A 54,511-nucleotide genomic window follows, 5' to 3' on the forward strand; every position below is an offset into this window, starting at 1 on the left:
GCAAGCGCCGCGTTCTCGGTCGACAACCCGGCAGCGATCTGCTTCCAGAACTCCCTCTGCTTCTCACGCGGCCAAGGAGGACGACCCATCAAGAACACCTCGATCAGATCAAGGCGTTGCACTCCCGCCTGAGCTCAAGGCGCAACCTCCTCAACCATCGGGACCCCGCCGACGGGCGCGACTCGACGATGCCGTCGGAGTCGCGCCCGGTCGGACGCTGCGCGACCTGCGGGGTCCTGCCACCGACGTCGCCACGATCGGTGAGAATGGACCGGGTGGGGACACAGTCGGGGGGCGCACGGGCGGGATCCAGGCGCGGGCCGCGCCGCAAGGCGACCTTCCGGCCGGCGCTGCTGCTCCTCGCGCTCGCGATCACCGCGTGTGTCGTGGCGTGGGGCTACCTGGTCTACGCCGCGATCGACTTCGGGTCCCAGGCGCGCGGCGGTGACCAGACGGCGTGGTGGTTCCTCGCGGTGGCCTCGGTCGGAGCGGTCGCGTGCCTGTTCGTCGGCCTGATGCTCGTCGCCCTGCTGCTGCGTCGCCTCGGGATCACCCGGGCACCGGAGCCGCAGGGAGCCCCGGAGGAGCCGGAGGCGCCCCGCCCGATCGGCGGCCGGCGCGCGGCACGCTGAGCGACCGGCCCCTGCCTACCGGTCGGTGAGCCGGCGGACGAACTTCAGCCCCGACCAGGTGTCGTCGATCGCGGCGATCTTGACGTCCACGAAGCCCTCGCGCAGACCGGTCGCCCGGACGGCCGCCTCGTCGAGGTCGCCGGCGATGCCGCGCGCCTTGCGGGCCGCCCGCTTGGGCCAGCAGACCCAGACCATGCCGGCCGTGCTGGTGCGCTCGAACAGCCGGGGCAGGCGGGCCTCGAGCCCGCGGGTCGTGGTGTGGAAGGTCAGCGTCACGTCGACCGACGCCGGAAGCCGGCGTACGACGTGCAGGCCGGTCGTGTCGAGGACCAGGTCGTCGGGGGCACCGTCGAGCAGCAGGACCCGCCCCGGCGCGAGACCGAGCTTGCGCTCCAGCGGGGTGCCTGAGTAGCCGGCCACGACCGCACCCTAGACGCCGCGAGGGGCGGGACCGTGGTGGTCCCGCCCCTCGTCTTCCCCGGTCCTCGCCGGCCGGGGTCGAAGCGGCCGGCGAAGTCTGTGTGGTCTCAGTCCAGCGGGACGACCAGCTTCTGCCCGGCGACGACCATGCCGGAGTCCAGGGCGTTGAGGTCCTGGATCCGGTCGACCATCGCGCGCACGTCGCCGTCGTCGGCGATGCCGGCGGCGATGTCCCACAGCGTGTCGCCGGCGCCGACCTGCACGACACGGGTCGGCTCGGGGGTGCCGGGCTGGTCGGTGGCGACCGAGCCGGAGGCGAAGAAGAAGCCGATCGCGAGCACCGCGAGCACGGCCGCCACGAGCACGACCAGCCGGCCGCGGCGGGTGAGCCGCACGCTGCCCGGGCTGCCCGGGCGGGCCGGGCGCGACTGGTGCCGCAGGGTGTGGGTGGCTGCCATGGTGCTCATGTCGGGCTCCTGGGGAAGTAGGTGGCCGGTGTCGGTCGAGACCTGTTCTAGAGGCGGCCACCGACAGTCACTGGCGGACCGGTCTGGACCTGGCTCTCGATCAGGTGTTCGATCGAACGTGTGTACGACGTTAGAGCAGGTGTTCGAACGCTTCAAGCACCGACACGAACATTTGTTCGAAGTGTCGCGGACCACAGTCGGGCGCCCCGAGACGTCGACACGCCGTTCGAACAGATGTTTGAAACCGGGCCGCTCGCCGGGCTACCGTCAGTCCATGGCTCCTCGAACCGGCCCCCGCAGCAGCACCCCGGCCCCGCCCAGCCGCAAGGTCGCCGAGCTCCCGGACGGCCCCGCCGACGCGACCGGGCTGACGCCCCGCCAGCAGCGGGTGCTCGCGCATATCAAGGAGTCGCTGGAGACCCGCGGCTACCCGCCGTCGATGCGCGAGATCGGCGAGGCGGTCGGGCTGACCAGCTCCTCGAGCGTGGCCCACCAGCTCAAGGTCCTGGAGGAGAAGGGCTACCTCAAGCGCGACCCCAACCGGCCCCGCGCCCTCCAGGTCTTCCTGCCCGAGGCCGCGGCGGCCCGCCGCGCGGTCTCCTCCGCCGACGAGAGCGCCGTCGACGAGACCGGCGTCGGCGACGCGGTGCCCGCTGCGGCGTACGTGCCTGTCGTCGGCCGGATCGCGGCCGGCGGCCCGATCCTCGCCGAGGAGCGGGTGGAGGACGTCTTCCCGCTGCCCAAGCAGCTGGTCGGCGACGGCCAGCTGTTCCTGTTGGAGGTCCGGGGCGACTCGATGGTCGACGCGGCGATCTGCGACGGCGACTACGTCGTGATCCGGCAGCAGCCCACCGCCGAGAACGGCGAGATCGTGGCCGCGATGATCGACGGCGAGGCCACCGTCAAGACGTTCCAGCGCAAGGCCGGAAATGTGTGGCTCCTGCCCCACAACGCCGCCTACGATCCGATCGACGGCACGCATGCCACGATTCTCGGTAAAGTGACAGCAGTACTGCGCCGGGTCTGATCGCCCCCGAGACCTCGGGGAAGAACCTGAGCAGACCCTGGTGTTAAGTCCGGGTGGGTCCCGGATGCCTCAGGGAGGGCAGATGAACAACGCTGGTGCTGTGAGGACGGCACCCGCGTACGCCCGCCGCAAGGTGCACCCCGCGCTGCGCGCGCTCCTCGAGGTCCTGCTGATCCTCGGGCTCTGGGTGCTCTACAGCCTGGCCCGGCTGCTGGCCGACACCAGCATGCAGCCGGCGCTGCACCGCGCCCGCGAGCTCCTGCACGTCGAGGGGCTGCTCGGGATCCAGTGGGAGGTGCCGCTCAACCAGCTGTTCACCGACCACAAGTTCCTCGGCCTCGCCGGCAGCTACTGGTACGCCAGCCTGCACTACATCGTGACCGCCGCCGTGCTGGTCTGGCTGTGGCGGCTCGGCGCGGACCGCTACGGCCCCGCGCGCCGGGCGCTGGTGATCGGCACGCTGCTCGGGCTGCTGGCCTACCTGTGGCTGCCGACCGCGCCGCCGCGGTTCCTGGTCGGGTACGTCGACGTGCTCAGCCTGCACTCCGCCGACGGCTGGTGGGGCGGCGACGCGTCCGCACCGCGCGGGCTCGGCGGACTGACCAACGAGCTCGCGGCGTTCCCGTCGCTGCACGCGGGCTGGTCGTTGTGGGTGGCCCTGGCGCTGCAGATCTACGCCACCCGGCGCTGGGTCAGGGTGCTGGGCTGGCTCTACGCCCTGGGCACCGCGATCGTCATCGTCGGCACCGGCAACCACTGGGTCATCGACGCCGTCGTCGGCTGGATGGTCGTCCTGATCGGCTGGGGGCTGGCCGAGGCGATCACGCACATCCCGCCCCCCTGGTGGCTGCGCCGACGAGACCCGGCTCCGGCCCCCGCGGTCGAGGCCGATACGACGACGACCGCGCCCGACCTGGTGCCCGGCCAGCCGAAGGTGCGTTGACCTCACCCCTTCGGGCGCCTGGTTGGCCTGTTCTCAGGGTCATTTGATTGCATGGGCGGGTGCTCCGTCGTCCCCTCGCCGCCCTGACCGCCCTGGCCGCGATCGCGGTCCCGCTGATCGGGGTGCCCGCGCACGCGGCGGACCCCGACCCGGGCAGCACCGAGCAGCCGCCCACCAGCACCCCGGTCACCAGCACCCCCGCCGCGGCCGAGGCGCTCGCCGCCGCCGAGGAGCTCACCACCCCGGCCGCTCCGCCGGCCAGCCCCGACGCCCCCGGCGGCCGCGACGCGACCATGGTCCTGCGCGACCTGCGGATGCAGCGCGATCACCTCGGCACCGCCGACCGGGCCCGCGCCCGAGCGGTCCTGCAGCGCCCGGCCACCACCCAGAAGCAGTGCTTCACGACGTTCTGCATCCACTGGTCCACCACCGGTGACGACCGCGCCACCGCCGACTACGTCGCCCAGGTCGCCGACGTGGTGAGCCACGTGCTCTCGACCTACCGCGCCGCCGGCTACCGCTCGCCGGAGCCCGACGGCACCCGCGGTGGGAACAACAAGCTCGACATCTACCTGCAGGACCTCGGCTCCCAGGGTCTCTACGGCTACTGCGACAGCGACGACCCGCCGACCGGCACCGGACCTTTCGACGCGCCGGCCTACTGCGCGTTCGACAACAACTACACCGAGTTCCCGACCAACACACCGCTGGAGAACCTCCAGGTGACCGCGGCGCACGAGCTCTTCCACGCCGTGCAGTTCGCCTACGACTACTACGAGGACTCCTGGTTCATGGAGGCCACCGCGACCTGGGCCGAGGACGAGGTCTACACCGACGTCAACGACAACCTGCAGTACCTCTCCGAGAGCCCGCTGGCCCAGCCCGGCCGGTCGATGGACCACTTCGAGCAGCAGGGCTTCCGCCAGTACGGCGACTGGATCTTCTTCCGCTGGCTCACCGAGCGGGACCCGCGCAGGACCGGGGCGCTGCCCAACCTCATCCGCGGCATCTGGCAGCGCGCGGACGGCTCCGCCGGTGCCCCCGACAACTACTCGATCCAGGCCGTCGACCGCACCCTGCGAGCGCGCGGGAGCAGTCTGCGCCGCGAGTGGATGCTCTTCACCTCCGCCAACCGCCGGCCCGCGGCCTCCTACGACGAGGGTCGTGCCAACCACTACCCGGTCGCCCCCCTGTCGGGCCGGGTCACCCTCACCGGGCGGCACCGCGACTCCCAGGTGAGCCGCAGCATCGACCACCTGGCCGCCAGCACCGTCCGCTTCCAGCGAGGCTCCGGGCTCGCCGCCCGGTCCCTGCGACTCACCTTCGACCTGCCGCCCACCGGGCGTGGGATGGGTGCGGTGCTCACGACCTACTTCACCTCCGGCAGGGTGTCGCGGTCACTGGTCTCGCTGCCCGGCACCGGGAACGGCGCCGTCCGCCGCGGGTTCGGCCCCGGCGTCAAGGCGATCGAGGTGACCCTGAGCAACGCGGGCATCCGCTACACCCACTGCTACCGCGGCACGGCCTGGTCGTGCCAGGGCACGCCGCTGGACAACGACCTGCCGTTCAAGGTGCGGGCGACCGCGCTGCGGTAGACCACCGCGAACCGCTCGAACGGGTCATGCGCGTGGCCGCCACGTGCGGTTGGCTGGTGCCCGTGTCGAATCGAGCCTCTCGCGGCCGCACGCTGGTCGCCGCCCTCCTTGCCCCGCTGATGGTCGCCGCCTGCCTGGCGGCGACGGCGAGCCCTGCCTCCTCCGCCCCCGGCCACCACCCACCGGGGCAGGGCTCCCGCGCCGAGGCGCGCGCGGCGCTGGCCGACGCCCAGTCCGCTCTCGCCGGGCACGGCGCCGGTCCCTCGCGCGACGCCACGATGGCGCTGCTCGACCTGGTCCGGCTGCGCGGCTCGCTCACCGGCGCCGACCGGGCGGCTGCCGCGCGGGCTCTGGCCCGTCCGACGACGACCCAGTCCACCTGCACCGCGGACAACTGCTACCACTGGAACATCGCCGGCGCCGACGCCGTCCCGACGGCCGACACCAACACCAACGGCGTGCCCGACTACGTCGACACCGTGATCGCCACCGTCGACGGCGTCCGCGACACCTACGTCGGCGCCGGCTACCGCGCGCCGGAGGCGGACGGTGCGCTCGGTGGCAACGCCAAGACCGACATCTACCTCGCCGACGTCGGCAGCAAGAGCCTCTACGGCTACTGCACCACCGACAAGACCTTCCCGGCCCAACCGACGACCTTCGACGCGTGGGCCTACTGCGTGCTGGACAACGACTACGCGCCCGACCAGTTCCCCACGAACACGCCGCTGGAGAACCTGCAGGTGACGGCCGCCCACGAGTACTTCCACGCGGTCCAGTTCGCCTACGACGCGTGGGAGGACAGCTGGTTCATGGAGGCCACCGCCACCTGGGCCGAGGACGAGCTGTACGACGACGTGAACGACAACCTGCAGTACCTCGTCGAGAGCCCGCTCAGCAAGCCCGGACGTCCCCTGGACACCTTCACCAACGGCGCCGGGCCGCAGTACGGCGACTGGATCTTCTTCCGGTTCCTGACCGAGCACCTGCCGACCGCCGCCGGAGGCATGCCGACGCTGGTGCGTGACATGTGGCGACGCGCGGACGGCGCGAGCGGCGGTCCCGACGACTACTCGATGCAGGCGGTCGCCCACGTCCTCGCCGCACGCGGCGCCAACCTCACCGGCGCCTTCACGTCCTTCGCCGCCGCCAACCGGATGCCGACCCGCTCCTACGCCGAGGGTGCGGCCAACCACTACCCCGTGGCTGCGCCCGGCGGTGCCTTCAAGCTCTCCACGAGCAAGAAGGACAGCGGCTGGAAGGTCGCCACGGTGGCCCACCTCGCCTCCGCGACCGCCCGCTTCGTGCCCGGCACCGGCCTGGCCGCGAGCAGCCGGAGGCTCAAGGTGACCGTCGACCTGCCGCCGAGGAGCACCGCCACGACCGCCGTCGTGACCGTCGCCAAGCGGTCCGGCGCGCCGCAGGTGGTCCGCGTCCCGCTCACGTCCACGGGGGCGGGCACCACGAAGGTGGCCTTCGGCTCCTCGGTGGTGAAGTACGTCGAGGTCACCCTGGTCAACGCGGGCGCTCGCTACTCGTGCTGGACCGGCGGCGCGTACTCGTGCCGAGGCACCTCCAAGGACGACGGTCGCAAGCTCTACGTCCGCGCCCAGGTCACGACCTAGCGCGACCGTCCGGGCTCGCCGTCAGCCCGCGGAGAGCCGGGCGAGCGCCTGCCGCGCCACCGCGGGGTCGGTGGTGGTCCACATCGGCGGCAGGCTGGCGCGCAGGAAGCCGGCGTACCGCGCGGTCGCCAGGCGCGGGTCGATGACCGCGACCACGCCCCGGTCGGTGGCGGTGCGGATCAGGCGCCCGGCCCCCTGGGCGAGCAGCAGCGCGGCGTGCGTGGCCGCGACCTGCATGAAGCCGTTGCCGCCCGCCTCGTCGGCCGCCTTCTGGCGTGCCGAGAGCAGCGGATCGTCGGGACGGGGGAACGGGATCCGGTCGATGAGGACGAGCTGGCAGGTGTCGCCCGGGACGTCGAGGCCCTGCCAGAGGCTGAGCGTGCCGAACAGACACGTGTGCGGGTCGCCGACGAACTGCGCGGCGAGCTCGGGCAGCTGGGCGTCGCCCTGCGCGAGCGTGGTCAGGTGCGGCAGCCGCTCGCGGACCACCTCGGCCGCGGCCTCCGCGGCCCGGCGGCTGGAGAACAGGCCGAGGGTGCGCCCGTTCGCGGCGTCGACGAGGTCGACGATCTCGTCGAGCTGCGCGGCGACGAGGCCATCGCGGCCCGGCGGCGGGAGGTGCCGCGCGACGTACAGGATCGCCTGACGGCCGTAGTCGAACGGGCTCCCGACGTCGAGACCGCGCCAGGGCATCTCGTCGTCGTCCGGCTTCAGCCCCAGGCTGGTGGCCACGGTGCGGAAGTCACCGCCGAGCTTGAGCGTGGCGGAGGTGAACACGACGGTCTTCTCGGCCAGCAGCTTCTCGCGCATCGGCCCCCACACCTGGAGCGGGGCCACGCACAGCCGCGGCGGCATCCGCTCGGTGCCCTCGGCCAGCCAGAGCACGTCGGAGGCGAGGTCGGCCGCCATCCGCTCGGCGGTCGCGAACACCTCCTGCACGGACGCCTTCGCCTGCTGCAGGCCCGCGTCGGCGCCGTCACCGTCGCTGGCCTTGGGGTACGCCGAGACACAGGCTCGTGCCGCGTCCCGCACGAGCACGAGGGCGTCGGCGAGGTCCTGCGGGACCCGGTCGAACCGGCCCGGTCGCGCGTCGTTGATCGCCTCGCGCAACGCGTCGGCGGCGTCGGCGAGGTCGTCGGCCTGATCACCCTCGACGTGCCGCTGGCTGCGCTTGGCGGCGCGCTCGACCTCGGCGGCCCACAGCTCGTCGGTGGCCGCCTGGGTCACCCGGGTGGTGAGCTCGTGCGCCTCGTCGATCACGACCACGTCGTAGTCCGGGATCATCGGGACGCCCTCGATCGCGTCGATCGCGAGCAGGCTGTGGTTGGTGACGACCAGGTGCGAGCGGTGCGCCTTCTCCCGCGCGAGCTCGGCGAAGCACTCCTGCCCGAACGGGCACTTCGCGGCCCCGAGGCACTCGCGGTGGTTGACGCTGACCTGGCGCCACTCCTTGTCGGTGTGGCGGGGGGCGTGGTCGCGCTCGCCGGTGCCGCCGTCCTCGGACTCGCCCTCGGCCCAGGCGCGCAGCTCGAGCACCTTCTTGCCCAGCGACCCCTCCGGCAGTTCGACCAGGGCGCCCTGGTCGTCGGGGACGCCCTCGCGGATGCGGTGCAGGCAGGCGTAGTTGGACCGGCCCTTGAGGACCGCGTGACTGGTGTCGAGGTCGACGCCCGCGTCGGCCAGTGGCTTGAGCGCCTCGACCAGTCGGGGCAGGTCGCGCTCGACCAGCTGGTGCTGCAGGGCCAGCGTCGCGGTGGCGACGACGACCCGGTCGCGGTGCAGCAGGCTCGGCACCAGGTAGGCCAGCGACTTGCCGGTGCCGGTGCCCGCCTGGACCAGCAGGTGCTCCTGCTCCTCCATCGCGCGGGTGACCGCCTCGGCCATCGCCACCTGACCCGGGCGCTCCTCGCCGCCCAGCGCGGCGACGGCCGTGCCGAGCAGCTCGCGGACGGAGGGGGACTCGGGCACCCGAGCACCCTAACGGCGCCTGCGGACAGGCCGCGGACGCCGTCCCCAGGTCCGGCCCCGGCGCCGCAGCGGTCAGTCGTCGCCGCGGGTGACCGAGAACGACGGCGAGCCACCCACACACCGCGCGGACACGATCGTCTGCCCCTCGTGGCCGTCGGTCGTGCCCTCGAACTGGATCAGCAGCCGGGCCGGGCCGCGCTCCTCGACCTCCACCTGGTAGCCGTTGGAGGGCTGCGCGGCCACCAGGGAGACGGCCGCGGACCGGCACTCGGCGGTGACGAGCCCGGGGGCACCGGACCAGGTCCGCCGCTGGGCCGGGGGCGGAGCCGTCCCGCCGGTCGTCCCGCCGGTCGAGCCGCCGGTCGTCCCACCGCTCGAACCTGCGGGGGCGGACGTCGAGGCGTGGCCGGACGGGTGCCGGGAGGGGCCGGCGTGGCCGGTGGCGGAGGGGGGCGCCGTCGTCGTCGCCCCGGTCGGGACCGACGACGGCACCGCGCTCGTCGGGACGGAGGTGGGCGAGGCATGCCCGGGACGCTGCGTGGGTCGGTGGGTGGGCTGGTGTTGCGGGCGACCGGTGCCGCTCGCCGTCGGCTCGACGACCGCGACCGGGCTGTCGGCCGCGCCGACCAGCGGCTCCTCGGACGCCTCGAGGTGCTGCCCGACCCGGCTCACGACGGCCCAGACCAGCACCGAGCCCACGGTGACCACCGCCAGCCAGGCGGCCAGGCCCACCACGAAGACCCGGCGCGAGCTCACGGGACCATCCTCACAGGACCATTCTCACAGCGACCATCGTCTCGGACTCGACCACGTCGCCGCACCCGCGGCACTAGGTTCGAGCCATGACCAGGATCCTGGTCGTCGAGGACGACGACGCGATCCGGTCGGCCGTCGTGCGCGGACTGCGCGACCGCGGCGACGCGGTGGCGACCGCGGCGACCGGGCTCGGCGGGCTCGAGCAGGTGCTCAAGGAGCAGCCCGAGGTGGTGCTGCTCGACCTCGGCCTGCCCGACATCGACGGGCTGACGCTGATCTCGATGATCCGGGCGGCGAGCCAGGTCCCGATCATCGTCATCACCGCCCAGGACGACGACCCCACGATGGTCAGGGCGCTGGACAGCGGCGCGGACGACTACGTCGTCAAGCCGTTCGGCACCGACCAGGTGGCCGCCCGCGTGCGGGCGGTGCTGCGCCGTGGCGGACGCGCGACCAGCGCGGCGGCACCGGTGCTGCGCGTCGGGGGACTCACCATCGACGAGCGCGCCCGGGTCGCGACGCTCGACGGCCGGCCCCTCGAGCTGACCCGCAAGGAGTTCGACCTGCTGCTCGCGCTGGCCTCGCGGCCCGGCGAGGTCGTCAGCAAGCGCGACCTGCTCGCCGAGGTGTGGCAGCAGGCGTACGGCGGCTCGGACCGCACCGTCGACGTGCACCTGTCGTGGCTGCGGCGCAAGCTCGGAGAGTCGGCCGCGGCACCTCGCTACCTCCTCAGCGTGCGGGGCGTCGGCGTACGCCTGGTCGACCCCGACGAGCCGGCCGGCTGATGCGCCGGCGCATCTCGCTGCTCGTCGTGGTGACCACGTCGACCGTCGTCGTCTCATTCGTGGTCCCCCTCTGCCTGCTGGTGCGCACGCTCGCCGAGAACCGGGCGATCGCCGCAGCCGACCAGGAGGCCCGCAACGTCGCCATCCTGGTCGCCGGTGTCGGCGACGACCCGCAGCTGCCCGACCTCGTCGCCGCGGTGGACCGCCGCGGCACCCCGACGACCGACGTGCTGACCGCGGACGGCACCCAGATCGGGGACGGACCGCCGATGCGCTCGGACCCCGACGTCGCCCGGGCGCTCGACGGCGAGGGGTTCACCGAGATCGACAGCGACGGCGGCGAGGTGCTCATCCCGGTCATCGGCCCGGCCGGGACGACCGTGGTGCGCACGACGGTGACCGCCGACCAGCTGCACACCGGCGTGCTCGGGTCCTGGGCCGGCATCGTCGGCCTCGGCCTGGTCCTGCTCGCGGGTGGGGTGGCCATCGCGTGGCGGCTCGGACGCCGGATCAGCGAGCCGCTCCTGGAGGTCGCCGGCACCGCGCACCGGTTGCGGGAGGGCGACCTGACGGCGCGGGCCGAGGTCCGCGGGACCGAGGAGACCAGGGAGCTGGCCCGGGCGCTCAACGGTCTGGCCGAGCGCACCGAGGAGCTGCTCGCGACCGAGCGCGCCGCCGTCGGTGACCTGTCCCACCGGCTCCGCACGCCGGTGACCGCGCTCCGCCTGGATGCCGAGACGGTCGACGACGCCGATGTCGCCGAGCGGCTGCAGGAGCACATCGCGGTGCTGCAGCGCACCATCGACGCGATCGTGAAGGAGGCGCGCCGGCCGGTGCGCGGCGACCTCGCCGCCCGCTGCGACGCGGCGACCACGGTCGCCACGCGGGTGGCCTTCTGGCGCGCGCTCGCCGAGGACCAGGACCGGCCGCTGGAGACCCGGCTCGCCGCGGGGCCGCTGCAGGTCGGGCTCGCCGAGGACGACCTGACCGACGTGGTGGACGTGCTGGTGGACAACGTCTTCGCCCACACCCCGGTCGGCACTCCATTCCGCGTGCTGCTCGCCCACGTCGACGACGCCTGCCGGCTGGTGGTCTCCGACGACGGCCCGGGGCTGCCGCGCCAGCGGCAGCGCGACCGTCCGGGCACCAGCGGGCTGGGCCTGGACATCGTGCGCCGGGCGGCCACGGCCGCCGGGGGCACGGCCACGGTCGGTCGCAGCGCGGCCGGCGGGGTCGAGGTGACCGTGCAGCTCCCCCTGCGGGAGTGACCCGGGCAGCGGCTCAGTCGTCCCAGCCGCCGTCGTTCCCGCCGTCGTCCCCGTGGTCCTCACCGCCGTTGTGACCGCCGTTGTCACCGCCGTTGTTCCCGCCGTCCTCGCCGGCGTGGTCCCCGCCGTGGTCGTCGCCCTGGTCGTCACCGGGCTCGCCGGCGTGATCCCCGCCGTGCTCGTCCCCGGGCTCGGCGCCGGCGCCACCTTCGCCGGGCTCACCGGCCGCCTGCTGCTGACCCGCGCCGGCGCCGTGGGACTCGTGCTCGGCGTGCGAGGAGTGGGCCGCCGGAGCGTGGGGCGCGGGTGCGGTCTGCGCAGCCGGCGCGGCGGACGCGCTACCGGGCGCGACCACGGTGACGGTGTGCACCTCGACCCGCACGCACTTGCCGTGCGCGAGGTGGGTGACCTCGGGGCACGGCGCCCAGCGCACCTTGCGCACCGGAGCGCTGCGGTGCACCCGCTGGGTGGCTGCCGGGCGGGCGGCCGCGGCGGGGACCGGGGTGCTGGAGCTGGTGGTGGTGGAACCCGCGGCCGAGGGCCCGGCGGCGAGTCCGTAGGAGAGGGCGAACGCGCTGCCGCCCGCGACGAGGGCGGCAGTGGCGGCGCCCAGCACGACCTTGAGGTTCATGGCAGCCACCGTCGCCCGAGCCGCCTCAGGCGCGTGTCGGGGGAACGTCAAGTCCACGTCAAGATCCACCATGACGTGGACTTGACGGTGCGATGAGGCGCCGTTGCCGTGCGGCGCCCCACGGTGGACCCATGGCATACACCTCCCGCACCCGTGACCGCTTCCGGGCCACTGTCGTCACGGTCACCGGTCTGACCACCGTGGGCGTCCTGGGGGCCACCGGGGTCGCCGCCGGGCTGGCGGCCCGGCAGTACGGCGACCAGCAGGCGGCCGACCAGGCGACCGACGGCGCCGCGGCGCGGGCCGCCGCAGCCCGGGCCGCTCGCGCCCAGGCGGCGTACGAGGCCAAGGTCGCCCGCTACCGGGCCCGGCTGGCCCGCAGCGCCGCGCACCCGGTCGTCCGGCACCGCCCCGTGGTGACCCAGGTGGTCACCCGCTACGTGACGGTGGCGCCGGCGTCCGGCGGGTCGGTGTCCAGCAGCGGCTCGACGGCGTCGTCCACCGGCTGGTCGGGCTCCTCCGCCGGGTCCTCGTCCTCGGGTGGCTCCTCCGGTGGCTCCTCCGGTGGCAGCAGCGCCGGGCACTCCTCGAGCGGTGGCGGCGGCACGGTCGCTCCCCCGCCGCCGCCTCCCCCGCCCCCGCCACCGCCGGCCCCCTCGTCCGGGTCGTGAGCACCACCGTGTCCGAGGCCACGACGACGGGTGGTCGCACCTGGACCACCTTCCCGACGCTCGGCACCCGGGCGTTCGTGGCCGTGCGCGAGCCCCGGGACCTGCGCCTGGCGGAGGCCTCGGCGCGCGCCCTGCTGGAGATGGTCGACGAGAGCTGCAGCCGGTTCCGCTGGGACTCGGGCCTCAGCGAGGTCAACCGGCACGCCGGGCGCTGGGTGCGGGCCGACGACGTCCTGCTCGCCGCCGTCACGGTCGCCCGCGACGCCGCCGCCCACACCGACGGCCTGGTCGACCCGCTGTTGGGTCGCACCCTGGTCTCGCTGGGCTACGACCGCGACTTCGGCGACCTGCGCACGCTGCCCGACCGGCCCGACCTCGCGCCGGCGCCCGTGCTGCCGCCCGCCGGGGCGTGGCGCGACATCGCGATCGACCCGGCCGGGGCGATCCGCATCCCGGCCGGCACCGCGCTCGACCTCGGCGCCACCGGCAAGGCCTGGGCCGCCGACGTCATCGCCGAGGCCTGGGCTGGCGAGCTGCGCGGGTCGGCCCTGGTCAGCCTGGGCGGCGACCTGCGCATCGCCTCGCCGGACGGCGAGCCGTGGCCGGTCGCGGTCAGCGAGCGACCCGGCGCCGCGCCGGAGGCCCTGGTCGACCTCGACGCCGGGGGGCTCGCGACCTCGAGCACCCAGGTGCGTCGCTGGTCGCGCGCCGGCGTACGCCGCCACCACCTGCTCGACCCGCGCACCGGCCGCCCCGCCGACGAGGTGTGGCGCACCGTGAGCGCCACCGGTCCGACCTGCTCGGCGGCCAACACCGCCACGACCGCCGCCGTCGTCCTCGGCGAGGACGCCCCCGCCTGGCTGGCCGCCCGTGGCGTCGACGCCCGCCTGGTCGCCGCCGACGGCACCGTCGTCACCGTCGGGTCCTGGCCGGCCGATCCCACCGCCTCCCCCGCCACCCCCTCCCCGCCCATCTCGTCCGAAGAGCAGGAGCTCGTGCGATGACCGACGGACCCGTCCTCTGGTTCCTCAACCGCGGCACCGGCATCAGCCTGCTGGTGCTGCTCACCGTGACCGTGGTGCTGGGACTGCTGTCCCGGCCCGCCCGTGCCGGCCGCACGGTGCCCGCGTTCGTGCCGCAGCACCTGCACCGCAACCTCGCGCTGCTCTCCGTCGTCGCGCTCGGGGTGCACGTGACGACCGCGGTGGTCGACAGCTACGTCGACATCCGCTGGTGGCAGGCGCTGGTGCCGGTCGGTGCGACCTACGAGCCGCTGTGGCTCGGCCTCGGCACCGTGTCGCTCGACCTGATCGCGATCACCGTGGTCACCAGCCTGCTGCGCGGCCGGATCGGGCTGCGGTCGTGGCGGGTGCTGCACCTGCTCACCTGGCCGGCCTGGGCGATGGCCGTGGTGCACGGGGTCGGCATCGGGACCGACCTCCGCGACGGCGCCGCGTGGGCGGTGTGGCCGACCGTCGCCTGCTGCGCGGCCGTGGCGGCCGCCCTCGTCGTCCGGCTCGCGGCCGGATCCCCCGCCGCGGTCGGGAGCCGGCCATGACGACGTTGGAGGTGCGGCCGGGCCCCGCCGTCCTGGCGGGCATCGAGCGCGGCCCGTCGCTGGCGGCCCACCGCGCGCAGTACGGCGACCTGCCCCGGCCCGGCCTCGACGAGCTCCTGGCGCTCGTGGAGTCCGCGGCGGTGCGCGGGCGCGGTGGCGCGGCGTTCCCGTTCGCCACCAAGCTGCGCACTGCGGCCCGGGGCCGCCGCCGGCCGGTCGTCGTCGTCAACCTCGCCGAGGGCGAACCGGCCAGCAGCAAGGACACCGCCCTCGCCCTGACCCGCCCGCACCTGGTGATCGACGGCGCGGTCGTGACCGCTCGGGCGCTCGGGGCCCGGGAGGTGCACGTGGTGCTGCCCGGCGAGCGGCCCCAGGTCGTCGCCGCCGTCACCCGCGCGCTGGCCGAGCGGGACGACCGGGTGCGCACGTCCACCCACGTCACGAGCGGCCGGTTCGTGGCCGGGCAGGCCCGGGCCGTGGTCGAGCTGGTCTCGGGCCGCGACGGCCTGCCGGTGACCGCCTGGGTCCCCGAGCCGGTCAGCGGGGTCGGCGGTCGCCCGACGCTGCTGTCCAACGCCGAGACCTGGGCCCACGTGGCGCGCTGGGTGCTGCTCGGGCAACGCGGGTACGCCGGCCTCGGGACCGCGAGCGAGCCCGGCACGACGCTGCTCACCTGGAGCCTGGACGGCACCGGCGGCACGCAGCCGACCACGGTGCTGGAGGTGCCGTTCGGCAGCAGGTTCCGCGACGTGCTGCCAGCGGCGGCCGCCGACCGGCCGGTGCTGGTGGGCGGCTACCACGGCGCCTGGGCCACCTGGGACACCTTGGCGAGCGCCCGGGTCTCCGTGCCGCAGCTGCGGCTGCTGTGCGTGCCCCTCGGGGCGGGCGTGGTGCTGTCGGCCGACGGCTGCCCGGTCGACGCGTCGCTGCGGATCGTGTCCTGGCTGGCCGACCAGAGCGCGGGCCGGTGCGGACCGTGCACCCGCGGCCTGCCCGCCCTGGCCGCCGAGCTGACCGCCGCCGCGGACGGCACCGGCGACCTGGACCGGGTGCGGGAGCTGGCCGGCCTGGTGACCGGCCGGGGGGCCTGCGCGCACCCGGACGGCACCGCCCGGCTGGTCCGGTCGGTCCTCACCGCGTGGCCCGACGAGCTGGCCGAGCACGCGCGCGGCGGCTGCACCATGTCCGGCGCCGGGACCTGCCAGGAGCTGGCGTCGTGAGCGGCGTGCTCCGAGTCGACTGGCCGGCCTGTCGGGCCCGCGGCGTGTGCCACGAGCTGCTGCCCGAGGTCGTCGACCTCGACGAGTGGGGCTACCCGCTGGTCCGCGACGACGTCCCCGACGAGCTGGTGACCGCCGCACGCACGGCGGTCACCAGCTGCCCGCAGCTGGCGCTGCGGCTGGTCGCCCGGGAGTAGCTCTCCTCAGGGAGCGCAGCGCCTCCCGGGCGGAGATGTCGTCAGTCCTTCGTCGCGAACGCCGCGTCGAAGGCCGCCTCCGGTGCGTCGAAGGCGAGCCTGCGGACGAACTCCAGGGCCTCGGGGGCGCCGACCAGGCGGTCCATGCCGGCGTCCTCCCACTCGACCGAGATGGGGCCGTCGTACCCGATGGTGTTGAGCATCCGGAAGCACTGCTCCCACGGCACGTCGCCGTGGCCGGTGGACACGAAGTCCCAGCCGCGGCGCGGATCGGCCCACGGCAGGTGGGACCCGAGCCGCCCGTTGCGGCCGTTGCCGGTCAGCCGCTTCGCGTCCTTGCAGTCGACGTGGTAGATCCGGTCGCGGAAGTCCCAGAGGAACCCGACCGGGTCGAGGTCCTGCCACACGAAGTGGGACGGGTCCCAGTTGAGCCCGAACGCCTCGCGGTGGCCGATGGCCTCCATCGCCGCGACCGTGGTCCAGTAGTCGTAGGCGATCTCGGAGGGGTGCACCTCGTGGGCGAACCGGACCCCGCACTCGTCGAAGACGTCGAGGATCGGGTTCCAGCGGTCGGCGAAGTCGTGGTAGCCGGCGGCCACCATCTCCTCGCTGGCCGGCGGGAACATCGCGACGTACTTCCAGATCGAGGAGCCGGTGAAGCCGATGACGGTCTTCACGCCGAGCCGCTGCGCCGTGCGCGCGGTCAGCTTCATCTCCTCGGCCGCGCGCTGCCGCACCCCCTCGGGGTCGCCGTCGCCCCACACCTGGGCCGGCAGGATCGCCTCATGGCGGGCGTCGATCGGGTCGTCGCAGACGGCCTGGCCCTTGAGGTGGTTGGAGATCGCGAACACCTGGAGCCCGTACTTCTCCAGCAGGTCGAGCTTGCCCTGGACATAGGCGTCGTCCTCCGCGGCCCGCCAGGGGTCGAGGTGGTCGCCCCAGCAGGCGATCTCGAGGCCGTCGTAGCCCCACTCGGAGGCGAGCCGGGCGACCTCCTCGAACGGCAGGTCGGCCCACTGCCCGGTGAACAGGGTGATCGGTCGTGGCATGTCAGATCCTTTCCTTCCGTACGTCGACGGCGTCAGCGCACGCCGAGCAGGTGCTCCATCGCGAGCTGGTCGAGGGCCTCCATGGCGACGCTGCGGTCCCGCAGCGCGTCCAGGTCGTACGTAGCGCCGCGGACGTCGTCGAGCGACTCGCCCTCGGCGAGGGTCGGCACCTCGAGCTCGCCGACACCGGCCGCCTCGAGTGCCGCCGCGACCTCGGGGTCGGCGCGGAACGCCTCGACCTTCTCGCGCAGGATCAGGTAGTTGCGCATGCAGGCGCGGGCGGACTCCCACACCCCGTCGATCGCCTCGGCCCGCGGCGGCTTGTAGTCGAAGTGGACGTAGCCGTCGTAGCGCAGGTCGGTGCCGGCACCGAGCATCGCGTCGACGGTCCAGAACGCCCCGCGCAGGTTGCCGGCACCGAAGCGCAGGTCCTGGTCGAAGCGCGGGCCGTGCTGGCCGTTGAGGTCGATGTGGAAGAGCTTGCCGTGCCACAGCGCCTGGGTGATGCCCTGCGCGAAGTTGAGCCCCGCCATCTCCTCGTGACCGACCTCGGGGTTGAGGCCGACCATCTCGGGGTGGTCGAGCTCGGAGATGAACGCGATCGCGTGCCCGATGCTCGGCAGCAGGATGTCGCCGCGCGGCTCGTTGGGCTTGGGCTCCAGGGCGAACCGCAGGTCGTAGCCGCGGTCCCGCACGTAGCCGCAGAGGGTGTTCAGCGCGTCGCGGTAGCGGTCGAGTGCCGCGCCGACGTTCTTGCTCGCGCCGTGCTCGGCGCCCTCGCGGCCGCCCCACATCACGAAGGTGTCCGCGCCCAGCTCCGCGGCCAGGTCGATGTTGCGCAGTGCCTTGGCCAGGGCGTAGCGGCGTACCTCCCGACTGTTGGCGGTGACCGCTCCCTCCTTGAAGACCGGGTCGGAGAAGAGGTTCGTGGTCACCATCTCGACCCGCAGGCCGGTGTCGGCCAGGGCCTTCTGGAAGCGCTCGAGCGTCGCGTCACGGCTGGCGTCGTCGGGGAGCAGGTCGTCGTCGTGGAAGGTCACGGCCGCCGCGCCGAGCTCGGCGAGACGGTAGGTCGCCTCGACCGGGTCCAGCAGCGGACGGGACGCCGGCCCGAAGACGTCGACGCCCTGCCAGCCGACGGTCCAGAGGCCGAAGCTGAACTTGTCGTCGGGGGTGGGGGTGAGGTTCGCTGCGCTCATCGGGGCGGGATCTCCTGCCAGGTGCGGGTGTCGGAGCTGGTCTCGACCGCGGCCAGCACGCGCTGGACCTGCAGGCCGTCGGCGAACGACGGCGCGGGGTCCCCGCCCGCCGCGATCGCCTCCACCAGGTCGACGACCTGGTGGGTGAAGCCGTGCTCGTAGCCGAGGCCGTGGCCGGGGGGCCACCACGCGGCGACGTAGGGGTGTCCGGGCTCGGTGGCGAGGATCCGGCGGAACCCGGCGACCTCGGCGTCGTCGCGGGCGTCGAAGTACTCCAGGACGTTCATGTCCTCGAAGTCGAAGGCCAGGCTGCCGAGCGAGCCGTTGACCTCGATGCGGATCGCGTTCTTGCGGCCGGTGGCGAACCGGGTCGCCTCGAAGACGCCCATCGCCCCGGAGGAGAACGTCGCGAGGAACGACGCCGCGTCGTCGACGGTGACCGGGCCGAGCTCGCCGGTCGAGCCGCCGCCGCCGAGGCTGCCCGCGGTCTCACCGGCGGGGTAGGGCCGCTCCTTGACGAACGTCTCGAGGCGGCCGCTGACCTCGGCGATCCGGTCGCCGGTGAGGTACTGCGTCAGGTCGATGACGTGCGCCCCGATGTCGCCGAGGGCGCCCGAGCCCGCCCGCGACTTGTCCAGGCGCCACGAGAGCGGCGCGTCGGGGTCGGCGATCCAGTCCTGGAGGTACTGCGCGCGCACGTGGCGGACCTGGCCCACCCGGCCCTCCTCGACCATCCGGCGCGCGAGCGCGATCGCGGGCGCGCGGCGGTAGGTGAAGCCGACCATGGTCCGCACGCCGTGCGCGTGCGCCTCCTCGGCCGCCGCAGCCATCTGCTCGGCCTCGGCGACGGTGTTGGCGAGCGGCTTCTCGCACAGCACGTGCTTGCCGGCGCGCAGCGCGGCGATCGCGATCTCGGCGTGGGTGTCGCCGGGGGTGCAGATGTCGACGAGGTCGATGTCGTCGCGGGCGACGACCTCGCGCCAGTCCGCGGAGCTCTCCGCCCAGCCGAGCCGGGTCGCGGCCGCGGCCGCGCGGTCGGCGTCGTGGCCGACCACGACCGCCATCTCGGGCCGCAGCGGCAGGTCGAAGAAGTGCGGCGCGGTGCGCCACGCCTGCGAGTGGGTGTTGCCCATGAACGCGTGCCCGACCATGGCGACGCGGAGGGGTCGTGCGGGGGTCTGGCTCATGACTGCTCCCGGGTGGTGGCGCGCCCGCCCCTCCCCGAAGGGAAGGGAAGGGCGGGCGCGCTCGGTGGTGGTCCTGGTGCCGGGCTGGCGGTCAGGACTCGAACGCGGAACCGATGTACTGGTCGACGTTCTCCTTGGTGACCACCGGAGCGTAGAGCTGGACGGTGCGCGGGACCTCCACCTCGACCAGGTCGGACATCGACTTGCCCTGGACGAGGAGGCGGGCCAGCTTGATGCCGTCGGCGGCCTGGGTCGACGGGTAGATGACCGTCGCCTTGAGGACGCTGTCACCGGACTTGATGAGCTCCATCGCGTTCTTCGAGCCGGCGCCCCCGATCATCGTGAACTCGTCGCGGCCGGCGTTGTCGATCGCGGCCAGGACGCCGACACCCTGGTCGTCGTCGTGGTTCCAGAGGTAGTCGATCTTCGGCGCGGCCTGGAGCAGCTGCTCCGCCGCGTCCGAGCCGCCCTCGACGGTGAAGTCCGCGGCGACGCGGTTGTCGACGTCGAGACCGCACTCGGCGAGCGCGTCCTTGAAGCCGCGGCTGCGGTCCTGGGTCAGCGGCAGCGAGTCGATGCCGGCGATCTCGGCGACGATGGCGTCCTTGTTGCCGTCGGCCTGGTCGCAGACGTAGGCGCCGGCGGAGACGCCCATGCCGTAGTTGTCGCCCAGGACAGTGACGCGGGCGGCGTTCGGGTCGTCGAACTCGCGGTCCACATTGATGACCGGGATCCCGGCCGCCATCGCCTTCAGCGCGACCGGCGTCATCGCAGCGCCGTCGAAGGGCAGCAGCACGATCGCGTCGACCTTGTCGTTGATGAAGGTCTCGATCTGGCTGGTCTGGACGCTGACGTCGTTGGTGCCCTCGGCGACCTTGAGCTCGACGTCGTCGTACTTCGCCGCCTCCTTCTTGGCGGACTCGGTGATCGACCCCATCCAGCCGTGGTCGGCCGCGGGGGCGGAGAAGCCGATGACGACCTTGTCGCCGGACTCGTCGTTCGAGCCGGCGGCCGCGGCGGAGCTCCCGCCGCTGGTGTCGTCGCCCGAGTCGTCGCTGCTGTTGCTGGTGCAGCCGGCGAGCACCAGCACGGCGACGCCGGCGATCAGGCCGGTAGCGATCTTCCGGGACGTGCGAGTGGTGGACGACAGGGACATGATCGTGCTCCTTGGTTGGCTCATCTCGTTGGTGCTGCGAGGTGCTGCGGGGTGCTGCTGAGGTGGTGCAGAGGTGCTGCAGGGTGGTGCGTCCAGCTAGGCGCTGCTCCGAGACGCCAACCGCTGCTGCAGGAGCACGGCGGCGACGATGATGGCTCCCTTGAAGAGCGACTGCTCGGAGAAGGAGCGGTTGTTGAGGATGAAGATGTTCGTGAGCGTCGAGAAGATCAGGACGCCGAGCACGGTGCCGACGATCGTCCCGCGGCCCCCGGTGAGGAGGGTGCCGCCGATGACGACGGCAGCGATCGCGTCGAGCTCGTAGAGCGTGCCGTGCGTCGAGCTGCCGGTGTAGGTCTTCGCCACCAGCATCACGGCGGCGATGCCGCAGCAGACGCCGATGAGCACGTAGAGGTAGACGGTGTGCCGCTTGACGTCGATGCCGGCCAGCCGGGCGGCCTCCGGGTTGCCGCCGACCGCGACCGTGCGGCGGCCGAAGGTGGTGCGGTTGAGCAGGACCCACCCCGCGACGGCGACCAGGGCGAACAGCCAGATCTGCACGTCGATCCCGAGGAAGTCCCGGTTGAAGAAGACCTTGAACCCGCTCACGCCGGAGCCGACGATCTGGGTCTTCTTGTCGCTGATGATCTCGGCGAGCCCGCGCGCGCTGGCCAGCATGGCCAGCGTCATGATGAACGGCACGATGTTGCCGTAGGCGATCAGCAGGCCGTTGACCAGGCCGCACCCGGCGCCGACCAGCAGCGCGACGCCGACCATGACGACCCAGTGGGTGTCCTCGGCCATGGTCTGGGTGGCGACGGTGGTGCACCAGACCGACGACAGCGCGACGATCGCGCCGACGGAGAGGTCGATCCCCCCACCGATGATCACGAAAGTCATCCCGATGCTGACCACGCCGATCGTCGCGGCGAGCCGCAGGATCGTGAGCGCGTTGTCGGAGGACGAGAACCGGTCGCCCGCCGTGATCGCGCCGACGACGCAGATCAACAACAGGGCGACGACCAGCCCCGCGTTGCGGCCGACACTGGAGCGCAGCATCGCGAGGACCGGGCTGGGCTCGCCCTCGGTCTCGAGCGCGGCGCGCTCGACCCGGGCACTGTCCTGGCTCATGCGGGGTCCCCGGGGAGTCGGGGGCTGGAGGAGCGAAGCGGGGGAAGCCCCCGAGTTCCTGGGGTGTTCATGCGGAGACCCTTCCTTCCATGACGAGGTCGAGGACCCCTGCCTCGTCGATCGCGGCGGCGTCGGCTTCGTGGACGACCTCGCCCTCCCGGACGACGAGGACCCGGTCCGCCAGGCCGAGCACCTCCTCGATCTCGCTGGACACGACCACGACGGCGACGCCGCGGTCGGCGAGCGACCGGATCAGCTGGTAGATCTCGGACCGGGCGCCGACGTCGACACCCCGGGTCGGCTCGTCGAGCAGCAGCACCCGGCAGTCGCGGAGAAGCCAGCGGGCCAGCACGATCTTCTGCTGGTTGCCACCCGACAGCGTGCGGGCGGCGCGGGTCACGCCGGCGGGGCGTACGTCGAGGCTCTCGGTGAGCTCGGTCGCCCGGCGGCGCTCCTCGGCGCGGTCGAGGAAGCCGAGGCGGGCGAAGCGGCGCATCGAGGAGACGGTGATGTTCTTGAAGACCGCCTCGTCGAGCAGCAGGCCCTGGCTCTTGCGCTCCTCCGGCGCGAGGCCGACGCCGGCTCGCACCGATCGCAGCACGGAGCCGCGGCGCAGGATCCTCCCGTCGACGGCCACGGTGCCAGACGTCGCCCGACGGGCGCCGTACACGGTCTCGATGATCTCCGAGCGGCCGGCCCCGACGAGGCCGGCCAGACCGATGATCTCGCCGGCGTGCACCGTGAGGTCGACGTCCCGGAACACGCCGGCGAGGCTCAGGCCGCGCACCTCGAGCACCGGGTCGCCGGTGGTGGGTGCCTGCGGGCGGGCAGGGAAGACGTACTCGATCGAGCGGCCGGTCATCAGCCGGATCACCTCGGCGGTCGGGGTGTCCTCGACGGCCAGGCCGGTGGCGACGGTGCGGCCGTCCTTGAGCACCGTGATCCGGTCGCCGATCTCACGGATCTCCTCCAGCCGGTGGGAGATGTAGACCACGGCCACACCGTCCGCGGTCAGGCCGTGGATCACCCGGAAGAGGTTGCCGACCTCCTCCTGGTCGAGGACCGCCGACGGCTCGTCGAGCACGAGCAGCCGCGTCTCGCGCGACAGCGCGCGGGCCATGCTGACGATCTGCTGCTTGGCCGGTGAGAGCTCCCCGACGATCCGGGTCGGGGCGATCTCGGGGTGCCCCAGCCGGGCGAGCAGGTCGCGGGCCTCCCGATGCGCCCGGCCGCGCTGGGTGAGCCCGGCGCGGGCCACCTCGTGGCCGAGGAAGATGTTCTCGGCCACGTCGAGGTGGGGCACCAGGTCGAGCTCCTGGTAGATGGTCGCGACACCGCGGCCGATCGCCTTGGCGGGCGTCGACAACGAGGTCTCCTCGCCCTCCCAGGCGATGGTGCCGGCGTCGGGCTGGTGGAAGCCGGACAGCACCTTGATCAGGGTCGACTTGCCCGCGCCGTTCTGGCCGATCAGGCAGTGCACCTCGCCGGCCCGGACGTCCAGGTCGACCCCGTCGAGGGCCCGGACCCCCGGGAACTCCTTGACGATCCCCGTCATCTGGAGCAGAGGCGTGGCCTCGAGGGCGGTCATCGGGTCCCTCCCGTGAGTGCGTCGGACCGTGGGGCCACCACGGTCGGGTCGTCGAAGACGGCGTCCAGCGCGACCGTGGCGCCGCCCCGGACCGCGGCGGTGAAGCCGAGCGTCGAGAACTCCACGCGCGTGCCACCGGCCCGCGGAGCGAGGACGCCGGCGACCAGGTGCTCGGAGATGGTGGGACGCAGGTGGTGGCCGATGACCGCGAAGTAGCCGCTGAGCACGATGGCCGCAGGGTTGAGGACGTTGGTCAGCATCGCGACGCCCGTGCCGACCGCCGCCCCGACCTGGTCGAGGGCCGCGAGCGTGCGCATGTCACCCAGGTCGGCGCGCCGGTTGATCTCGGCCAGCCGCCCGTCGAGCGACAGCCGCGGGTCGCGCACCGGGTCGTCGGGGTCGGCGGCAGCGTCGAGCAGCGCCCGCATCCCGGCCACGGTCTCCCAGCAGCCGACCCGGCCGCAGCCGCACCGGCGGCCACCCGGCTCGACGATCATGTGGCCGAACTCGCCGGCGTACCCCTGGTGGCCGCGCAGCAGCCGGCCGCCCGCGACGATCCCGCCGCCGACGCCCACCTCGCCGAAGATGACCAGGACGTCCTGGCGGGCCGGGTCACCCGGGACGGACTCGGCGATCGCGGCGAGGTTGCCCTCGTTCTCGATCGCGACCGGGTACCCGGCCCCGAGCCGGCCGCGGAGCACGGCTCCGACCGGCACGTCGTGCCAGCGCAGGTTCGGCCCGACCGTGAGCACCTCGTGGGTGTGGTCGAGCAGGCCGGCGACCCCGACGACGCACCCGGCGACCTGACGGCCGGCCGCCCGCGCGTCCGTGTCGGTGCGCTCCACGAGCGCTCCGAGCCGGTCCAGGACCTCGGTGGCGGGGAGCGCGTGGGCGTCCAGGGCGACCCGGTGCTCGGCGACGACCTCGCCGGTGAGGTCGAGGGCGATGGTGGCGATGTGGTTGACGTTGATCTCGGCGCCGATGCCGCAGACCGTCCGCCCGTCCAGCTCCACGGCGGTCCCGGGTCGCCCGACGTGACCGCGTTCGACGCCGGCCGCACGGACCACGCCGAGCTCCTCGAGCTCGGCCACCACGGCGGAGACCGCCGAGCGGGTCAGGCCGAGCTCGGCAGCCAGCCTGGCGCGGGAGCGGGGGCCGTGGTCGCGCAGGTGCCGCAGCACGAGGGAGAGCTTGGTGCCGCGCACCTGGCCACCCCCTTGCTGTGACGACCGTCACCGACTTTGTTGGATCTTGGAACAAAGTAGGACCGCGTCAACGGTGTTTGCAAGAGGTTCAGGGCAAAGATTCGTGTTGTGTGCGCGAACTTTCGAAACTTAATGTCGAAAGTCTGGACCAGTCGAGCTCTACGGCGAGTACACCGCCTCGCTGATCAGGCGAGCGGCGCCGACGACCCCACCACCGTCCCCGAGCTCGGACAGCACGATCGGCAGGTTGCCGGTCGCCAGCGGCAGCGACCGGCGGTAGGTCACGCCACGGATCTCGGCCAGCAGGGCGTGGCCCAGCCCGGTGACCCGGCCCCCGATGACGATCAGGCCGGGGTTGAAGAACGAGACCAGACCGGCGAGCACCTGGCCCACGTGGCGACCGCTGTCACGGATCAGCTGCACCGCCTGGGCGTCGCCCTGGGCGACGGCCAGGCCGACGTCGGCGGCGGTGAGCTCACCCTTCTCCAGCAGCAGGGCGGCCAGAGCCGGTGACCGGCCCGCGCGTGCAGCGGCGGTGGCGTCCCGCGCCAGCGCGGCGCCACCGGAGAACGCCTCCAGGCACCCGGTGTTGCCGCAGGCGCACGTCGGCCCGAACTCCTCCACGCGGATGTGGCCGATGTCGCCGGCGCACCCGTTCACCCCTCGGTAGAGGTCACCGTCGATGACGATGCCGCACCCGATGCCGGTGCCGATCTTGACGAAGAGGAAGTCGCGCGCACCCTTGGCGACCCCGGCGTGCTGCTCGCCCACGGCCAGCAGGTTGACGTCGTTGTCCAGCACGACCGGGCAGCCCAGCTCCCGGGAGACCGCGTCACGCACGGGGTAGCCGTCCCAGCCCGGCATGATCGGGGGTGACACCGGCACGCCGCGGTGGAAGTCCACCGGTCCCGGGACGCCGACCCCCGCGCCCATCGGCCGGTCGACCCCGACCTCGGCGAGCACCTCGCGCACCAGGTCGAGGGCCACGGCGAGCACGGCCTCCGGACCCTGCCGGATGTCGCACGCCGTCCCGCGCGTGGCGAGCACGGTCAGGCGTCCATCGGTGACCCCGACGGAGAGCCCGGTCGCGCCGATCGAGATGCCCACGAACCGGATGTCCGAGGAGAGGTCGACCATCGTCGAGCGGCGGCCGCCCCGGGAGGCGGCCGGGCCGGCCTCCGCCGCGAGGCCGAGCTCGGCGAGCCGGCCGACCTCCGCCGCGATCGTGGTCCGCGAGACCTGGAGCTGGTCGGCGAGCTGGGCCTTGGAGAGCGGGCCCTCGTCACGCAGCTGGGCGAGGATGCGGGCCTGCATCGCGTTCTCCGCGCGGCCCGCGAGGGAATGGCGCACGGCGCGATCCTAGGGGGCGGGCGGCGAGCCCTCCGGCTCACGAGCCGAGCGCAGCGATCCGGGCGGCGACGTCGTCGCCGAACGCCTGGTGGCCCGCGGGCGTGAGGTGCAGCCCGTCGTCGAGGTAGGGCAGGTCCAGCCCGGAGGTGCGCACGTAGCCGACGCCGTACGCCGCGGCGAGGTCGGCCAGCAGGTCGTCGACGCGCGGCACCTCGGCGGCGCGGGAGGGGGCGGTCGCCGGGCCGACCACGACGACGTCGTACCCGCGCAGCTCGGCCATCAGCCGGCGGAAGCCCGCTCGGACGTCGGCCGAGGCGACGTCGTAGTCGTTGAGACCGCCCTCGACGACGACGAGGTCGGCGCCCCCGCGCAGCGCGGCCGGGGCCCGGTCGGCGAAGGAGACCCGGCCGCACGGGCTGGCCTGCTCGCTGAACCCGGAGCCCGAGAAGCCGGCGACGTGCACCGACCCCGGCAGCCGCGACGGCCACGAGCCGGCGACCCGGTCCAGGCCGAGGCCGGCCGACCAGGAGTCACCGATGACGACGACGCGCTCACCGGTCCCGGTCACCTGGGCGGCCCGGGCGCGGGAGTCCGCGGCGAAGCGGGTGCACCGGTCGACGTCGGCCCCGCGGGCGCGCACGCCCAGGACGGCCACGACCGTCGCGACCAGCACCACGACCAGGACGGCTGCCACCGCCGGTCGGCGCATCCACCACGCCACGCCTGCCACCCCCCGAGAACCCACGACACCTTGCTCGACACCATGTCAGCGTCCGGACGCCGCAGATGTTCCGGAATGACGCAGAAAGTGCGGCTCCGCTACCGAATCGTGATCTGCTGGCCCGGTGAGCGACCTCCTCCACGTCCCGGGACCCGACGGCCGCACCATCGAGGTGCTCGACGGGGGTGACCCGGAGGGCTTCGGGCTGCTCTTCCACGGCGGCTCCCCGTCGGCCGTGGCCGGCTTCGCGCTGCTCGACGACACGGCGCGCCGGCTCGGCCTGCGGTTCGTCACCTACTCCCGGCCCGGGTACGGCGCCTCGACCCCGCGGCCGGCCGCCGGTGCGTACGCCGACGACGTCGTCGAGTCGGTGGCCGTGCTCGACCACCTCGGCATCGCTGACTTCGTGACGGCGGGCTGGTCCGGCGGCGGGCCGCGGGCGCTGGCGTGCGCGGCACTCCTCCCGGAGCGGTGCCGGGCCGCGGCCTCGATCGCCGGCGTCGCGCCGTACGACGCGGCCGGACTGGACTGGTTCGACGGCATGGCCGAGGAGAACCACGCGGAGTACCACGCCGCCGAGCAGGGCGCCGACGCCTACGCGGCGTACCTCGAGGCGGAGTTCACGCCGATGCTGCGGGCCTCCGCGGCCGAGGTCGCCGAGGCGATGGGCGGGCTGGTGACGCCCGTCGACAAGGCGGCCATGACCGGCGACCTCGCCGACTGGATCGCGCGCACGTTCCACCGCGCGGGCGCTCAGGGGGTCGTCGGCGTGCGCGACGACGGCCTCGCCGCCGTCCGCCCGTGGGGCTTCGACCTGGACGACATCCGGGTGCCGGTCGCCGTCTGGCAGGGCCGCGAGGACGCGATGGTGCCGTTCGCGCACGGCGAGTGGCTCGCCGCCGCCGTGCCCGGGGCCGAGGCGCACCTGTTCGACGCCGAGGGCCACCTGTCGATCGTGGTCCGACAGCTGGCGACGATCCTCACCGACCTAGGGCGGCTTGCCGGGATCTGAACCCGCCGTTCATCCGGGATCACTAGCGTACGGAGCATGCGGAAGGACCTGCGCAAGTACATCGACCAGCTCCAGATCGAGGGCCACACGATCGGCGACGACCACGACGACGACCCGATCCTGATCGACCCGCAGGGCCGGGCCGTCGACACGTGGCGGGAGAACTACCCGTACGACGAGCGGATGGACCGCCACGAGTACGACGAGCTGAAGTACCAGCTGCAGGTCGAGCTGCTGAAGTTCCAGACCTGGGCCTTCGAGACCCAGACGCGGCACGTGCTGATCTTCGAGGGCCGCGACGCGGCCGGGAAGGGCGGCACGATCAAGCGGTTCATGGAGCACCTCAACCCGCGCTACGCCCGCACCGTCGCCCTGACCAAGCCCAGCGACCGCGAGCAGAGCCAGTGGTACTACCAGCGCTACGTGCGGCACCTGCCGGCCGCCGGCGAGATGGTCCTCTTCGACCGGTCCTGGTACAACCGCGCCGGGGTCGAGCGGGTGATGGGCTTCGCGTCCGAGCCCGAGTACGAGCAGTTCATGGCGCAGACCCCGCTCTTCGAGCGGATGATCGTCGACAGCGGCATCTCGCTGACCAAGTTCTGGTTCTCGGTCACCCAGGGCGAGCAGCGCACCCGGTTCATCATCCGCCAGGTCGACCCGGTGCGGCAGTGGAAGCTCTCCCCCATCGACCTGGAGTCGCTGGGCAAGTGGGACGACTACACCGCGGCCAAGGAGGCGATGTTCCAGCGCACCGACAGCAAGTGGGCGCACTGGACGACGATCAAGAGCAACGACAAGAAGCGGGCCCGGGTCAACGCGATGCGCGCCTTCCTCACCCGCTTCGACTACGACGGCAAGGACGAGGGCGTCGTCGGCACCCCGGACCCCCTCATCGTCCAGCGCGGCAAGAAGGCCGTCGGCGACTGACCGCCGAGTCGGCGCCAATGCAGGTCCCACCCCCGCCGAGTCGGCGCCAATGCGGATTCAGGCGCGGCAGTAGCGCCGAGTCGGCGGGTCAGGCCGAGTACGCCGCGAGCTCGCCGGCGAGGTCCTCGTGGGCGCGGCCGACGACCAGCGTGCCGTCGCCGGTGTGCTCCATCGAGGTGATCTCCCCGTGCTGGTGGAGCCGGTTGATCAGGTCGCCGCGCTCGTAGGGCACCAGGGCCGTGAACTCCACGGCGGGGCGGGGCAGCTCGCCCTCGATGACCTGCAGCGCCTCGGCGATCCCCTCGCCCGTCCGGGCAGAGACCACGACCGAGTGCGGCTCGCGCTGGCGCAGCCGGGCGACCACCATCGGGTCGGCGGCGTCGGACTTGTTGATCACGATCAGCTCGGGCACCTCGGAGGCGCCGATCTCGGCGAACACCTCGCGCACCGCGGCGATCTGCCCCTCGGGGTCGGGGTGCGAGCCGTCAACCACGTGGAGGACCAGGTCGGAGTCGGCGACCTCCTCCAACGTGCTGCGGAACGCCTCCACCAGCTGGTGCGGCAGGTGCCGCACGAAGCCGACGGTGTCGCTCATCGTGTAGATCCGCCCGTCCGCGGTGGTGGTGCGCCGCGTCGTCGGGTCCAGGGTCGCGAACAGGGCGTCCTCGACCAGCACGCCGGCGTTGGTGAGCCGGTTGAGCAGCGAGGACTTGCCCGCGTTGGTGTAGCCCGCGATCGAGACGCTGGGGACCTGGTGGCGACGCCGCTCCTGGCGCTTGGTGTCACGGGTGCCCTTCATCTCGCGCAGGTCGCGACGCAGCTTGGCGATCTTGGTGTTGATCCGGCGGCGGTCGGTCTCGATCTTGGTCTCACCGGGGCCACGACCGCCGATGCCCGCGCCGGCCGCGACCCGGCCGCCGGCCTGGCGCGACAGGTTGCCGCCCCAGCCGCGCAGCCGCTGCTTCATGTAGTTGAGCTGGGCGAGCTCGACCTGCGCCTGGCCCTCGCGCGACTTCGCGTGCTGGGCGAAGATGTCGAGGATCAGCGCGGTGCGGTCGACGACCTTGACGCCGAGCCGGTCCTCGAGGTTGCGCAGCTGGCTGGGCGCCAGCTCGCCGTCGCACACGACCGTGTCGGCGCCGGTGGCCTGCACGATCTCCTTCAGGCCGTCGACCTTGCCGCGGCCGACGTACGTCGCCGGGTCGGGTGACTGGCGCCGCTGGTAGATCGCGTCGAGCACCTCCGAGCCGGCCGTCTCGGCCAGCAGCGCGAGCTCGGCGATCGAGTTCTCGGCGTCCTCGACCGAGCCCTCGGTCCAGACGCCGACGAGCACGACCCGCTCCAGGCGGAGCTGGCGGTACTCGACCTCGGTGATGTCCTCGAGCTCGGTGCGCAGGCTCGCGACGCGGCGCAGCTGGTGGCGCTCGGCGAGGTCGAGGTCGCCGGTGGTCGGGTCGTCGGCTCCGGCCTCGGGATCGGGCTCGTCGAGGTAGCCGCTCTGGAAGTCGTCGTCCTCCCAGGCGTCGGTGGCCTCGAGCTCCTCGTCGAGACTGAAGTCCGGTGCGTTCGTCATATGCGGGGCAGCGTACGTGTCGTTCATCTGCCCTGCACAACGCTTAACCTGGCCCGCGTGATTCCCCCGATCCCGCCCGGGACCCGGCTGCTCGGCATCACCGGCGCACCCGGCGCGGGCAAGTCGACGCTCGCCGCCGCGCTGCACGACCGCCTGGGTCTGCCGGTCGTCCCGATGGACGGATTCCACTACGCCGACGTCGAGCTCGAGCGCCGCGGGCTGCGCGACCGCAAGGGAGCGCCGGAGACCTTCGACGCACCGGGGTACGCCGCCCTCCTGCGCCGGGTGCGCGCCGGGGAGGACGACCTCGTCGCGCCGGCCTTCGAGCGCGACCTCGAGCAGCCGCTCGCCGGTGCGCTGTGGGTGCCGCCGACCGGGACGGTCGTCACCGAGGGCAACTACCTGCTGCTCGACGAGCCGCGCTGGCGGGCCGTCCGGGCGGAGCTGGACCTGGTGTGGCACCTGGTCACCGACGACGCGGTACGCCGGGAGCGGCTGGTCGCCCGGCACGTCGAGTTCGGCAAGACCCGGGACGAGGCTCGGGCCTGGGTGGCGCGGGTCGACGACGCCAACGCGGCGCTGGTGGAGGCGGCCGCACCGCGCGCGGACCTCGTCATCGACCTGGGCAGCGTCGACCTGGGCAGCGTCGACCTGGGCAGCGTCGACCTGGGCAGCGTCGACCTGGGCAGCGTCGACCTGGGCAGCGTCGACCTGGGCGGCTGATCCTCACGGCCGCGGCTCGGCGGCGAACTCCCCCGGCGTGAGCCCGGTGACCGCCCGGAAGTCCCGGCTGAAGTGCGCCTGGTCGGCGTACCCGAGCTCGGCCGCGACCCGCGCCAGGTCGGGACGCTCCTGCCTGCGCAGGCGCTGGGCCGCCTCGTGCAGCCGGCGGCGCTGGACCAGCCACTTCGGGCTGAGCCCGATCCGCCGCGCGGTGAGCCGCTGCAGGGTGCGCTCGGTGAGGGCGAACTTCTCGCACACCTGGCTCACCCGCTGGACGTCGGGGTCGGCCTCGACGAACTCCACGATCGCGTTGACCAGGAGCCCCTCCTCGTCGACCGGCAGCAGCCGCACCAGCGCCTCCTCGACCAGCGCGACCGCCGCCTGCTGGCGAGCGGGGTCCTCGGGCTGATCGCCGACGGCGGCCCGGATCCCGACGACCAGCGCCTCGTCGGCGAGCGGGACCGCCCGGTCGGTCAGCGCCGTGACGGGTCCGCCGGCCAGCGCGGTGCCGGCGGCCGGCTGGAGCATGGTGCCCAGCGCCCACCCCGACCCACGGAGCTCCTGGGTGGACAGCCCGCTGGCGGGGCCGACGAGCAGCGCGTACTCGTGGGAGACGACGAGCAGGCAGACCGGGTACTGCAGCACCCGCTGCACGGACGCCTGGCCGTCCGGCAGCGACCAGACCGGCATCCAGTAGCGGCGCACCAGGGGCGCGAGCTCCGGCGACGGCGCGAACCGGTGGATCGGCGGTGTGTAGCCGGAGGCGTCGAGCAGGTGCGCCCGCTCGATCGGGTCGACGCGGCGGGCACCGGGCCGAGACGTCGTCATGTGTCGGATTCTTGCAAGAGTCACGGACGGTCCCCGCCGATGCTGGCTGCATGACCTTCTTCCTCCAGGCAGCAGACCGCTTCTCCGCCACCGTCGAGGCGACCACCGACTGGTCGGCACCGAGTCCGTGCGCGGGCTGGACCGCCGCCGACGTCGTCGACCACGTCGTCGACACCGAGCGGCAGTTCCTCGCCGGGCACGACGTCGAGCTCGGCGACCGGCCGGGCGGGACACCGGCCGAGCTCTGGGCGGCCCACCTGGTCGCCGTACGCCCTCGGCTGACCCCCGACCTGCTGGCCCGCGAGTACGACGGCTTCCTCGGCCGTACCACGATCGGCGCGACCCTCGACCACTTCTACGGGTTCGACCTGGTGGTGCACGGCTGGGACCTCGGCAGCTCCAACGGCCGGCCGACGACCTTCACCGACGACGAGCTCGACGCGGTCGAGGGAGCGTTCGAGGCGTTCGGCGACCACGCCTACGACGACGGCGTCTTCACCGGCCCCATCGACGCGCCCGAGGACGCCTCGCGCCAGGCGCGGCTGCTGGCGCGGACGGGCCGCCGGGCCTGAGCCGCGCCCGCCGCGAGCAGGCAGGCCCCGGCGCAGAGCACGAACGCCAGTCGCGGTCCTCCGAGCCCGACCAGGGCCGGGGCCACCAGCGACCCGAGCAGCGCGCCCAGCACCATCACGCTGTCGCCGACGCCGAGCGCGCCGGCGCGGTGCTCGTCGGGCACCTCGACCTGGACGGTCTGGGTCACCGAGCTCTCGACGACGACGGCCACCGCACCGGCGAGCGCCAGGACCGGTAGGGCGATGCCCGGCACCGGCGTCAGGCCGGCCACGACGGTCGCGCCGCCCAGCACGAGGAGGCCGGTGGCCCGCCGTCCGGTGAGCCACCACAGCAACGGGGCGGCGAGCGCGCCGAACCCGAGCCACGCGGTCGCGACCCCGTAGCCGGCGTCCCCCTGGTCCCACGCCTCCCGGGTCAGCGGCAGCAGCGCGAGCGCCGTCGCCGACGCCACGAGGTTGACCAGCCCGGCGGTCGCCAGCGCGAGCAGCGCGGGCCGGTTGCCGGCGAGCGACCGCAGCATCGGCCCGAGACCCCCGTCCACGCGCCGCTCCTGCGGGGGGCTGGGCAGCCGGACGCCGGCGACCGCCACCACGGCCGCGGCGACCAGCGCGACGGCCAGGCCCGGCACCCAGGCCCGGGTGGCCGGGAGCAGCAGCAGGCCGCCGACGGCCGGCCCGACGACCCACGCCGACACCTCGATGGTGACCAGCGCGTCGGTGGCGCGAGCACGCCGGTCACCCGCGAGGACCGGCACCGCCGCGCCGATCGCGGGGTACGCCGGCAGCCCGCTCGCGACGGCCAGACCGGCCAGCAGCACCGCGGTGAGCAACGACCCGGCCGCGAGCGCGACCGCCGTACCGGCGAGGAGGACCAGGCGCAGCAGCAGGGTCGCGAGCACGAGCCGGTCGCGACGGACCCGGTCGCCGAGGGTCCCCACCGCCCAGGACAGCAGCACGTAGGGCGCCATCCGGGCCGCGGCGACCAGCCCGGCGGCGGCCCCGCCCCACTCGTCCCAGGCGAGGACGAGCAGCAGCGGCCAGGGCAGCGCGGTGGCGAGCGACGCGGCGGCGTACCCACCGAGCGTGCGCAGCAGGGGGGCGTTCACGGCAGTCAGCCGCGGCGCACGGTCGTCAGCGGCGGGAAGCCGTTGAAGCCGACGGTGGAGTAGCAGGTGGTGTACGCCCCGGCCGACTCCAGCCACACCCGGTCGCCCTCGACGAGGTCCAGCGGCAGGTCCACCATGGTCTGCTCGTAGAGCACGTCGGCGCTGTCGCACGTCGGCCCCGCGAGCACGCACGGTCCGGTGGGGCCGCCGTCGCGCTCGGTGCGCAGCGGGTAGCGGATCGCCTCGTCGAGCGTCTCCACCAGGCCCGTGAAGACACCGGCGTCGAGGAAGACCCACCGGGTGCCGCCGCGCACGAGGGTGGCGACGACCCGGCAGTGCAGCACACCCGCCTCCGCGACCACGGCGCGACCCGGCTCGACGAGGGTCTGCGGGCGGTCGGCGCCGAACGCCCGGGTCAGGTGCCGGTCGATCGCCTCGCCGTACGCCGCCAGCGGCGGGCACCGGTCCGCGCCGTCGTCGGCCAGCCGGGCCGGGAACCCGCCCCCGAGGTCGAGCAGCCACGGCGCGAGGCCGTCCGCACGCAGCGCGGCGAAGACCCGGGCGGCAGCGGCGATGGGCGGGCCCCACGCCTCGGGGTCGCGCTGCTGGGAGCCGACGTGGAAGGACACCCCCGCCGGCTGCAGCCCGAGCGCCGCAGCCGCCGAGAGGATGTGGACCGCTTCGCCGGTGGAGCAGCCGTACTTGCGCGAGAGCGGCCAGTCCGACCCCTCCCCGGACGTCACCAGCCGGCAGAGCACCGCGGCACCGGGCGCCGCCGCGGCGACCTTCACCGTCTCCTCGGGGCTGTCGACGACGAAGACCCGGACGCCGAGGGCGGCGGCGTACGCGACGTCGGCGCGCCGCTTCACCGGGTTGGAGTAGACGAGGTCCTCGGGGCGGGCGCCGGCCTCGATGGCCGCGACGACCTCGGCAGGGCTGGCGACGTCGAAGCGGCTGCCCGCGGCGTGCAGCGCGCGGAGCAGCACCGGGTCGGGGTTGGCCTTGACCGCGTAGTGGATCGCGGTGCCGGGCAGCGCGGCGACCAGCGCGCGGAGCCGGCGTACCGCCGTCGGGACCGACAGCTCGAGGTAGGGCTCGACCGGGGTGAGCCGGGCGGGGGCGACGGCGACAGGTGCGAGGACGCTCATGCCCCTGCAGGAGCAGGGCCGCGGCCGTCAGATACGACGGCGGCGGCCCGGGTTGCTGCGACTGGTCACCGAGGTCTCGATACGCCCGTCGCGACCTCCTTCGTCGGTCGCGGGGCTACTCGACCTGGCTGCCAACCCCTGGCCCTCGCGAGCTCGGGCCAGGGCAGCTCACTTCGGAGGCATCCGGATGCCGCCGTCGACGCGGATCACCTCGGCGTTCATGTAGCTGTTGGTGATGCACTCGACGACCATGCTGGCCAGCTCGTCCGGGACGCCGAGGCGCTTGGGGAAGAGCACGTTCTGGCCGAGGTTGGCCTTGAACGCCTCCGACGCCTCGCCCTCGCCGTAGATCGGGGTGTCGATCAGGCCGGGGGCGATCGTGTTGAGGCGGATGCCCGCGGCCGACAGGTCGCGCGCCACCGGGAGGGTCATGCCGACGACGCCGCCCTTGGACGCGGAGTACGACGCCTGCCCGATCTGGCCGTCGAAGGCGGCCACGCTCGCGAGGTTGACGATCGCGCCGCGGCAGCCGTCCTCGTCGGGCTCGTTGCGGCTCATCGCGGTCGCGGCGAGCCGGGTCATGTCGAAGGTGCCGATCAGGTTGATCGCGATGACCTTGCGGAACGCCTCGAGGTCGTGGGCGGAGTCGAACTCCCCGTCGCGGCCGATGGTGCGCTGCGCCCAGCCGATGCCGGCGGAGTTGACGCACGCGCGCAGCGGCGCGATCTCGGCGGCGGCGTCGACCGCGGCCTTGATCTGGTCGGTGTTCGTGACGTCGACCTGGGCGAAGACGCCGCCGATCTCCTGGGCGAGCGCCTCACCCTTGTCGGCCTGCAGGTCCGCGACCACCACGACCGCGCCCCTCGCGGCCAGCTGCCGCGCCGCCGCCGCGCCGATCCCCGACGCGCCGCCGGTGACGATCGCACTTGCTCCCTTGATGTCCATGGCCCGGAGCATAGCCACCGCGACAGCGCCACTGTCACGGTCGGTTCGCGGGTTTCGGCGGCGCTGCGGGTGGATCTCCTCAGCCGATCGCAGGAGCTCGCCCGAGGGGGGTCGTCAGGGGAAACGTGCAGACACGCCGAGAGCGCNNNGTTTCGCCGGTCGACCGGTGAAACGAACGCCCTACAGCGCCGTCCGGCCCCGGGCGACGACGACGGCGGGGCCGGTGAGGAGGACCCGGTCGTCGGGGGTCCAGGTGACGGTGAGGGTGCCGCCGGGCACGTCCACGCGGTAGGACACCGGCTGGTCGGCCGGCCGGGCCCCGTCGGCGACGGCGGCGGCCACCATGACCGCGCAGGCCCCGGTGCCGCAGGAGCGGGTCTCCCCCGAGCCCCGCTCGTGGACGCGCATCGCGACGTGCCGCTCGCCGCGGCGGACGACGAACTCGACGTTGACCCCGGCGGGGTACGTCGCGGGGTCGTGCTCGGGGGCGTCGGTGAGCGGACCCGCGTCGGACAGCGCGTCGACGAAGGCGACGGCGTGGGGGTTGCCCATGTCGACGTGCCGGGCGACCCAGGCGTGGCCGGGCACCGACACCTTGGTCTCGCCGAGGAGCCGGGGCCGGCCCATGTCGGCGGTCACCTGCTCGCCGGACACCGTCACCAGCTTGACCCCGTCGCGGGTCCCGACGGGGATCGGCTCGGCCGGGTCGGCGAGACCCTCGTCGACCAGGTGCCGGGCGAAGACCCGGATCCCGTTGCCGCACATCTCCGACAGCGACCCGTCGGCGTTGCGGTAGTCCATGAACCACCGGCCGTCCTCCTGCACGACCCGCAGCACCCCGTCGCCGCCGATCCCGGCGCGTCGGTCGCACAGCGCTCGCACCCGGTCGGCCATCGCGGCCTCGGACAGCCCGCCGTGCACGCTGCCGTCGTGGTCGGGCAGCAGCACGAAGTCGTTCTCGGTGCCGTGGCCCTTGAGGAAGTCGTACTCAGCCATAGAGTCCCCGGCTGTAGTTCTCCGGCTTGTAGTAGTCGTCGAGCTGCTCGACGGTCATCCCGCTCGGCTCGACCTCCCGGGCGATGACCGCCCGCCGCGGCACCCGGCCCTCGGGGTCCCACGTCTCCGGCTGCCAGATCCCCGAGCGCAGGAACGCCTTCGCACAGTGGAAGAACAGCTCGTCGATGTCGACCACCACCGCCAGCACCGGCCGGTGGCCCTTGACGACCATCTCGTCGAAGAACGGCGCGTCGCTCACGAGCCGCGCCCGTCCGTTGATCCGCAGGGTGTCGCCGCGCCCGGGGATGAGGAAGTTCAGCCCGACGTGCGGATTGTCCAGGATGTTCTTGTAGCCGTCGGCCCGCTTGTTGCCGGGCCGCTCGGCCAGCGCGATCGTGTGCTCGTCGATGACGTGCACGAGCTGGCCGGCGGGGTCGCCCTTGGGCGAGGCGTCGCACTCACCGGTCGCCGACGCCGTCGCCATCACGCAGAACGGCGACGCCGCGAGCCAGTCCCGGTCGACCTCGAGCAGCGCCGGCCGGGCCTTGTCCCGCGCACGCGGGTGCGGCTCGCCGAGCAGGTCGACGAGCTCGTCGACGGTGGTGATCTCGGTCCAGCCGGCCGACCGGGCGGGTGTGGTCGTCACCCCACCACGGTACCGGCGGAGCGACCGGGCCGCTCAGCGCCGCGGGTGCACCACCAGCGCCGACCCCCCGCCGCGCCGCGTCGGCTCCGCGGCAGCGGTCAGCCGGCGGCCGGGCCCGAAGTCGATCCCGGTCGCCGCCCCGATCTCGTGGGTGCCGGTGAACACGTCGTCGTAGACCTGCACGTCGTGGCCCAGCGCGCGGAGCGCGTCGCCGTACCGCTGGACGAAGCCCGGCTCCGCGAGGTCCTGCGGGGTGTTGCGCTGCGTCGCCCGCGGCGCCGCGATCGCCTGCGGCAGCGACATGCCGAGATCGATGCGGTCGACGAGGACCTGCAGGACGGTGGTGATGATCGTCGACCCGCCGGGCGAGCCCACCGCGAGGTAGGGCCGGCCGTGGCGCAGCAGGATCGTCGGCGACATCGACGACCGCGGCCGCTTGAGCGGCTCGATGCGGTTGGGGTCGGCCTTGTCGTAGACCGCGGTGAAGTCGGTCAGCTCGTTGTTGAGCAGGAACCCGCGACCGGGCACCACGATCCCGGACCCGCCGGTCTGCTCGATGGTCAGCGTGTACTCCACGACGTTGCCCCAGCGGTCCGCGACGGTGAGGTTGGTCGTCTGGGTGTTCTCGGTGTCGTTCGTGGTGGTCGCGGTGGACCGCCCGGCCGGGCAGCGCCCGTCGTACGACGTCACGTCGCCGGCCTCGACGGGCTTCTCCATCGCCTGGTCGGGGTCGATGGCGCAGGCGCGCTCGGCGGCGAACCGGTCGGAGAGCAGGTCGCGCAGCGGGACCCGGACGAACGCCGGGTCACCGACGTAGGCGCCCCGGTCGGCGAACGCAAGCGCGCTGGCCTCGAGGTAGCGGTGCAGGGCCTGGACCCTGGACATCCGGGACAGGTCGCCGCGCTCGAGGATGTCGAGCGCCTCGCCGACCGTCGAGCCGCCCGACGAGGAGGGCGCCATCCCGTAGACGTCGAGCCCGCGGTAGTCGCTGTGCGTGGGCCGCCGGTCCAGCGCCCGGTACCGCGCCAGGTCCCGACGCACCATCGAGCCCCGCGGCACCGGCAGCGTCGTGTTCCTGGTCGTGGGTGGCCGGCGGACCGCACGGACGACCTCGCGGCCGAGGGCGCCGCGGTAGAACGGGCGGGTGCCCTTGCGCATCAGCAGCCGGTAGGTGTCGGCGAGGTCGGGGTTGCGGAACGTGCTGCCGACCCGCGGTGCGTGGCCGTCGCGCCAGTAGAGCGCGCGGGAGGGGACGAAGGCCTTGAACCGGCGCTCGTTCTGCACCACCTGGTCGTGGAAGGTCCGGTCCACCACGAAGCCGCGGTCGGCCAGCCGCGCGGCGGGGCGGAGCGACTGAGCCAGCGACCGGCTCCCCCAGCGCTGCAGGGCGCGCTCCCACGTGGCGAGGGTCCCGGGCACCCCGACGGACACCCCGCTGGTCACCAGCTCGGGGGAGAAGTTGTACGGCTCACCGGTCGAGGGATCGATGAAGGCGTCGTGGCGCATCGCGGCCGGCGCGGTCTCGCGCCCGTCGATGGTGCGGACGGTGCCGGACCGGGCGTCGTGGTAGACGAAGTAGCCGCCACCGCCGATGCCCGAGCTGAACGGCTCGGTGACCCCGAGCGCGGCGGCCGTGGCCACGGCCGCGTCGACGGCGTTGCCGCCGTGCCGCAGCACCCGCAGGCCGACCCGCGATGCGTAGGGGTCCACGGACGTGACCGCGCCGCCGGTGCCCACGGCGGTGGCGCGCCGGGGCGGACCGTCACCGCTCATGGCGGAGGCCGGTGCCGCCGGGGCGAGAGCGACGGAGGCGAGGGCAGCGGACAGCACGACGATCCCGAGACGCATGCACCCCCGTGCCCGGTCAGAACGGGCCCGAAACGGTGTACCGCGCGCACAGGAAGTCCCGGTTGCGCGCCTGCTCCTCCAGCCTCAGGTCGAGCCGACGCGGCAGCAGCGGCGCGCCGCCGCCGAGCGTCACCGGTGCGTACTGCACCCACACCTCGTCGAGCAGGCCCGCGTCGGCGAACTGGCCGACCAGGTCGCCGCCGCCCATCACCCACAGGTCCTGGCCGGCGGCAGCCTCGGTCATGGCGGCGTGGACCGATCGCACGTCGTCGGTCGTGAAGGTGACGCCCTCCTGCGCGGGGAAGTCCCGGTGGGTGAAGACCCAGGTGGGCAGGGTGTACTCCCAGCCGCCCGGCTCGCCCAGGACGAACTGGTAGGTCGAGGCACCGAGCGCGAGGGCGCCGATGGCGGCCCGGAAGCCGCCGTAGCTCATCGGCCCGTCCGGGTCGATGTCCTGGCGGAACAGCCACGACAGGGAGTGGTCGGGGTCGGCGATGAACCCGTCGAGCGAGCAGGCGGTGTAGTAGATGGTCGTCACCGCTCGCCTCCCTCGCCGCCGTCGTCACGATCGGCCGCGCGTCGTCGCAGCCAGGTGATGGGGTCCCCGTCGTCCATGTCGACCTCGACACCGAGGTCGACGAGCATGGCGCGGGCGCCCAGGCGGCGCTGCGCGGACCACAACAGCACGTGGGCGAGGACGCTGCCGAGCACGAAGCTCTCGGGCGGGTCGCAGAGCGCGTCGACGATGCGGTCGTCCCAGGCCCGGCGCCGCTCGATGTCGCGCACGGTCTCCAGCCACCGCGGCGCGACGGCGTCGTGTCGACGCACCAGTGCCGCCGGGTCGTCGGCCCGGTCGGCCGGGAGGTCGTCACCGCGGATCGCGGCCAGCCACACCTCCTTGGTGTAGACGTGCCGCTCGAGCACCTGGGCCAGCGTCGCCTCCTCGCCCTCCCAGGTGAGGAGCGGACGCAGCTCGCGGCGGTAGTCCTCCTCCGGCACCTGCTTCGCGAGGTCCAGCAGCGTCCGGGTGTCGTCGAGGTCGTGGTGGACCATCAGGTCCGTGGGTCGGTCCATGGCGTGCTCCCGGGCGTGGACCCACAGCGAGGTGGGCGAGTGGAAGTGGATGCCGTTCGGCGCCGGCAGCCAGTGCGAGCCGGCGACCGGCTGCGACGGTGGGTGGCCGTAGGCGCGCGCGAACGCCCGGCTGAACCCCTCGACGGACTCGTAGCCCGCCTCGAACGCCACGTCCGTCACCGAGGCGCCCGCGCGCAGCCGCCAGGCGGACCGTTCGAGCATCACCCGGCGGCGCATCGCGACCGGCGGCTCGCCGGCGGCCGCGGACAGCTGGCGGGTGAAGTGGTACGGCGACGCGAAGGCCCCGCCGGCCATCTCCCCGAGCGTGCGGTGCTCCTCGTCCAGCACCGCGTCGAGCAGCTCGCGCAGCCGGTCTCGTCCCGTCGTGGCCATGGGCTCAGTCTGGCCGGGACCCGCCGTCCACCGCTTGACCGATCTTGCTCGAGATCACTCCGAGCGCCTTCTCGACCAGGTCCCAGTCGTCGTGGCGGATCCAGGTGATCCGCGGGTCCTTGCGGAACCACGCGTCCTGCCGCCGCGAGAACCGCCGGGTCGCGACCACCGTCCTCTCCCGGGCCTCGTCGAGGCCGATCTCCCCGGCGAGGTACGCCGCCACCTCGCGGTAGCCGATCGCGCGGGACGCCGTGCGCCCCTCCGCCAGTCCCTCGGCCAGCAGGCGCTCGACCTCGGCGACGAGCCCGGCCTCGAACATCGCGTTCACGCGCTGCTCGATCCGCCGGTCCAGGGTCGGCCGGTCGATGTCCACGCCGACCTGGACGGTGGCGGGGTCGACGTACTCCAGGCGCGGCAGCGAGGCGGTGAACGGCCGGCCGGTGATCTCGACGACCTCGAGGGCGCGCACGGTGCGACGACCGTTCTTGACCAGGATCCGGTCGGCCGCCTCCGGGTCGACGGCCCGCAGCCGCTCGTGCAGCGCCGCGGGGCCCAGCTCCGCGAGCTCGAGCTCGAGCCGGGCGCGGACCACCTCGTCGGTGCCGGGGAACTCGAACCGGTCCAGGACGGCGCGCGTGTAGAGCGCCGACCCACCCACCAGCACCGGCGTGGCGCCCCGGCCCCGGATGTCGGCGATCGCGGCGCGCGCCCAGCCCTGGAACTCGGCCACCGTCGCGGGGTCGCGCACCCCGAGGGTGTCGAGCAGGTGGTGCGGGATGCCGCGCCGCTGGTCGACCGGGAGCTTCGCCGTCCCGATGTCCATGCCGCGGTAGACCTGCATCGCGTCGGTGTTGACGACCTCCCCGTCCAGCCGCTCGGCGAGGTCGAGGGAGAGACCGGTCTTGCCCGACGCGGTCGCGCCCACCACGGCCACGACGGCGTGAGGGGTGGGCGTCGGCACGTGGCTAGTGTGGCAGCCATGACCGCCCCGATCCCCGAGGAGCAGGACCAGCCACCGCTGCCCACCGGCACCCCGCCCGGCGAGCACGGCAGCGAGCTGGTCGACCCCGCCGATGCCGGTGCGCGCGGGGCCGAGCAGGAGGAGACTCAGGAGCAGAACGCGGAGACGTCGCTCGACGAGCCGTCGGACGACGCGGGAGGGCAGTGATGAGCGAGTTCGACATGACCGAGGACGTCGCGCCCGACGAGCGGCCCGACGAGGAGGAGTACGAGGCCGACGAGCGAGAGGTGGTGTCGGGCGACACCGGCACCCACTACGACCCGCTCGGGGAGCCCGAGGCGACGCCGCAGGACCTGGAACCGGCGACCGAGGCCGAGGAGTGATCGACGGCCGCTTCGTGGTCGTCCCGGCCGCCTACGTCTTCCTGCTGCGCGGGACGGGCGAGGCGACGCAGGTGCTGCTGCAGCTGCGCCAGAACACCGGCTTCATGGACGAGCACTGGGCGGCCGCGGCCGCGGGGCACGTCGAGCGGGGCGAGACGGCGTACGACGCCGCGCGCCGCGAGGCGCTGGAGGAGATCGGTGTCACCGAGGTGGCGCTGGAGTTCGTCACCGCGATGCAGCGCACCCGCGGCGGCGAGCCGATCGACGAGCGCATCGACTTCTTCTTCACCTCCCGGTCGTGGTCGGGCGAGCCGCGGATCCTCGAGCCCACCAAGGCGGCCGCGCTGCGCTGGTGCCGCCTCGACGACCTCCCCGAGCCGGTCGTGCCGCACGAGCGCGCCGTGTTGGACGCCGTCCGATCGGGTACGACGGCGGCGTACTCGACGTTCGGCTTCTGATCCAGGGAGGGAGACCCATGGCGGATCTCGGGCCACAGCCCACGCCCACCATCGAGCCCGGCGAGCCCAACCCCGGCGGTGTGGACGCGCTGCCGGAGAACGAGGACCACACCGTCCCCGACCTCGCACCGGAGGACAACCCCTCGCTGGACGGGTCCGTCCCCGACCCGCTCAAGGAGTCGGTCGCCGAGGGGGAGGACACCTCCACCGAGGCGACCCGCAGCGAGGACGGCGAGCACGACGAGCCGGAGCGGGAGTCGCCCGCATGACCGGCCGCGACGACTCCCGGGAGGACCTGCAGTCCTCCACCCCCGGTTCGACCGGGCCGGAGCGCGCTGCCGGCGAGATGGGTGTCAGCAGCGAGCGGACCGGCCACACCGGCCCCGGGCAGGACGCCACCGACGGCCTGCGCGACGTCTCGCGCCAGGAGCGCTCTCCGGATGAGGAGACGCTGCCCGAGCAGTCCACCGGCAACCCGGAGGACAACCCCATGGGCCTGCCACCCAGGGCCGGCTACTCCGACGCCGACCCGCGCGCGGACGACGAGGTCTAGGTCGAGGTCTACGGACAGCTCACGGCGGCCACGTCGAGCTCCAGCAGGGTCTCGCCGGCCGCGGTGACCCGCACGTGGGTCCACCGACCGGGCGGGACCGGCAGGTAGTCGTTGGTCGACGACGCCGGCGCCACGGTGAACGCCGCCGTCGAGGCGCCGTAGGACGACGCGACCCGGTAGACGACGTCGTCGTCGGTGGTCGACCGGTTGTCGAGCACGACCTGGGCGACCGAGTCGGCGCCGTGGCAGGCCACGCCGCCGAGTGAGGCCCGCGGGTCGACGACGGGCACGTAGCACGAGGCGAGCGCCGCGACCGTCGCCGAGAGGCGCAGCTCCTGACGGCCCATCTCCGGCACCCGGACCCGCACCGACACGGTGCTGCGCTGCCGGACCGACACGGTGACCGTCTTCCGCTTGCCGGCCGGGACCCAGCTGTAGACGACCGGGTCGGCGAAGCGGTCGCCGTCGCGGACCACCTTGAACTGGGCGCGCTTGCGCGAGCGGGAGTTGTCCAGGACCAGCGTGCGCCGCGTGACGCCCTCGGTCGCGCGCTCGGTGCAGGTGCGATGACCGGAGAGGCTCGCCCGGGCCTCGTAGCCGGGGGCCGCCGAACCGGCTCCGGCGCCGGCGAGCGTGGTGGCGAGCAGGCCGAGCACGGCGGCCGCGATCGTGGTGGTGCGCATGAGGGTGGGTTCCTTTCCCGAGACCGAGGAGACGTGCGCCAGCCTCCGCGACCGGACCCCCGGTCGGCGACAGCCACGGCCCGCGCCTGTGGACGACGGCGCTGCTGACGGCCCCTGTGGACGACTACCGGGCCGTCCCGGCCCCTCAGCGGCAGGCGGGCGCGTCCGGCAGCGGCGCGGGCGCGCCGACGGCGGGCATGCCCAGCGACACCCCCGCGGCGGCGGGGCTCGAGGTGCGCGCCTGCCAGGCGTCGCCGGAGCGGGTGCGGCGCACCGCGACCAGCCGGTCGGCGACCAGGTGGTGCGGCGCGGCGTAGGTGACCTCGACCGTCACCAGGTCACCCGGGCGCACCTCGGTGCCCGGCTCCACCGCGAAGTGGACCAGCCGGTTGTCCGGGCCGCGCCCCGACATCCGGTGCGTCGCGGCGTCCTTGCGGCCCTCCCCCTCGGCGACCATCAGCTCGACGGTGCGGCCGACCAGGCGCTGGTTCTCCGCCCAGGCGATCTCGTCGACCAGGGCGACCAGGCGCTGGTAGCGGTCCTTGACGACGTCGGGCGGCACCTGGTCGGGCATCGTGGCCGCCGGCGTGCCCGGTCGCGGGGAGTACTGGAAGGTGAACGCACCAGAGAACCGCGCCTCGCGCACGACGTGCAGGGTCTCCTGGAAGTCCTCCTCGGTCTCACCGGGGAAGCCGACGATGATGTCGGTGGTGATCGCCGCGTCGGGCATCGCCGCCCGCACCCGCTCGATGATCCCGAGGAACTTCTGCTGCCGGTAGGAGCGCCGCATGTCGCGCAGGACCTTGTCGGAGCCCGACTGCAGCGGCATGTGCAGCTGCGGCATCACGTTCGGGGTCTCGGCCATCGCCTCGATGACGTCGTCGGTGAACTCCGCCGGGTGGGGGCTGGTGAACCGCACCCGCTCCAGCCCGTCGATCGAGCCGCACGCGCGCAGCAGCTTGGAGAACGCCTGGCGGTCGCCGAACTCGACGCCGTAGGCGTTGACGTTCTGGCCGAGCAGCGTGATCTCCGAGACGCCCTCGGCGACCAGGGCCTCGACCTCGGCGAGGACCTCACCGGGCCGGCGGTCCTTCTCCTTGCCGCGCAGCGACGGGACGATGCAGAAGGTGCAGGTGTTGTTGCAGCCCACCGACACCGACACCCAGGCGGCGTACGCCGACTCGCGCCGGGTCGGCAGCGTCGACGGGAAGACCTCGAGCGACTCGAGGATCTCGACCTGCGCCTCGTCCTGCACCCGGGCGCGCTCCAGCAGCGCGGGGAGCGAGCCGATGTTGTGGGTGCCGAAGACGACGTCGACCCAGGGTGCCCGCTGCGTGATCGTCGCGCGGTCCTTCTGGGCCAGGCAGCCGCCGACGGCGATCTGCATCCCCGGCCGGGCCGCCTTCACGGGGGCGAGGTGGCCGAGGTTGCCGTAGAGCTTGTTGTCGGCGTTCTCCCGCACCGCGCAGGTGTTGAACACCACCACGTCGGCCTGCTCGCCGGCCGCGACCCGGGCGTACCCCGCGTCCTCGAGCAGGCCGGAGAGGCGCTCGGAGTCGTGGACGTTCATCTGGCACCCGTAGGTGCGGACCTCGTAGGTGCGTCCGGTGGCGGTGGCAGGCATGACAGTCGACAAGAGTACGGCGACCGCCCGCGCCACCCGAAAAGCGCGGCTAGAGTCCGACCGTGCTGTCCTGGCGTTCCCACAACTCGATCCTGTCGATCTGCTCCGAGGGGTCGATCCTCTCGATCGGCAGCATCGGCTCCTTCGCCTCCGTCGGGAGCATCGGCTCGGCGCTGTCGGCCTTCTCGGTCGGGTCGTTCCTGTCCGTCGGCTCGCTGCTCTCCTCCCAGAGCACCCGCTCGATCATGAGCCACCAGAGCAACCGCTCGATCATGTCGACCCAGAGCCACCACGGCCGGCTGGACCGCCGAACCGCGAGGTCGCCTCGATGACGGGCCTGCACCTGGACCGCCGCGCCCTCCTGCTGGGCGGGGTCGGCGTCGCGTCCACCGCGGCGGCCCTCACGTTCGACCCGGCCGAGGCCGGCTCGACGGTCACCAAGCGGTTCAAGGGCGCGTTCACCGCAGCCACCAAGGCGGACTGGTACTACCTCCCCTTCGACGTGCCGCGCGGGGTGCGCGAGATCCGGGTCCGCTACACCTACCCCGACCCGCTCCCCGGACCGGGCTACAGCAAGAACGTGATCGACATCGGGATCTTCGACCCCTCCGGGGCCGGCCTCGGCAACGCGGCCGGCTTCCGCGGCTGGTCGGGCGGCGCGCGGACGTCGTTCCGGATCAGCCGCGGGTCGGCGACGCCCGGCTACCTCGCGGGCTCGATCACCCCCGGCCGCTGGCGGGTCGCGCTCGGGCCGTACCAGATCGTCTCCCGGGTCCCCTACGAGGTGACGGTCACGCTGCTCTTCGGCCGGCAGGACCCCCGTTTCCAGCCGGACCCGGCCCCCACCGCCGTGCCCGACACCGGTGCGGGGTGGTACCGCGGCGACCTGCACGTGCACACCGTCCACTCCGACGGCTCCCAGACCCAGCCCGAGGTGCTCAGGTACGCCCGGGCGGCGGGCCTGGACTTCCTCGGCACCGCGGAGCACAACACGAGCTCGGCGACCCGCACCTGGGGCAGGTACGTCCCGGACGACTTCCTGGTCATCGACGGTGAGGAGGTGACCACGCGGGCCGGGCACTGGCTCGCGACCGGCATCCCGGCCGCCACCTGGATCGACTGGCGCTACCGGCCCGAGGACCACCGGCTCGCCCGGTTCACCCAGCAGGTCCGCGACCTCGGCGGCCTGTCCGTCGCGGCCCACCCGAGCATCGCGGTGCCGTCGATCCGGTGGGACTTCGGCGCGGACTTCGCCGAGATGGACGCCGTCGAGGTCTGGAACGCGTCCTGGGACTACTTCGACAACCTCACCGTCAAGAGCTGGCACGCGCTGCTCAGCGCGGGCACCTTCAAGCCCGCCCTGGGCAACTCCGACACCCACAAGCAGAGCCAGACCGTGGGGCTCCCACACAACGTGGTGCGGGCCGAGACCCTGTCCACGGCCGCGGTCATCGGCGCGCTGCGGGGCGGTCACTCGTGGATCGCCGAGTCCTCGGCGGTGGACCTGGCCTTCACCGCCACCCTCGGCGACGTCACCGGTGAGTGCGGCGACCACGTGCCGAGCGGAGACGGCGACGAGGTCGCCGTCCACCTGCACGTGAGCGGCGTGCCGGGCTGCACCGCGACCCTGATCGGCCCCGGCGACGCGGTGACCTACGGGTCGGCGTCCGCGCTCGAGGACGGCACCATCACCCTGGACGCCACCGTGCCGGGCGGCACCGCGTTCGTGCGCGCCGAGGTACGCCGCAACGGCGGGCCGCCCGCGAACCTGACGATGGTGGCGATGACCAACCCGATCTTCTTGACCTGAGGGGGGTCAGACCAGCCCTGCGTCCCGGGCGGCGACGACGGCCTGGGCTCGGTCGCGCAGGTCGAGCTTGGCGAAGATGTGCCGCACGTGGGTCTTGACCGTGGCCATGCTGATCACCAGCTCGGCCGCGATCTCGGCGTTCGAGCGGCCGGCGCCGACCAGGGCCAGCACCTCCCGCTCCCGCTCGCTCAGGTCGGCGAAGCCGCGCGGCGGTACGCCGGCGGGCGGCCGCGCCGCGAAGCCGGCCATCAGGCGCGCGAGGACGGCCGGTGCGACCACCGGTTCGCCGCCGGCGGCACGGCGTACCGCTGCGACCAGGTCGTCCGCGGTGACGTCCTTGAGGAGGAACCCCACCGCGCCTGCCCGCAGGGCGTCGACGACGTGCTCGTCGAGGTCGAACGTGGTCAGGGCGACCACCCGGGACTCGGCTCCGGACGCGACGATCCGACGGGTCGCCTCGATGCCGTCCATGCCGGGCATCCGCAGGTCCATGAGCACCACGTCGGGGCGGTGCGCGGCGACCGCGGCGACCGCCTCGGCACCGTCACGGGCCTCCGCCACCACCTCGAGGCCGGCGAGCTCGAGGATCAGCCGGAGCCCCTGGCGCACCAGGTCCTGGTCGTCGACCAGCAGCACGCGGGTCACGACGGGGCCTCCGCCCGCGGCAGCTCGAGCCGGACGGTGAACCGCCCGTCGCGTACGGCGACCTCGAGCTCGCCGCGCAGCAGCTCGGCGCGGTGCCGCATCCCGGCGAGCCCGCGGCCCGGAGCGGGAACGGCTCCCAGGGCGGTGTCGTTGACCGCCTGGACCCGGACGCGGTCGGGCGTCCAGGCGACGTCGATGGCGACCGGCGTGCCCGGGGCGTGGCGGCCGGCGTTGGTGAGGCACTCGCGCACCACCCGGTTGACCGCGAGCCGGGCCTGCTCGTCCCGGGGCTCCGGGGCGCCCGCGACGGACAGGGTGTTCGGGATCCCGGCCCGGGCGGCACGGCGCGCGACCTCGGCGAGGTCGTCGGTCGCGCCGCGCACGCCGTCCTCGGCCGAGAGCACGTCGAGGACCCCGCGCATCTCCGCGAGCGTCCGGTGGGCGGTCTCCCGGATGGCCTCGACGGGCTCGACGGCCCGCTCCGGCGCGAGCCGGAGCGCCACGGCGGCGGCCTCGGCCTGCACCGAGATCAGGGTCACCTCGTGACCGACGACGTCGTGCAGCTCCTGGGCGATGCGGGCTCGCTCGAGCTCGACGGCCGTCTCCTCGGCCCGCTCCCGCTCCTCCCGCAGCCGGGCCGCGAGCCGGTCGAGCTCGGCGTTCTGCGCGCGCAGGTGGGACACGAGGCGGCCGGCGAGCACGGGGCCGGCGACGGCGAGGGCGGCGCCGATCGCGGCGACGGGCGGCTCGGGGCCCAGCAGGGTCCCGACGACCGTCGCGACCACCGCCCAGCCGCTCGCGGCGACCAGGGCCCGGTCGGGCCGGCCCCAGCTGCCGAGGGCGAAGAACTGGAGCACGACCACGACGAACCCCAGCAGCGGGTAGCCGTCGGTCGGCACGAACCACGGGAGCGTGGAGACGACCGAGGAGGCGACCGGCCGGGTCCGACGCCAGGCCAGCGGGGCGGTCGTCGCGACGACGTACGCCGGCCCGACCAGCGGGTGCCCGATCGGCCAGATGACGACCTGCGCCAGCCCGGCGGCGCCGATGACGGCCGCGAGCAGGGCGTCGGCGCGGTTCGCGCCCAGGCGGCCGGCGGTGGGGGTCACGCGGGCAGCGTAAGTGCCCCGACGGCCTCGCGGCGTCAGCCCAGGGGCTGATCGGTGGACCCGCCCAGTGGTCGATGTGGCGGCCGGGCCGGCCTTCGTACGGTCCTCCGCATGACTGTTCTCGACACCTCCACCACCACCTCCCCCACCTCCTCACCCGCCCGCGCGGCGGGTCCCGACGTGGTCCGCGTCAGCACCTGGTTCGGACTCGCCTTCACCGTCTGCCAGCTCACCGTCATGGTCGGCATGAGCATCTTCGTGCTGCCGAGGGCGGGGCGGCCGGGCGGCGACCCGCTCGTGTGGGGCCAGCACGTCCTGGACGCTGCCGACGCCTACCGGGTCGGCAACTACGTCTTCATGGTCGCCGGCGTGCTGCTGCTGGGCTTCCTCGGAGCCGTGCACGCGCGGCTGCGGCGCGCCGACTCGACCGGCGCCCTGGCGACCGTCGCCCTGGCCGCGGGCACCCTGCTCTCGCTCGTCTGGCCCTACGCCGCCGTGCTCCACGATGTCGCCCTCGAGACGGCGGACCAGGGCACCGACCCGCGACTGCTCGCGGGCTGGGACGCGGTCGCGCCGTACTCCCTGGCCTTCTCCGCGCTCCCCCGGATCTTCCTGGTGCTCGCGATCGTGCTGGCCCTGCGGATGGTCGGAGAGGCCACGTGGCTGCAGCGCACCGGCACCGCGATCGCCGTGGTCAGCCTCGTGGGCACCGCGACGCTGGTCAGCGGCAGCGTCTTCCCGCTGCTGGCGCTGAGCAGCCTGGCCTACGAGCTCTGGATCGGCGCGCTGGCGTGGCACTGGCTGCGGCGACCGCTCGACCTCACCGCCGCGGCGTGACCCACAGCCGGATGACGCCCTCGACGACGACCGTGCCGTCGGCCAGCTCCCCGCGGACCCGGACCGGCAGGTCGCCCTCGCCGGCCCACTGCTCCGGGTCGGTCTCGGCGATGCAGGTGACGTCGCCGGCCGCCTTGGCGGTGTAGGCGACCTCCATCCCCTTCGGGATCCACCGCTTGTCCGCGGGGACGCTCGCCTCGGCCAACGCGCCCATCGCTCCCTCGAGGCCGTTGCACAGCGCGATCGCGTGCACGGTCCCGAGGTGGTTGTGCACCCCGCGCCGGTCGGGGATGACCAGCTCGGCGTGGTTCGGCTCCACGACGGTGAAGCGCGGCCGGATGGAGGCGAAGTACGGCGCCTTGAGCGTGAACAGCCGGGAGAAGAGCCGCTCGCCCAGCGGGATGCGGTGAGTGGTGTTCCAGAGGCTGAGGACCTGGCTCATGCCGCCCGACCCTACCCGTCGGTAACTTGTCGCGCCAGGGCGGCGGGGTGGATGAATCCCCGGTCAGCCGGGGATTCATCCGGGGTTGTCAGGCTCTGCATGACGTTGTCAGGGGTTGCAACGGCCGACAACGTCCAGAAGAGCCTGACCGGGTGGAGCCGCTACGGTTCGTCCCCGTGAGGGAGAACACGTTCTACCAGCCTGCCCGGCGGGCGGCCCGGCGATGAGGATCGATGCCATCACCCCGGCCTGGCTGTCGGAGGCGCTGGGGACCGAGGTCCGTAAGGTCAGCGCCGAGCGGGTCGGCACCGGCCAGATCGGCACCTGCTTCCGGCTCCGGATGGACGGTGACCGCTCGGTGCTGGCCAAGCTCCCCGCCGAGGACCCCGCGGCGCGCGACCTGATGGCGGGGGTCTACCGCGCCGAGGTCCGGTTCTACCGGGAGCTGGCCGCGACGGTCGCCAGCCGGGTACCTGTGTGCCATCACGCGGAGATGGCGACCGACTCCGGCGACTTCGTGCTGCTCCTGGAGGACCTCGCGGCGCACCGCCCCGGTGACCAGCTGGCCGGGTGCACGGCAGCTCAGGCCCGGGACGCGGTGACCAACCTGGCCGGGCTGCACGGGCCACGCTGGAGCGACCCGACCCTGCTCGAGGTCGACGGACTCTCCCTCAACGGGCCCGAGGACGCCGCCCTGCTGGCCGAGCTCTACGGCCCGGCCACCGAGCAGTTCATCGACATCCTCGGCGACCTCGTCAGCGCCGAGGACGCGGCGACGCTGCGCGCCTGCGTGGCGGTGTGCGAGCGGTGGGCCCTCGCCCGCTCCGAGCGGTTCGCGCTCGTCCACGGCGACTACCGGCTGGACAACCTGATGTTCCCGGCCGACGGCACCGAGGGCGTCGTCGCCGTGGACTTCCAGACGCTCAGCCTGGCGTTGCCGGCCCGCGACCTGGCGTTCTTCCTCGGGACCGGCCTCGAGCCCGCTGACCGGCGTGCGCACGAGCGCGACCTCGTGGCGGCGTACCACCAGGCGCTCACGGCGTACGGCGTCACCGGCTACGACCTCGACCAGGCCTTCGACGACTACGTCTTCGCGATGTTGCAGGGCCCGCTCGTGGCGGTCTTCGGGTGCGCGTACGGCGCCCGGACCGAGCGCGGCGACCGGATGTTCGCGGCGATGGTGAGGCGCGCGTGCACCGCGATCAGGGAGCTGGGCACGCTCCGGCTCGTGGATGACGACTTGTCATGACGGCCCCGCCTTTGTCAGGGTGACCCTGACGGCGGCTCGGCGCGGCGGGCACGGGGGTACGCCGCGACCGGGCCGCCGTGTCACCCGGCACGCCTCAGCCGGTGAACCGCTCCCACGCGGCCTGGCGCGAGACCCCGAGCGCCCGGCCGATCTCGGCCCAGGAGATCTCGCGGGTGCGCAGCATCGCGACCCAGTCGGCCAGGAAGCGGTCGACCTGGGCGCCGGTCTGCGCGATCAGCGGCAGCTTCCCCAGCAGGTCGGCGTCCGACATGGTGTGCCAGGGCGGCGGGACCTCGACCCCGGTCGCGCGGTAGTCCGCGACCACGCCCGCGTAGTAGTCCAGGCAGCTGCCGCACATGAAGGCGCCCAGACCGCCGACCATCGCCTGGTCGCGCCGGCCCGCCTCCCCGCAGAACGAGCAGGTCTGCTGGGCTGAGTCGGCGTCCACTCCGTCAGCGTGTCACACCCCGAGCAGCTCGACCCGGTTGCCGTGGGCGTCGAAGGCGTGGCAGCGCTCCCACCCCGGAAATGTGTGCCGGTCGGTCCAGTCCACCTCGAAGCCGAGCGCGGCCAGCCGCGACCCGACGGTGTCGAGGTCGTCCACCACCAGCGCTGGATGGGCCTTGCGCGCCGGGGCGAACGGCTCCTCGACCCCGACGTGCACCTCGGCCGCTCCCCGGCGGAACCAGGCGCCGCCGCGACCGCGCAGGGCGGCCGGCTTCTCGACCTCGGTCATGCCGAGCCCGTCGACCCAGAACCTGCGGGCGGCGTCCTCGCCGCCGCGCGGGCAGGCGACCTGGACGTGGTGGAGCCTCATGCGACGGCCTCGGGCACCCGGGCGACCACGAAGACCCGGCGGAACGGCAGCACCACGCCGGACGGGCGCTCGGGGTACGCCGCCGCGAGCCGCCGGCGCAGCTCCCGCTCGAACCCCGGGCGCAGGTCGTCGGGCAGCGCCTGCAGGGTCGGTCGCGCGCCGGTGCCGGTGACCCAGGTGAAGACGGGGTCCGGGCCGGTGAGGACGTGCAGGTACGTCGTCTCCCACGCGTCCACCTCGCACCCGAGCCCCGCGAGCGCGTCGAGGTAGTCGGCCGGGTCGTGGCTGGCCGGCACGGCGACACCCCGGGTGTGCTCGGCGTACGGCTCCTCGGCGGCCAGCGCCGCGCGGAGCGTGTGGCTCGGCTGGTCGAAGTTGCCCGGCACCTGGAACGCGAACCACCCACCGGGGGCGACGTGCCCGACCAGGCGCGGCAGCAGCTCGAGGTGGCCGGGCACCCACTGCAACGTCGCGTTGGAGACCAGCACGTCGACCGGTGCCGGGGGCGTCCAGTCCCGCAGGTCCGCGACCTCGAAGGCGGCCCGCGCCCCGGCCGCACGCGCGGACGCGATCATCTCGGGGCTGGAGTCCAGACCCACGACGCCGGCCGCCGGCCACCGGTCCGCGAGCAGCGCGGTCAGGTTGCCCGGACCACAGCCCAGGTCGACGACCGTCCGCGGGGAGGTCGCACCGACCCGGGCGACCAGCTCGACGAACGGCCGGCCGCGCTGGTCGGCGAAGGCCAGGTAGTGGTCGGGATCCCAGGTGTGCGCCATGGCGCCATCGTGCGTCGCATTTATCTTGATGTCAAGATTCTCGACGGGTCGGTTATGCTGGTCCCATGCGGGACGAGGTCGACGAGCTGGTCGACGCCTGGGCGCGCGAGCGCCCCGACCTCGACCTCGCGCCGGTCGAGGTCTTCAGCCGGATCAGCAGGCTCTCCCGACACCTCGACCTGGCCCGCCGCGACGCCTTCACGGCCGCCCAGGTGGAGTCGTGGGAGTTCGACGTGCTGGCCGCGCTGCGACGGGCCGGGTCGCCGTACGAGCTCTCCCCCGGCCGGCTGCTGCGCGAGACGCTGGTGACGAGCGGGACGATGACCAACCGGGTCGACCGGCTCGCCGCGCGGGGGCTGGTGGAGCGGCTGCCCGACCCGCGCGACCGGCGCGGGGTGCTCGTGCGGCTCACCCCGGAGGGCAAGGCCGCGGTCGACACCGCCTTCGGTGCGCTGCTCGAGGCCGAGCAGACCTTCCTCGCCGGGCTGCCCGACCGCGACCGCACCCGGCTCGCGGGCCTGCTGCGCACCCTGCTCGCCCCGTTCGCGGACTGAGCGCCTACTCCAGCACCTCGGCGGCCTCCAGCCACTCCAGCTCGAGCTCGTCCTTCTCGGCCGCGAGCTCGCTCAGCCGGGCCGAGAGCTCGGCGAGCCGCTCGTAGTCCTGGGCGTGCTCGAGCACCTCGGCGTTGAGCGCGGCCTCCTGCTCGGCGATCCGTTCGAGCTGCTTGTCGAGGCGGGCCAGGGTCTTGCGTGCCGTCCGCTCCTCCGCGCTCCCCGCCTTGGCCTTGGGCGTCGTCTCCGGCGCAATTGAACGCTCAGGCACCGGAACCGGCTCCGCGGCGGGTGCTGGGCGTTCAATTGAACGGGAACGCCACTCCAGGTACTCGTCGACGCCCCGCGGCAGCATCGAGATCTGCCCGTCGCCGAGCAGCGCCCAGACCGAGTCGGTGACCCGCTCGAGGAAGTAGCGGTCGTGGGAGACGACGACCAGGGTGCCGGGCCAGCCGTCGAGGAAGTCCTCCAGGACGGTGAGGGTCTCGATGTCGAGGTCGTTGGTCGGCTCGTCGAGGAGCAGCACGTTGGGCTCGGTGAGCAGCAGCCGCAGCAGCTGGAAGCGGCGCCGCTCGCCGCCGGAGAGGTCGGCGATCCGGGCGGTCAGCCGGTCGCCGGTGAAGCCGAACCGTTCGAGCATCGCGGTCGCGGTGATCTCGCCGTCGACGGTCCGGGTCACCCGGCGGATCGACTCGACGGTCGGCAGCACCCGGGCCTCGGGGTCTCCCTGGCCCAGCGACACGGGGTCGAGCTGCTGGGTGAGGTGCTCCAGCGCCACGGTGCGACCCAGGCGCACCCGCCCGGCGGTCGGCGCGAGGTCGCCGGACAGCATCGCCAGCACCGAGGTCTTGCCGGCGCCGTTGACACCGACGATCCCGACCCGGTCGCCGGGCCCCAGCCGCCAGGTCGCGTGCGTGAGCAGCCTCCGGTCGCCGCGCACCAGGTCGACGTCCTCGACATCGATGACGTCCTTGCCCAGCCGCTGCGTCGCGAAGCGCTGCAGCTCCATCCGGTCCCGTGGCGGCGGCACGTCCTCGATGAGCGCGGTAGCGGCGTCGATGCGGAACTTGGGCTTCGACGTGCGGGCCGGCGCCCCGCGCCGCAACCAGGCCAGCTCCTTGCGGACCAGGTTCTGCCGGCGTACCTCCGAGGCGGCGGCCTGGCGCTGGCGCTCCGCCTTGGCCAGCACGAACGCCGCGTAGCCGCCCTCGTAGGCGTCGACCACCCCGTCGTGCACCTCCCACGTCCACTGGCAGACCGCGTCGAGGAACCAGCGGTCGTGGGTGACCACGACCAGCGCGGACGGCCGGCTCGCGAGGTGCGCGGCGAGCCAGGCGACCGCCTCGACGTCGAGGTGGTTGGTGGGCTCGTCGAGCACGACCAGGTCGTGGTCGTCGAGCAGGAGCGCGGCCAGGGCGCACCGCCGGCGCTCGCCTCCCGAGAGACCGAGGACGGCGCGGTCGAGCTCGACGT

The 54,511-nt window shown here is 73.7% G+C and carries 60 protein-coding genes (1 of these 60 cut by a window edge); 26 read left to right on the forward strand and 34 right to left on the reverse strand.

Annotated features, from left to right (window positions below; translation table 11 throughout):
• Window positions 1-275: 275 nt before the first annotated feature.
• Complete coding sequence (locus ACILRH_RS20205) at window positions 276-632, forward strand: hypothetical protein (protein ID WP_395695867.1); 357 nt, start codon at window positions 276-278, stop codon at window positions 630-632.
• Window positions 633-647: 15 nt separating this feature from the next.
• On the opposite strand, the gene ACILRH_RS20210 is transcribed toward ACILRH_RS20205, so the two are convergent.
• Window positions 648-1,052, reverse strand: a complete 405-nt coding sequence (locus ACILRH_RS20210) for a DUF3052 domain-containing protein (RefSeq protein ID WP_395695868.1) — start codon at window positions 1,050-1,052, stop codon at window positions 648-650.
• Between the two features lie 107 nt (window positions 1,053-1,159).
• Entirely contained in the window at window positions 1,160-1,519 is a 360-nt protein-coding gene (locus tag ACILRH_RS20215; RefSeq protein WP_395695869.1) for a LysM peptidoglycan-binding domain-containing protein, read from the reverse strand.
• A 274-nt stretch (window positions 1,520-1,793) separates the two neighbouring features.
• On the opposite strand from ACILRH_RS20215, the gene lexA reads away from it, so the two are divergent.
• From lexA to ACILRH_RS20235, 4 genes are all read left to right on the forward strand, one after another.
• Window positions 1,794-2,546 (forward strand): transcriptional repressor LexA, encoded by a 753-nt coding sequence (gene lexA, locus ACILRH_RS20220; protein WP_395695870.1) that lies wholly within the window; start codon window positions 1,794-1,796, stop codon window positions 2,544-2,546.
• A 100-nt stretch (window positions 2,547-2,646) separates the two neighbouring features.
• Complete coding sequence (locus ACILRH_RS20225; protein ID WP_395695871.1) at window positions 2,647-3,489, forward strand: phosphatase PAP2 family protein; 843 nt, start codon at window positions 2,647-2,649, stop codon at window positions 3,487-3,489.
• 59 nt (window positions 3,490-3,548) lie between these two features.
• A complete protein-coding gene (locus tag ACILRH_RS20230; protein WP_395695872.1) occupies window positions 3,549-5,084 on the forward strand; it encodes an MXAN_6640 family putative metalloprotease in 1,536 nt (511 codons plus the stop codon).
• Window positions 5,085-5,146: 62 nt separating this feature from the next.
• Window positions 5,147-6,709 (forward strand): MXAN_6640 family putative metalloprotease, encoded by a 1,563-nt coding sequence (locus ACILRH_RS20235; protein WP_395695873.1) that lies wholly within the window; start codon window positions 5,147-5,149, stop codon window positions 6,707-6,709.
• Window positions 6,710-6,730: 21 nt separating this feature from the next.
• Here the strand turns inward: ACILRH_RS20235 and ACILRH_RS20240 are convergent, their stop codons facing one another.
• Complete coding sequence (locus ACILRH_RS20240; RefSeq protein WP_395695874.1) at window positions 6,731-8,677, reverse strand: ATP-dependent DNA helicase; 1,947 nt, start codon at window positions 8,675-8,677, stop codon at window positions 6,731-6,733.
• 72 nt (window positions 8,678-8,749) lie between these two features.
• Entirely contained in the window at window positions 8,750-9,433 is a 684-nt protein-coding gene (locus ACILRH_RS20245) for a hypothetical protein (protein WP_395695875.1), read from the reverse strand.
• An 86-nt stretch (window positions 9,434-9,519) separates the two neighbouring features.
• Between ACILRH_RS20245 and ACILRH_RS20250 the strand changes: the two genes are divergently transcribed.
• Window positions 9,520-10,218 (forward strand): response regulator transcription factor, encoded by a 699-nt coding sequence (locus tag ACILRH_RS20250; RefSeq protein WP_395695876.1) that lies wholly within the window; start codon window positions 9,520-9,522, stop codon window positions 10,216-10,218.
• Entirely contained in the window at window positions 10,218-11,486 is a 1,269-nt protein-coding gene (locus tag ACILRH_RS20255; RefSeq protein WP_395695877.1) for an ATP-binding protein, read from the forward strand. Before ACILRH_RS20250 ends, ACILRH_RS20255 begins: the two co-directional genes overlap by 1 nt.
• Window positions 11,487-11,499: 13 nt before the next feature.
• Here the strand turns inward: ACILRH_RS20255 and ACILRH_RS20260 are convergent, their stop codons facing one another.
• On the reverse strand, window positions 11,500-12,117 hold the full coding sequence (locus ACILRH_RS20260; RefSeq protein WP_395695878.1) for a hypothetical protein: 618 nt from the start codon (window positions 12,115-12,117) through the stop codon (window positions 11,500-11,502).
• 131 nt (window positions 12,118-12,248) lie between these two features.
• Here ACILRH_RS20260 and ACILRH_RS20265 point away from each other — a divergent pair, with 131 nt between their 5' ends.
• From ACILRH_RS20265 to ACILRH_RS20285, 5 genes are read left to right on the forward strand one after another with little or no spacing between them, the layout of a single operon-like run.
• Window positions 12,249-12,788, forward strand: a complete 540-nt coding sequence (locus ACILRH_RS20265) for a hypothetical protein (RefSeq protein WP_395695879.1) — start codon at window positions 12,249-12,251, stop codon at window positions 12,786-12,788.
• Window positions 12,785-13,792 (forward strand): FAD:protein FMN transferase, encoded by a 1,008-nt coding sequence (locus ACILRH_RS20270; protein WP_395695880.1) that lies wholly within the window; start codon window positions 12,785-12,787, stop codon window positions 13,790-13,792. Before ACILRH_RS20265 ends, ACILRH_RS20270 begins: the two co-directional genes overlap by 4 nt.
• A complete protein-coding gene (locus ACILRH_RS20275) occupies window positions 13,789-14,346 on the forward strand; it encodes a ferric reductase (protein ID WP_395695881.1) in 558 nt (185 codons plus the stop codon). The genes ACILRH_RS20270 and ACILRH_RS20275 overlap by 4 nt, the downstream gene beginning before the upstream one ends.
• Entirely contained in the window at window positions 14,343-15,566 is a 1,224-nt protein-coding gene (locus ACILRH_RS20280) for an NADH-ubiquinone oxidoreductase-F iron-sulfur binding region domain-containing protein (protein WP_395695882.1), read from the forward strand. Before ACILRH_RS20275 ends, ACILRH_RS20280 begins: the two co-directional genes overlap by 4 nt.
• The gene (locus ACILRH_RS20285; protein WP_395695883.1) at window positions 15,563-15,763 is read left to right on the forward strand and encodes a ferredoxin; all 201 of its coding nucleotides are present in this window, start codon (window positions 15,563-15,565) and stop codon (window positions 15,761-15,763) included. Before ACILRH_RS20280 ends, ACILRH_RS20285 begins: the two co-directional genes overlap by 4 nt.
• A 41-nt stretch (window positions 15,764-15,804) precedes the next feature.
• Here ACILRH_RS20285 and ACILRH_RS20290 read toward each other — a convergent pair whose 3' ends face one another.
• From ACILRH_RS20290 to ACILRH_RS20330, 9 genes are all read right to left on the reverse strand, one after another.
• Entirely contained in the window at window positions 15,805-16,812 is a 1,008-nt protein-coding gene (locus ACILRH_RS20290; protein WP_395695884.1) for a sugar phosphate isomerase/epimerase family protein, read from the reverse strand.
• Between the two features lie 32 nt (window positions 16,813-16,844).
• On the reverse strand, window positions 16,845-18,011 hold the full coding sequence (gene xylA, locus ACILRH_RS20295; RefSeq protein WP_395695885.1) for a xylose isomerase: 1,167 nt from the start codon (window positions 18,009-18,011) through the stop codon (window positions 16,845-16,847).
• On the reverse strand, window positions 18,008-19,198 hold the full coding sequence (locus ACILRH_RS20300) for a Gfo/Idh/MocA family protein (RefSeq protein ID WP_395695886.1): 1,191 nt from the start codon (window positions 19,196-19,198) through the stop codon (window positions 18,008-18,010). Before ACILRH_RS20300 ends, xylA begins: the two co-directional genes overlap by 4 nt.
• Before the next feature lie 91 nt (window positions 19,199-19,289).
• The gene (locus tag ACILRH_RS20305; RefSeq protein ID WP_395695887.1) at window positions 19,290-20,354 is read right to left on the reverse strand and encodes a substrate-binding domain-containing protein; all 1,065 of its coding nucleotides are present in this window, start codon (window positions 20,352-20,354) and stop codon (window positions 19,290-19,292) included.
• 96 nt (window positions 20,355-20,450) lie between these two features.
• Entirely contained in the window at window positions 20,451-21,482 is a 1,032-nt protein-coding gene (locus ACILRH_RS20310) for an ABC transporter permease (protein ID WP_395695888.1), read from the reverse strand.
• A 67-nt stretch (window positions 21,483-21,549) separates the two neighbouring features.
• Window positions 21,550-23,070: a sugar ABC transporter ATP-binding protein gene (locus ACILRH_RS20315; RefSeq protein ID WP_395695889.1), complete on the reverse strand. Its 1,521-nt coding sequence runs from the start codon at window positions 23,068-23,070 to the stop codon at window positions 21,550-21,552.
• On the reverse strand, window positions 23,067-24,275 hold the full coding sequence (locus ACILRH_RS20320) for an ROK family protein (RefSeq protein WP_395695890.1): 1,209 nt from the start codon (window positions 24,273-24,275) through the stop codon (window positions 23,067-23,069). Before ACILRH_RS20320 ends, ACILRH_RS20315 begins: the two co-directional genes overlap by 4 nt.
• A gap of 159 nt (window positions 24,276-24,434) precedes the next feature.
• Complete coding sequence (locus tag ACILRH_RS20325) at window positions 24,435-25,625, reverse strand: ROK family transcriptional regulator (protein WP_395695891.1); 1,191 nt, start codon at window positions 25,623-25,625, stop codon at window positions 24,435-24,437.
• Window positions 25,626-25,662: 37 nt separating this feature from the next.
• Window positions 25,663-26,370, reverse strand: coding sequence for an SGNH/GDSL hydrolase family protein (locus ACILRH_RS20330; RefSeq protein ID WP_395695892.1), 708 nt, complete (start codon window positions 26,368-26,370; stop codon window positions 25,663-25,665).
• A 100-nt stretch (window positions 26,371-26,470) separates the two neighbouring features.
• On the opposite strand from ACILRH_RS20330, the gene ACILRH_RS20335 reads away from it, so the two are divergent.
• Together ACILRH_RS20335 and ppk2 are read left to right on the forward strand one after the other, a co-directional pair.
• Window positions 26,471-27,358, forward strand: a complete 888-nt coding sequence (locus ACILRH_RS20335; protein WP_395695893.1) for an alpha/beta fold hydrolase — start codon at window positions 26,471-26,473, stop codon at window positions 27,356-27,358.
• 36 nt (window positions 27,359-27,394) lie between these two features.
• Window positions 27,395-28,285, forward strand: a complete 891-nt coding sequence (ppk2, locus tag ACILRH_RS20340; protein WP_395695894.1) for a polyphosphate kinase 2 — start codon at window positions 27,395-27,397, stop codon at window positions 28,283-28,285.
• A gap of 88 nt (window positions 28,286-28,373) precedes the next feature.
• On the opposite strand, the gene hflX is transcribed toward ppk2, so the two are convergent.
• A complete protein-coding gene (gene hflX, locus ACILRH_RS20345) occupies window positions 28,374-29,858 on the reverse strand; it encodes a GTPase HflX (protein WP_395695895.1) in 1,485 nt (494 codons plus the stop codon).
• Between the two features lie 57 nt (window positions 29,859-29,915).
• Between hflX and ACILRH_RS20350 the strand changes: the two genes are divergently transcribed.
• Window positions 29,916-30,581 carry a nucleoside/nucleotide kinase family protein gene (locus ACILRH_RS20350; RefSeq protein WP_395695896.1) on the forward strand — a complete coding sequence of 222 codons (666 nt, stop codon included), beginning with the start codon at window positions 29,916-29,918 and terminating at the stop codon, window positions 30,579-30,581.
• 3 nt (window positions 30,582-30,584) lie between these two features.
• Here the strand turns inward: ACILRH_RS20350 and ACILRH_RS20355 are convergent, their stop codons facing one another.
• Window positions 30,585-31,409 carry a helix-turn-helix domain-containing protein gene (locus ACILRH_RS20355; RefSeq protein ID WP_395695897.1) on the reverse strand — a complete coding sequence of 275 codons (825 nt, stop codon included), beginning with the start codon at window positions 31,407-31,409 and terminating at the stop codon, window positions 30,585-30,587.
• A gap of 50 nt (window positions 31,410-31,459) precedes the next feature.
• On the opposite strand from ACILRH_RS20355, the gene ACILRH_RS20360 reads away from it, so the two are divergent.
• Entirely contained in the window at window positions 31,460-31,981 is a 522-nt protein-coding gene (locus ACILRH_RS20360; RefSeq protein ID WP_395695898.1) for a maleylpyruvate isomerase N-terminal domain-containing protein, read from the forward strand.
• On the opposite strand, the gene ACILRH_RS20365 is transcribed toward ACILRH_RS20360, so the two are convergent.
• From ACILRH_RS20365 to miaA, 9 genes are all read right to left on the reverse strand, one after another.
• Entirely contained in the window at window positions 31,888-33,087 is a 1,200-nt protein-coding gene (locus ACILRH_RS20365; RefSeq protein WP_395695899.1) for an MFS transporter, read from the reverse strand. The genes ACILRH_RS20360 and ACILRH_RS20365 overlap by 94 nt on opposite strands.
• 5 nt (window positions 33,088-33,092) lie before the next feature.
• Window positions 33,093-34,235, reverse strand: a complete 1,143-nt coding sequence (locus ACILRH_RS20370; protein WP_395695900.1) for a type III PLP-dependent enzyme — start codon at window positions 34,233-34,235, stop codon at window positions 33,093-33,095.
• Between the two features lie 168 nt (window positions 34,236-34,403).
• Entirely contained in the window at window positions 34,404-35,180 is a 777-nt protein-coding gene (locus ACILRH_RS20375) for an SDR family NAD(P)-dependent oxidoreductase (RefSeq protein ID WP_395695901.1), read from the reverse strand.
• A gap of 180 nt (window positions 35,181-35,360) precedes the next feature.
• The gene (gene dapF, locus ACILRH_RS20380; RefSeq protein ID WP_395695902.1) at window positions 35,361-36,176 is read right to left on the reverse strand and encodes a diaminopimelate epimerase; all 816 of its coding nucleotides are present in this window, start codon (window positions 36,174-36,176) and stop codon (window positions 35,361-35,363) included.
• Window positions 36,169-36,822, reverse strand: coding sequence for a pyridoxamine 5'-phosphate oxidase family protein (locus ACILRH_RS20385; RefSeq protein ID WP_395695903.1), 654 nt, complete (start codon window positions 36,820-36,822; stop codon window positions 36,169-36,171). The genes dapF and ACILRH_RS20385 overlap by 8 nt, the downstream gene beginning before the upstream one ends.
• Before the next feature lie 33 nt (window positions 36,823-36,855).
• Window positions 36,856-38,670 (reverse strand): gamma-glutamyltransferase, encoded by a 1,815-nt coding sequence (gene ggt / locus ACILRH_RS20390; protein WP_395695904.1) that lies wholly within the window; start codon window positions 38,668-38,670, stop codon window positions 36,856-36,858.
• Between the two features lie 16 nt (window positions 38,671-38,686).
• Window positions 38,687-39,208 carry a dihydrofolate reductase family protein gene (locus ACILRH_RS20395; RefSeq protein ID WP_395695905.1) on the reverse strand — a complete coding sequence of 174 codons (522 nt, stop codon included), beginning with the start codon at window positions 39,206-39,208 and terminating at the stop codon, window positions 38,687-38,689.
• Window positions 39,205-40,137: a helix-turn-helix transcriptional regulator gene (locus tag ACILRH_RS20400; protein WP_395695906.1), complete on the reverse strand. Its 933-nt coding sequence runs from the start codon at window positions 40,135-40,137 to the stop codon at window positions 39,205-39,207. The genes ACILRH_RS20395 and ACILRH_RS20400 overlap by 4 nt, the downstream gene beginning before the upstream one ends.
• Window positions 40,138-40,141: 4 nt before the next feature.
• Window positions 40,142-41,098 carry a tRNA (adenosine(37)-N6)-dimethylallyltransferase MiaA gene (miaA, locus tag ACILRH_RS20405; RefSeq protein ID WP_395695907.1) on the reverse strand — a complete coding sequence of 319 codons (957 nt, stop codon included), beginning with the start codon at window positions 41,096-41,098 and terminating at the stop codon, window positions 40,142-40,144.
• 18 nt (window positions 41,099-41,116) lie between these two features.
• Here miaA and ACILRH_RS20410 point away from each other — a divergent pair, with 18 nt between their 5' ends.
• The 5 genes from ACILRH_RS20410 to ACILRH_RS20430 are packed head-to-tail and all read left to right on the forward strand — an operon-like array spanning window position 41,117 to window position 42,492.
• A complete protein-coding gene (locus ACILRH_RS20410; protein ID WP_395695908.1) occupies window positions 41,117-41,305 on the forward strand; it encodes a hypothetical protein in 189 nt (62 codons plus the stop codon).
• Window positions 41,305-41,481, forward strand: a complete 177-nt coding sequence (locus ACILRH_RS20415) for a hypothetical protein (protein WP_395695909.1) — start codon at window positions 41,305-41,307, stop codon at window positions 41,479-41,481. The genes ACILRH_RS20410 and ACILRH_RS20415 overlap by 1 nt, the downstream gene beginning before the upstream one ends.
• Window positions 41,478-41,939: an NUDIX domain-containing protein gene (locus ACILRH_RS20420; protein WP_395695910.1), complete on the forward strand. Its 462-nt coding sequence runs from the start codon at window positions 41,478-41,480 to the stop codon at window positions 41,937-41,939. The genes ACILRH_RS20415 and ACILRH_RS20420 overlap by 4 nt, the downstream gene beginning before the upstream one ends.
• A 17-nt stretch (window positions 41,940-41,956) precedes the next feature.
• On the forward strand, window positions 41,957-42,208 hold the full coding sequence (locus ACILRH_RS20425; RefSeq protein ID WP_395695911.1) for a hypothetical protein: 252 nt from the start codon (window positions 41,957-41,959) through the stop codon (window positions 42,206-42,208).
• A complete protein-coding gene (locus ACILRH_RS20430) occupies window positions 42,205-42,492 on the forward strand; it encodes a hypothetical protein (protein WP_395695912.1) in 288 nt (95 codons plus the stop codon). The genes ACILRH_RS20425 and ACILRH_RS20430 overlap by 4 nt, the downstream gene beginning before the upstream one ends.
• An 8-nt stretch (window positions 42,493-42,500) precedes the next feature.
• Here ACILRH_RS20430 and ACILRH_RS20435 read toward each other — a convergent pair whose 3' ends face one another.
• Together ACILRH_RS20435 and miaB are read right to left on the reverse strand one after the other, a co-directional pair.
• Window positions 42,501-43,175, reverse strand: a complete 675-nt coding sequence (locus ACILRH_RS20435; protein ID WP_395695913.1) for a hypothetical protein — start codon at window positions 43,173-43,175, stop codon at window positions 42,501-42,503.
• Between the two features lie 145 nt (window positions 43,176-43,320).
• The gene (miaB, locus tag ACILRH_RS20440; protein ID WP_395695914.1) at window positions 43,321-44,799 is read right to left on the reverse strand and encodes a tRNA (N6-isopentenyl adenosine(37)-C2)-methylthiotransferase MiaB; all 1,479 of its coding nucleotides are present in this window, start codon (window positions 44,797-44,799) and stop codon (window positions 43,321-43,323) included.
• Window positions 44,800-44,861: 62 nt separating this feature from the next.
• Between miaB and ACILRH_RS20445 the strand changes: the two genes are divergently transcribed.
• On the forward strand, window positions 44,862-45,131 hold the full coding sequence (locus ACILRH_RS20445; RefSeq protein WP_395695915.1) for a hypothetical protein: 270 nt from the start codon (window positions 44,862-44,864) through the stop codon (window positions 45,129-45,131).
• Window positions 45,128-46,609 carry a CehA/McbA family metallohydrolase gene (locus ACILRH_RS20450; RefSeq protein ID WP_395695916.1) on the forward strand — a complete coding sequence of 494 codons (1,482 nt, stop codon included), beginning with the start codon at window positions 45,128-45,130 and terminating at the stop codon, window positions 46,607-46,609. Before ACILRH_RS20445 ends, ACILRH_RS20450 begins: the two co-directional genes overlap by 4 nt.
• 6 nt (window positions 46,610-46,615) lie before the next feature.
• On the opposite strand, the gene ACILRH_RS20455 is transcribed toward ACILRH_RS20450, so the two are convergent.
• Both ACILRH_RS20455 and ACILRH_RS20460 read right to left on the reverse strand, forming a co-directional pair.
• The gene (locus ACILRH_RS20455) at window positions 46,616-47,254 is read right to left on the reverse strand and encodes a response regulator (RefSeq protein WP_395695917.1); all 639 of its coding nucleotides are present in this window, start codon (window positions 47,252-47,254) and stop codon (window positions 46,616-46,618) included.
• Window positions 47,251-48,363 (reverse strand): sensor histidine kinase, encoded by a 1,113-nt coding sequence (locus ACILRH_RS20460; protein ID WP_395695918.1) that lies wholly within the window; start codon window positions 48,361-48,363, stop codon window positions 47,251-47,253. Before ACILRH_RS20460 ends, ACILRH_RS20455 begins: the two co-directional genes overlap by 4 nt.
• 111 nt (window positions 48,364-48,474) lie before the next feature.
• On the opposite strand from ACILRH_RS20460, the gene ACILRH_RS20465 reads away from it, so the two are divergent.
• Window positions 48,475-49,200 (forward strand): hypothetical protein, encoded by a 726-nt coding sequence (locus ACILRH_RS20465; protein ID WP_395695919.1) that lies wholly within the window; start codon window positions 48,475-48,477, stop codon window positions 49,198-49,200.
• On the opposite strand, the gene ACILRH_RS20470 is transcribed toward ACILRH_RS20465, so the two are convergent.
• A complete protein-coding gene (locus ACILRH_RS20470) occupies window positions 49,184-49,642 on the reverse strand; it encodes a hotdog fold domain-containing protein (protein WP_395695920.1) in 459 nt (152 codons plus the stop codon). The genes ACILRH_RS20465 and ACILRH_RS20470 overlap by 17 nt on opposite strands.
• A gap of 223 nt (window positions 49,643-49,865) precedes the next feature.
• Here ACILRH_RS20470 and ACILRH_RS20475 point away from each other — a divergent pair, with 223 nt between their 5' ends.
• Entirely contained in the window at window positions 49,866-50,891 is a 1,026-nt protein-coding gene (locus ACILRH_RS20475; RefSeq protein WP_395695921.1) for a phosphotransferase, read from the forward strand.
• Window positions 50,892-50,985: 94 nt separating this feature from the next.
• Here ACILRH_RS20475 and ACILRH_RS20480 read toward each other — a convergent pair whose 3' ends face one another.
• Genes ACILRH_RS20480 through ACILRH_RS20490 form a run of 3 tightly spaced genes read right to left on the reverse strand, consistent with a single transcriptional unit; the run spans window position 50,986 to window position 52,484 of the window.
• Complete coding sequence (locus tag ACILRH_RS20480; protein ID WP_395695922.1) at window positions 50,986-51,339, reverse strand: hypothetical protein; 354 nt, start codon at window positions 51,337-51,339, stop codon at window positions 50,986-50,988.
• Between the two features lie 12 nt (window positions 51,340-51,351).
• Window positions 51,352-51,708, reverse strand: coding sequence for a VOC family protein (locus ACILRH_RS20485; protein WP_395695923.1), 357 nt, complete (start codon window positions 51,706-51,708; stop codon window positions 51,352-51,354).
• Window positions 51,705-52,484, reverse strand: a complete 780-nt coding sequence (locus tag ACILRH_RS20490; protein WP_395695924.1) for a trans-aconitate 2-methyltransferase — start codon at window positions 52,482-52,484, stop codon at window positions 51,705-51,707. Before ACILRH_RS20490 ends, ACILRH_RS20485 begins: the two co-directional genes overlap by 4 nt.
• Window positions 52,485-52,549: 65 nt before the next feature.
• On the opposite strand from ACILRH_RS20490, the gene ACILRH_RS20495 reads away from it, so the two are divergent.
• Window positions 52,550-53,038, forward strand: coding sequence for a MarR family winged helix-turn-helix transcriptional regulator (locus ACILRH_RS20495; protein WP_395695925.1), 489 nt, complete (start codon window positions 52,550-52,552; stop codon window positions 53,036-53,038).
• Between the two features lie 4 nt (window positions 53,039-53,042).
• Here ACILRH_RS20495 and ACILRH_RS20500 read toward each other — a convergent pair whose 3' ends face one another.
• Window positions 53,043-54,511 carry the 3' portion of an ABC-F family ATP-binding cassette domain-containing protein gene (locus tag ACILRH_RS20500; RefSeq protein WP_395695926.1) on the reverse strand. Its footprint extends 349 nt past the window's final position, so the window shows 1,469 of its 1,818 coding nt (coding positions 350-1,818); the start codon falls outside the window, past its right edge — the gene reads right to left on this strand; it ends in the stop codon at window positions 53,043-53,045.

The sequence above is a fragment of the Nocardioides sp. genome, assembly GCF_044226765.1.
Classification (GTDB): Bacteria; Actinomycetota; Actinomycetes; order Propionibacteriales; family Nocardioidaceae; genus Nocardioides.

Coding starts and splice junctions, on each gene's coding strand:
- ACILRH_RS20215 (WP_395695869.1), bottom strand. CDS start 1,519: ATGAGCACCATGGCAGCCACCCACACCCTGCGGCACCAGTCGCGCCCG.
- lexA (WP_395695870.1), top strand. CDS start 1,794: ATGGCTCCTCGAACCGGCCCCCGCAGCAGCACCCCGGCCCCGCCCAGC.
- ACILRH_RS20250 (WP_395695876.1), top strand. CDS start 9,520: ATGACCAGGATCCTGGTCGTCGAGGACGACGACGCGATCCGGTCGGCC.
- ACILRH_RS20255 (WP_395695877.1), top strand. CDS start 10,218: ATGCGCCGGCGCATCTCGCTGCTCGTCGTGGTGACCACGTCGACCGTC.
- ACILRH_RS20260 (WP_395695878.1), bottom strand. CDS start 12,117: ATGAACCTCAAGGTCGTGCTGGGCGCCGCCACTGCCGCCCTCGTCGCG.
- ACILRH_RS20265 (WP_395695879.1), top strand. CDS start 12,249: ATGGCATACACCTCCCGCACCCGTGACCGCTTCCGGGCCACTGTCGTC.
- ACILRH_RS20275 (WP_395695881.1), top strand. CDS start 13,789: ATGACCGACGGACCCGTCCTCTGGTTCCTCAACCGCGGCACCGGCATC.
- ACILRH_RS20280 (WP_395695882.1), top strand. CDS start 14,343: ATGACGACGTTGGAGGTGCGGCCGGGCCCCGCCGTCCTGGCGGGCATC.
- ACILRH_RS20290 (WP_395695884.1), bottom strand. CDS start 16,812: ATGCCACGACCGATCACCCTGTTCACCGGGCAGTGGGCCGACCTGCCG.
- xylA (WP_395695885.1), bottom strand. CDS start 18,011: ATGAGCGCAGCGAACCTCACCCCCACCCCCGACGACAAGTTCAGCTTC.
- ACILRH_RS20300 (WP_395695886.1), bottom strand. CDS start 19,198: ATGAGCCAGACCCCCGCACGACCCCTCCGCGTCGCCATGGTCGGGCAC.
- ACILRH_RS20305 (WP_395695887.1), bottom strand. CDS start 20,354: ATGTCCCTGTCGTCCACCACTCGCACGTCCCGGAAGATCGCTACCGGC.
- ACILRH_RS20310 (WP_395695888.1), bottom strand. CDS start 21,482: ATGAGCCAGGACAGTGCCCGGGTCGAGCGCGCCGCGCTCGAGACCGAG.
- ACILRH_RS20315 (WP_395695889.1), bottom strand. CDS start 23,070: ATGACCGCCCTCGAGGCCACGCCTCTGCTCCAGATGACGGGGATCGTC.
- ppk2 (WP_395695894.1), top strand. CDS start 27,395: ATGCGGAAGGACCTGCGCAAGTACATCGACCAGCTCCAGATCGAGGGC.
- hflX (WP_395695895.1), bottom strand. CDS start 29,858: ATGACGAACGCACCGGACTTCAGTCTCGACGAGGAGCTCGAGGCCACC.
- ACILRH_RS20355 (WP_395695897.1), bottom strand. CDS start 31,409: ATGACGACGTCTCGGCCCGGTGCCCGCCGCGTCGACCCGATCGAGCGG.
- ACILRH_RS20360 (WP_395695898.1), top strand. CDS start 31,460: ATGACCTTCTTCCTCCAGGCAGCAGACCGCTTCTCCGCCACCGTCGAG.
- ACILRH_RS20370 (WP_395695900.1), bottom strand. CDS start 34,235: ATGAGCGTCCTCGCACCTGTCGCCGTCGCCCCCGCCCGGCTCACCCCG.
- ACILRH_RS20375 (WP_395695901.1), bottom strand. CDS start 35,180: ATGGACATCAAGGGAGCAAGTGCGATCGTCACCGGCGGCGCGTCGGGG.
- dapF (WP_395695902.1), bottom strand. CDS start 36,176: ATGGCTGAGTACGACTTCCTCAAGGGCCACGGCACCGAGAACGACTTC.
- ggt (WP_395695904.1), bottom strand. CDS start 38,670: ATGCGTCTCGGGATCGTCGTGCTGTCCGCTGCCCTCGCCTCCGTCGCT.
- ACILRH_RS20400 (WP_395695906.1), bottom strand. CDS start 40,137: ATGGCCACGACGGGACGAGACCGGCTGCGCGAGCTGCTCGACGCGGTG.
- ACILRH_RS20410 (WP_395695908.1), top strand. CDS start 41,117: ATGACCGCCCCGATCCCCGAGGAGCAGGACCAGCCACCGCTGCCCACC.
- ACILRH_RS20415 (WP_395695909.1), top strand. CDS start 41,305: ATGAGCGAGTTCGACATGACCGAGGACGTCGCGCCCGACGAGCGGCCC.
- ACILRH_RS20425 (WP_395695911.1), top strand. CDS start 41,957: ATGGCGGATCTCGGGCCACAGCCCACGCCCACCATCGAGCCCGGCGAG.
- ACILRH_RS20430 (WP_395695912.1), top strand. CDS start 42,205: ATGACCGGCCGCGACGACTCCCGGGAGGACCTGCAGTCCTCCACCCCC.
- ACILRH_RS20435 (WP_395695913.1), bottom strand. CDS start 43,175: ATGCGCACCACCACGATCGCGGCCGCCGTGCTCGGCCTGCTCGCCACC.
- miaB (WP_395695914.1), bottom strand. CDS start 44,799: ATGCCTGCCACCGCCACCGGACGCACCTACGAGGTCCGCACCTACGGG.
- ACILRH_RS20450 (WP_395695916.1), top strand. CDS start 45,128: ATGACGGGCCTGCACCTGGACCGCCGCGCCCTCCTGCTGGGCGGGGTC.
- ACILRH_RS20465 (WP_395695919.1), top strand. CDS start 48,475: ATGACTGTTCTCGACACCTCCACCACCACCTCCCCCACCTCCTCACCC.
- ACILRH_RS20470 (WP_395695920.1), bottom strand. CDS start 49,642: ATGAGCCAGGTCCTCAGCCTCTGGAACACCACTCACCGCATCCCGCTG.
- ACILRH_RS20475 (WP_395695921.1), top strand. CDS start 49,866: ATGAGGATCGATGCCATCACCCCGGCCTGGCTGTCGGAGGCGCTGGGG.
- ACILRH_RS20485 (WP_395695923.1), bottom strand. CDS start 51,708: ATGAGGCTCCACCACGTCCAGGTCGCCTGCCCGCGCGGCGGCGAGGAC.
- ACILRH_RS20490 (WP_395695924.1), bottom strand. CDS start 52,484: ATGGCGCACACCTGGGATCCCGACCACTACCTGGCCTTCGCCGACCAG.
- ACILRH_RS20495 (WP_395695925.1), top strand. CDS start 52,550: ATGCGGGACGAGGTCGACGAGCTGGTCGACGCCTGGGCGCGCGAGCGC.